A 54476-nucleotide genomic window follows, 5' to 3' on the forward strand; every position below is an offset into this window, starting at 1 on the left:
CTTAGCGCGGAAAAAAGGGGAGGGGGGGAAAGAGGGGGGGGGGGCGGGGGGGGGAAACAAGAACAGGGGGGGGCGGGGGAGGGGGGGGGGGGCCCCCCCCCCCCCCCCGCCCCCCCCCCCCCCCCGCGCCTTCCCTGACCTGCGCCTTCCCGGATCTACGCCGCAGGTCGGACGCGTGGACGCCGCGGCTTCGGGCGCCGGTCAGTGATGGTGGCCGTAGACGATCGCCCTGGTGCCCGCGCGGGCGCAGGCCTCGTCGGCCAGGGCCCGCGCCTCGGCCGCTTCCCGTAAGCGGCCCGCGTCCTCCAGCGCCCGGGCGAGATTGGATCCGGTCAGCCCGGTCGCGTACCAGTTGTCGTACTCCTGACGGATGCGCAGCGAATCCTGGAGCGCGACGATCGCCTCCTCCGTCCGGCCCGCCGTGTACAGGGCCCAGCCGAGGCTGCTCAGGGAGTCGCCGTGATAGATGCGGTCGTGCCCCCGGTGCAGTGCGCAGGCCCGTCTGAAGGCGGCGGCCGCCTCGGCATGCCGTCCTCCCGCGTCCAGGGCGAGCCCGATGTTGTGCTGGGCCCGGCCCTCGTTCCACCGGTCGCCGAGGTCGCGGAACCGCCCGCGGGCCCTCACATGGGTGGTGAGCGCCAGGCCGTACGCGCCGGATCTGCGCTGGGCGAGGCCGAGGTTGTTCCAGGCCATGCCCTCGCCCGTCGCGTCCCCGGTCCGGTGGTAGAGGTGCGCGGCGTGCGTGAGCGGTTCGATGGCCGCGTCGGGGTCTCCCCCGCGCGACAGGGCGTTGCCGAGGTGATTGCAGACGGCCGCCTCGGCGCGCTCGTCCCCCAGCCGGTGGGCGAGGGGGCGCGCCGCGCGGCCGACGGCGATCCACTCCTCGAAGAAACGACGCCAGCGCAGATACCCGGCCAGGTGCAGGGCGAGGCCCACCCGGACCTCCGGCTCCTCGTCGTCCGGCCACAGCACGGCGGCGACGAGGTTCGCGTGCTCGACGTCGAACCAGGCCAGGGCGGCCTCCCGGCGCCGGACGGCGTCCGGGGAGGGGTCGTGCACCGGCGCGGGCAGATGGCGGTCACGGTCCGCGGCCTGCCGGTGGTAGTGCCGGCGGACCCGGGCCCGGGCCGTACGGGCCTCCCCGCCCGACTGCGGGTCCGCGGAGGCGAGGGCGCAGGCGTAGCTGCGGACGAGATCGTGGATGTGCCAGCGTTCCCGGACGTCGTCGCCGGGCTGGCCCCGTGTCACCAGGTGCGCGCACGCGAGGTCGTCGAGCACGTCCAACGCCTGCGGACCCGGCAGTCCGGTGATCACCGCGGCCGTGTCCGTGTCGTAGTCCGCGCAGGGGACCTGCGCCAGCAGACACAGGGCCCGGGCACGGCCGACGGGCAGGCGGCGCACGGAGGCCTCGAACACGGGCGCCAGCGCCAGCGGCCTGCCGTACTGGTCGACGCCCCGGCTGCGCAGGGTGTCGGTGAGATGGGTCCCGGAGCGGAGTTCCGTGACCAGGGAGGCGACGCGGCCCCGTGAGCGGTGGTGGCGCAGGAGCGCGGCCGCGATCTGCAGGGCGAGGGGCACGTGCCCGCACAGTCCCGTCAGTTCGCCGAGCGACTCGGCCTCCCGCTCCAGCCGGTCGTCTCCTTCCTCGCGCAGCCTCAGCGCCTCGGCGATGAGCGCGGTGGAGTCGCGCGGGCACAGCGGGCCGAGCGACAGTTCCCGGGCCGGCAGCGAGGGATGGGACTCCCGTGAGGTGAAGACGACGCGGTGCGCGTCGCTGCCCGGCAGGAGCGGCGGGAGCTGACCGGCCTCGCAGACGTTGTCGAACAGCAGCAGCACCCGCCTGCCCTCGTCGGCGAGCGTGGCCAGGCGGCTGAGGTACAGGGCGTGCTGGTCGACCTCCTCCGAGGGCAGATGGGCGCCGCCGACGCCGAGGGCGTACAGCAGGGACGCGACGGCCCTGGCGGGGGACACCGGGGTGTCGTCGTACCCCGCCAGGTCGAGGAACAGGATCCCGCCGGAGAACCAGCCCTCGTGCCGGGCGACATGGGCCGCACGCAGTGCGAGCGCCGTCTTGCCGATGCCGCCGAGACCGGTCACGGCCCACAGTTGGGACGAGTCGGTGGCCGCGGTGTCGTCCGGCGGCCGAAGGCCCCGCAGGAGCGCCGCCAGTTCGCGTTCCCTGCCGGTGAATCCGACCGGGGCGGCGGGCAGCGCGGACAGCACGTTCGGCCCGCTCGCGGGGTCTGCGTGCGTGGCGCCGAGCGAGACCGGACCGTAGAACCGGCCGCCGCGCAGGTCGACATGATCGCCGTACTGGGGGCTGCCCGTGGCCCCGCCCTCTGCTGTGTGCACCCGATCCTCCCCCACCGGTGGCACTTCGAGGCGCCATACGCTAGGGCATCCCGTGTCACTGCGGTATGTGATCGGGTGATTCCGCCCTAGCGCTCGGTCACCTTCCCGCTCGCCACCTCCAGGCGGCGGGTCACCCGGACCGCGTCCAGCATGCGCCGGTCGTGGGTGACCAGCAGGAGGGTGCCCTCGTAGGCGTCGAGGGCCGACTCCAGTTGCTCGATGGCGGGCAGGTCCAGGTGGTTCGTCGGCTCGTCGAGGACGAGGAGGTTCACGCCCCGGCCCTGGAGCAGGGCGAGCGCGGCGCGGGTGCGCTCGCCCGGGGAGAGGGTCGCGGCCGGGCGCAGGACGTGGTCGGCCTTCAGCCCGAACTTGGCGAGCAGGGTGCGGACCTCGGCCGGCTCGGTGTCGGGGACGGCCGCGCAGAACGCGTCGAGCAGGGACTCGGTTCCGTGGAACAGCTTGCGGGCCTGGTCCACCTCGCCGACCAGGACACCCTGGCCGAGCGCGGCATGTCCGGAGTCGAGCGGGATGCGGCCCAGCAGTGCGCCGAGCAGGGTCGACTTGCCGGCTCCGTTGGCTCCGGTGACCGCGACCCGGTCCGCCCAGTCGATCTGCAGCGACACGGGGCCGAAGGTGAAGTCGCCGCGCCGGACCTCGGCGTCGCGCAGGGTCGCCACGACCGCGCCGGAGCGCGGGGCGGCCGCGATCTCCATGCGCAGTTCCCACTCCTTGCGCGGCTCCTCGACCACCTCGAGACGCTCGATCATGCGCTGGGTCTGGCGGGCCTTGGCGGCCTGCTTCTCGCTGGCCTCGCTGCGGAACTTGCGGCCGATCTTGTCGTTGTCGTTGCCCGCCTTGCGCCGGGCGTTCTTCACGCCCTTGTCCATCCAGGACCGCTGCATCTGCGCGCGGTCCTGGAGGGCGGCCTTCTTGTCGGCGTACTCCTCGTAGTCCTCGCGGGCGTGCCGGCGGGCGACGTCCCGTTCCTCCAGGTAGGCCTCGTAGCCACCGCCGTAGAGGTTGATCTGCCGCTGGGCGAGGTCGAGTTCGAGGACCTTGGTGACCGTGCGGGTGAGGAACTCGCGGTCGTGGCTGACGACCACCGTCCCCGCGCGCAGGCCGGTGACGAATCGCTCCAGGCGCTCCAAGCCGTCCAGATCCAGGTCGTTGGTGGGCTCGTCCAGGAGGAAGACGTCGTAGCGGGAGAGCAGGAGGGAGGCGAGGCCGGCGCGGGCCGCCTGGCCGCCGGAGAGGGCGGTCATCGGCTGGTCCAGGTCGACGGCCAGGCCGAGGGAGTCGGCGATCTCCTCGGCGCGCTCCTCCAGGTCGGCGCCGCCGAGGTTCAGCCAGCGCTCCAGGCTGGTCGCGTACGCGTCGTCGGCGCCGGGTGCGCCGTCGACCAGTGCCTGCGTGGCCTCGTCCATCACGCGCTGTGCCTCGGCCACGCCGGTGCGGCGGGCCAGGAACTCCCGGACCGTCTCCCCCGGCCGGCGCTCCGGCTCCTGCGGCAGGTGGCCGACCGTCGCGGTGGGCGGGGACAGGCGCAGCTCGCCCTGCTCGGGCGGGGTCAGTCCGGCGAGCAGGCGCAGCAGGGTGGACTTGCCCGCACCGTTCGCGCCGACCAGCCCGATCACATCACCGGGCGCGACCACGAGGTCGAGCCCGGAGAAGAGGGAGCGGTCGCCGTGTCCGGCGGCGAGATTCTTGGCGACGAGGGTGGCAGTCATCAGGAGGCCGATCCTAATGTCCCCGGAGGGTGCCGCTCAGCAGGGTTTCCTGCCGTCCGCCGGGGGCCGGCCGGCCCTCGTCTCCCTATCGGCTGCACCAACACGCCTCCGGAGGTCCTGGCCACCACGAACGACTCCCCCTTCACCGCCTTCGGGTCCAGCGGAATGCGGTGCCGGCCGGGCTCCAGGATGCCGTCGAAGATCTCTCGGGTGTGGGTGCGGTAGAGCCGGTCGAGGCGGTACGCGGTGATGCGGACCCGGCACGGCGAGGTCACCTCGACGTCGGCCGCGCCGTCGGCGGCGACCAGATCGGTCAGGCGGCGCTGCGGGAGGGGGCTGCGGTCGAGGGCGTTCTCGATCTGCGCGACGAGCAGCGGGATGATCGGGGCCAGGCCGTCCACCTGGGCGACCTCCACCCCGGCCCGCTCGAACGCCTCTCGTACGGCGGCCCGTTCGGCCTCGGCGACGGCGCGTCCGAAGGCGACGGCGCCGTAGCCGCGCAGTTCCTCGGCGGGGACGGCGCGGGCGTCCTGGGTGATGTCGGCGCCGATGCCGATGGTGCGCAGCGCGGCGGCGAGTTTGGCGAGGACGGCGACCCGGGCGCCGATCAGCAGCACCCGGCGGCGGGGCGCGGGCGGGTCGTCGGCGTCCTCGAGCAGGGCGGCGAGGGCGGCGCGGTACTCGGCTCCGGCGAAGCGGAACGGCCCGATGCCGTGGTAGCCGCTGCGTTCCAGATCGGCGTGCTCGTCGGTCTGCCAGGCGAAGTCCCGCCAGATGTAGTCGTCGCCGTCCCGCTCGATGACGGCGGTGACCGCGCCGCAGCCCAGGTCCGCGCACTCGGGACAGCCGTAGATCACGAACCGGCCGTCCGGGAGCGGTGGTTCGGCCTCCAGTAACAGGCTGCGCACCTGCGCGGTGAAGATGGCCGGCGGGACATCGGAGGCGAGCGGGGAGACGGCGTCCAGGTCGGAGAGCTGGAACAGCAGCGGACGTCCGTCCACGACGAAGTCCACGAAGTCGCGGTGGACCTGGTAGCCGCCGTCGGCGAGGACACCGCCGGCGCGCATCGCCGGTGCCAGGCCGAAGGTCGCGTATGCGGCAGACATGCTGTGAGTATCCCCACAAGGGGACGGATATGAGCGCAGCATGACATTTTCCGTTAGCGTCCTGGCGTGGAGCGCGAGTCGGGTGACGAAGTGATCGTGGTCGGCAGCGGGGTCGCCGGGCTGACGACGGCCGTCCTGCTGGCCGAGTCGGGCCGCCGGGTCCGGGTGTGGGCCCGCGAGCCCGCCGAGCGCACGACCTCGGCGGTCGCCGGCGGGCTGTGGTGGCCGTACCGGATCGAGCCCGAGCCGCTGGTCGGCGCGTGGGCACTGGAGTCCCTGGGCGTGTACGAGGAGTTGGCCGGCCGCCCCGAGGTGACGGGCGTACGCCTGGTCGAGGGCGTACACCGGGGGATGCGTCTGGACGAGCTGGGTGCGTGGGCGGGCCGGGTGCCGGGGCTGCGGGCGGTGCCCGAAGGGCTGGCGGCGCGGCTGCCGTTGATCGACATGCCGGTCCATCTGGCGTGGCTGCGGGAGCGGTTCGCGAAGGCGGGGGGCGCGGTGGAGGAGCGGGAGGTGACGGACCTGGCCGCGGTGCCCGCCGCTGCGGTGGTCAACTGCACGGGGCTGGGGGCGCGTTCGCTGGTGCCCGATCCCGCAGTGCGTCCGGTGCGCGGGCAGCTGGTCGTGGTGGAGAACCCGGGGATCACGACGTGGTTCACGTCCGTCGAGCACTCCTCCGACGCCTCCACCTACTTCTTCCCACAGCCGGGCGGGCTGATCCTGGGTGGCACGGCGGAGGAGGACGCCTGGTCGCCGGAACCGGATCCCGCGACCGCCGCGGCGATCGTCGCGCGCTGCGCGGCCGTCCGGCCCGAGATCGCCGGGGCGCGGGTGCTGGCACACCGCGTGGGCCTCAGGCCCGCCCGGCACGCCGTACGGCTCGAACGGCAGCCCCTGCCGGACGGGCGTGTACTGGTGCACAACTACGGCCACGGCGGGGCCGGGATCACGGTGGCCTGGGGCTGCGCCCGGGAGGCGGCGGGGCTGACCGGGCCGTGAGTCGTGGACGCTGGTGTTGAGCTGAGCCGGAGGGGCACGCCGGTGCTGACGTGAGCCGGACGGGCGCGCCGGTGTCGACGTGAGTTGGACGGCGCGCCGGTGTCGACGTGAGCTGGACGGCGCGCCGGTGCTGACCTGAGCCGGATCGACGCGCGCCGGTGCTGCTGAGCCCGGACGAGCGCACCGACGCTGACCTGCACCGGAGAAGCACGCCGATGTTCACCCGAACCGGACGACCACACCGATGCTGACCTGCGCCGGACGGGCGCGCCGGTGTCGACGTGAGCTGGACGGCGCGCCGGTGCTGACCTGGCCGGATCGACGCGCGCCGGTGCTGCTGAGCCCGGACGAGCGCACCGACGCTGACCTGCGCCGAAGAGGCACGCCGGTGTCGACGTGAGCTGGAGGGCACGCCGGCGGGGACCTGCGCCGGAGGGGCGCGCCGGTGTTGAGCGGGCGACCGCGCGGAGGGTCGGCCGCTCAACACCGGGTGATGTGCCCCGAAGGGAACGCGTACTGCCTGAGTGATCAGTTCGCGGGGATGTGCTGGGCGGCCCGCGGGGCGCGTACGCCGTCCAGTGTCCGCGGTGCGGGTGCGGCGGACGCGCTGCCGGAGGTGGCCAGGGCGAACGCCGTCGTGCCGCCGACCAGAGGGAGCCGGGCCGTCGTGCGGGACAGGTCCAGGGTGAGGGTCGGCTTGGTGGACGCCGGTTCGATCAGGTCCCTGTCGGTGCCGGCGACGATGAGTGCCAGGCGGTGGCCCTTGGGGACGACGTGGTCGGTGGCCGCGAGGTCGAGGGTCATGGTGTACGCCTTGCCCGGGGTGAGCGGGACGCCCTTCCCGAGGGAGGCGTAGTGGCCGAGGTCGGCCCAGCCGCGGCTGAGGACCGTGTAGTCGACCTTGGCCGTCTTCGCCTTGGTCGCCTTGAAGCAGGCGCTGTCCCCGGCCGTGCTCTCGCCCCAGCACGTGCGGGAGACGAGCGTGGTGATGCCTTCGGCGCCGTCGGCGTAGTCGCGGATGGTGTCCGGGCCGAGGTCCACCAGCACGGCGGACAGGTGGGCCGAGGAGGTGGTCGGGGTGGCGGTCACGGTCACCTCGGAGGAGCCGGACAGGCGCAGGTCGTGGGTGAGCGGCGCCGTGATGAAGCCGGCCTTCTCGGGTGTGGGCGTGGTGAGGTGGGCGGCCCAGTCGGTCTCGCTCAGCCTCGGGTCGTCGGTGAACGCCTCGGTGCCGGTGGCCGGACGCAGGCCGAGGGTGCCGACGCCGGGCCGGGCGCCGGAGGCCGGGCGGAGCGTGGTGGTCACGGTGCCGTGCGGCGGCCACACCTTCGAGGTCACCCACTGGTCGGGGTGGCGCTCGATGTCGGCCATCGGCTCGCGCTCGATGCCGTTGTCGTAGCCGAGGAGTTCGTGGTCGAACCAGCGGTGCAGGGTGTCGGCCCAGGCGCCGCGCCGGTAGTCGAAGGGGTCGACATGGCCGGTCTGGGAGAGCCAGATCTTGCGCTGGACACCGTGCTTCGCCAGGGCGTCCCACCACTGACCGAAGTGCTTGGTGCGCACGTTGAGGTCCTGCATGCCGTGCACGAGGAACACGCTGGCCCGCACCTTGGCCGCGGCCTTGACGTAGTTCCGCTCGGTCCACAGCGGCGTCCAGTCCCCGCTGCGCGGGCTGCCGTCGGCGAGTTTCTTCTGTACGGCCGCGCAGTGGGCCTGCGCGCCGTCGCTCTCGACGAGCCCGGCCAGCTCGTCGGGGCCGCCGTCGTACAGCGCCGCGCCCTGGGCGAAGTAGTAGTCGTACCAGGAGGAGATGCCGCTGATCGGGACGATGGTCCTCAGACCCTTGACGCCGGTGGCCGCGACCCCGTTGGCGATCGTCGCGTCCCAGCTCTTGCCGATCATTCCGGTCCGGCCGTTCGTCCAGCTCGCCTTGACGGTGCGCGCGCCGGTCCGGGTCGTGTACGCCGTGGCGCGGCCGTTCAGCCAGTCGACCACCGCTTTTGCCGACCGGATGTCGGAGCGGCCGCCGACGTCGACGCAGCCGTCGGAGCGGTTGGTGCCCGTCAGGTCGACGCCGACGAAGGCGTAGCCGCGGGGCACGAAGAAGTTGTCGTAGAACAGCGGCATCTGGACGACGTGGCCGTGCGCGTCGTACGTCTTGCGCTGGCTCTCGTTGCCGCGTCCGCAGCAGGAGTAGTAGGGGCTGGCGTCCATGATGACCGGCACCTTGCGGCCCTGGCGGGCGGGTTCGGCGGGCCGGACGATGTCGGCCGCGACGCGGTCGTGTTTCCCGTCACCGTCCTCGTCGAGGCCGGTGTCCACCCAGGCCGACTCGCGGACGGCGTGGGCGTAGGAGTAGACGGGCCGGCTCTCGCGGGGTGCGGCGTGAGCAGGCTGCGCGGCGGTGGGGGTGAGGAAGGCGGCCAGCAGGGCTGTGACGGCCGCGGTCGCGAGCGTTCTCCAGATCGTGAAGCGCGTGCGCGTCGGGGTGCGTGTCGGCATGGGCGGACGGTACTCCGGTCAACTCCCGTGCAGAAGAGGGCAGCTGAGGGCGCGCCGGTTCATGTCGGCCGAATGGCGATCGTGTGACAGCGGTGGCCATGGACAGGTCAGGGGCCACAGCGACTGAATAGGCTCCGACCAGACTTCCTGTCCCGACGACTTGGAGCTGACGTGCACCGCAGAATCATCGCGCCCGGCGCACTCGCGGCGGCCTCCCTCCTGCTGGCGATCCCGGCATCGGCCGCGAGCTACACCCCTGGCGCGCCGGGCATCGGCGACCCCTACTACCCGAACTACGGCAACGGTGGCTACGACGTCTCGCACTACGACCTGAGGCTTCGGTACCAGCCGAAGACGGACGAGTTGCAGGGCACCGCGACCATCCTGGCGCGGACCACGCAGGATCTGTCCAGCTTCGACCTGGACTTCCTGCTGGACGTGAGCGAGGTGCGGGTCAACGGCGCCAAGGCGTCCTTCGCGACCTCCGGCCAGCACGAACTGGTCGTCACCCCGAAGACGCCGCTGGCCAAGGGCACGCCGGTCACCGTCGTCGTCCGCTACAGCGGGGTGCCGTCGGCGAAGAGCGCCTACGGTGTCACCACCTGGCACCGCACGCCGGACGGCGCGGTGGCCGCGGACGAGCCCGAGGCCGCCTGGTGGTGGTTCCCGAGCAACGACCACCCGAGCGACAAGGCCACCTACGACGTGTCGGTGGCCGTCCCGGACGGCACCCAGGCCATCTCCAACGGCACGCTGCAGTCGACCGGTTCGAAGCTGGGCTGGACCCGCTACAACTGGCGGCAGAACAAGCCGCAGGCGACCTATCTGGCCACGCTCGCGGTCGGGAAGTTCGACATCACGACGAGCACCTCCGAGGGCGGGGTGCCGGTCGTCAACGCCTACAGCAAGGACCTCGGCGACAACGACGGTGCCGCGCGGGCGAGCGTGGAGCGCACCGGGGAAGTCGTGGACTGGCTGAGCGGCTATTTCGGGCCGTATCCGTTCGGCTCGGCCGGCGGGTACGTGCCGAACACCACGACCGGCTTCGCACTGGAGACGCAGACCCGCGTCTACTACAGCCAGAAGCAGTTCGCGAACGGCTCCAACACCTCCGTCGTCGTGCACGAGCTCGCCCACCAGTGGTACGGCGACGACGTGTCGCTGAAGGGCTGGAAGGACATCTGGATCAACGAGGGCTTCGCGCGCTACGCGCAGTGGCTGTGGTCCGAGCACGAGGGCGAGGGCACCACTCAGGAACTCGCCGACTACGTGTACGCCTCGCACCCGGCCGACGACGCGTTCTGGACGGTCAAGCCCGGTGACCCGGGTCCGGACGACCAGTTCCACATCGCCGTGTACGACCGGGGCGCCCTCGCCCTCCAGGCGCTGCGCAACGGGATCGGCGACGACGCGTTCTTCGCGATCCTGAAGGGCTGGCCGAAGGAGCACGCGTACGGCAACGCGTCCGTGGCCGACTTCCAGAGGTACGCCGAGCAGGTGTCCGGCAAGCCGCTGGCCGCGCTGTTCGACACCTGGCTGTTCCAGCCGTCGAAGCCGGCCGCGCCCGCCGCCCGCACGGCGTCCCTCGTGAAGACGGGTACGGCGGTCGTGCAGCCGAAGTCGTGGAAGAAGATCGAGGCGACGAACGAGGTGCACGGGCACTGACGCCCCGGGCACCTCACGGTCTCGGCTCGGCCGCCCGCCCGAGCAGTTCGTCCCGGCCGATCGCGTCCCCGCGGGCGGCCGGGACCGTGCAGGCGTACGCCCCGGCGACCGCGCCGTAGAGGGCGCACCGCAGGGGCGCCTCGCCGGTGAGGCGGCCGTAGAGGAACGCGGCGGCGAAGGCGTCGCCCGCGCCGTTGGAGTCGACCACCGGCGCGGGCGGAGCCACGGCCGGTATCCGGTTCAGCTCGCCGTCGGCCAGCAGATACGCGCCCTCGGCGCCCGCGGTGGCGATGACGGCCTCCGCCCGGCCGCGCTCGGCGATGCGCCGCAGGGTCCGCTCGGGGTCGGTCAGCGCGGCCACCGAGAGGAAGACGACGTCCGCCGCGAGCGCGAACGGCTCGTGGTACGGGTTCTCGCCGTCCCAGTCGTGCAGATCGGTGGAGAGGGGTATGCCCGTCTCGGCCAGCACCGGCAGGGCGTGGGCGCAGGGCTGGGTGATGGTCACGTGGACGTGCCGACTCGCCGCCGCCAGCGTGCGCAGGGTCTCCTCGGGGAAGTGGTCGTCGGTGTGGGCGCGGCTGGTGTCGTACAGGGACAGACGGCGCCCGTCCGGGCCCACGAGGTTCACCGCGCGCTTGGTCCCGGCGGGCTGTGGGAGCGCGGTGAGCCCGATGTCCCACTCCTGGTGCAGTGCGCGGACGAGGTCGCCCTCGGGGTCGTCGCCGAGCAGATCAAGGTGGTGGGTGCGCAGTCCCAGCGCGGCCAGTCCCAGCGCGACGAAGTCACCGGTCTGCCCGGCCCGGGTGCGGATCCCGGAGTCGATCATGTAGCTGTCGGCGTACGGGAGCGGCAGTTCGGGGACAGGGACGATCGTGTCCACACCGGCTCCGCCCAGCACCAGAACGTCGTGGCCGCCTACCTGCGCGGTCATCCCCCGCCCTCCCCGTGGTCGTACACCGTCACTGCGATCCCGCGCTGCACCAGCCGCTCGGTGATGAGCGGCTCTATGCGGGCCCACTTGCCGCCCGCCAGGCCGCAGCCTATGCGGGGCATGTGCACGGACGCGCCGAGTTCGATCACTTCGTCGGCGAGGCGGCCGAGGGCGGTGTCGATGGCCTCGTAGCGGACCGGGACGCCCTTGCTGCCGCTGCGGATGCCGCGCTGGCCGACCATGTTGGCCACCCAGACGTACGGCTCGACCTTGACCATCTGCACGGCGCCCAGGCCGAAGTCGTTCCCGGCCCGGTCGCGGTGCCATGCCCGGTACGCCGCCTCCGGCTCCGGCCAGCGGCGCGAGAGCGCCAGGACGAAGCCCTTCCCCCAGCCCCCGATGTCGTTGCAGACATGGGCGATCACCTTGACGCCCTTGACCGACGGAACGGTGGCGTCACCCCGGACATACATGATCTCCGACATGACGCCACCGTAGGCGGTGCCACTGACAGTGGCGGTGAGCTGCTACTTCGCCAGCTGCGACAGTTCCTTGTCGGTGTCCTTGGACACCCGGCGGCGGACGGCGAACCAGCCGGCGACCAGCAGCAGGGCGATCACCGGGATGAGGAGCAGGGTCTTGCGGCCGACCTCGGGGTCGTTCCACATCATGCCGAGGCAGACCAGCAGGAAGGTGATCGTGGCGATCTCCGTGACCGGGCTGCCCTTGAGGCGGAAGTGCGGCCGGGTGGCCAGGCCCGCGCGGGCCCGCCGGACGAAGATCATGTGGCAGAGCATGATGATCACCCAGGTGCTGATGATGCCGAGGGAGGCGATGTTCAGCACGATCTCGAAGGCCTGGCTGGGCATCAGGTAGTTCAGGCCGACGCCGAGCACGCACACCGCGCAGGTCAGCAGGATGCCGCCGTAGGGGACCTGGCTGCGGTTCATGCGCGCGGTGAACTTCGGGGCGGAGCCCGCCATGGCCATGGAGCGCAGGATGCGGCCGGTGGAGTACAGGCCGGAGTTCAGCGAGGACATGGCGGCGGTCAGCACGACCAGGTTCATCACGTCACCGGCCGCGGGAACACCGATCTTCGACAGGACCGTGACGAACGGGCTCTGGTCGGCGGAGTACACGGAGCCCGGCAGCAGCAGGGCGAGCAGCACGACCGAGCCGACGTAGAACAGGCCCACACGCCACATGATCGAGTTCACCGCGCGCGGGACGACCTTCTCCGGCTCGGCGGTCTCGCCGGCGGCGACGCCGACCAGCTCCAGCGCGGCGTACGCGAAGATCACGCCCTGCATGACCAGGACGACCGGCATCACACCGTGCGGGAAGACACCGCCGTGGTCGGTGATCACGTTCAGGCCGGGGGTGTGGCCGCCGACCTTGTGCTGGGTGGCGAGCAGGAAGATGCCGATCAGCATGAAGCCGACGATGGTGGCGACCTTGACGATCGCGAACCAGAACTCCATCTCGCCGAAGATCTTCACCGAGATCAGGTTCACGGCCAGCACGACGGCGAGCGCGATCAGCGCCAGCACCCACTGCGGGATGGACGTGAACATGCTCCAGTAGTGCGTGTAGAGCGCGATCGCGGTGATGTCGGCGATGCCGGTGGTCGACCAGTTCAGGAAGTACATCCAGCCGGCGACGTAGGCGCCCTTCTCGCCGAGGAACTCGCGCGCGTACGACACGAAGGAGCCGGAGGACGGCCGGTACAGGACCAGCTCGCCGAGGGCGCGGACGACGAAGAAGGCGAAGACGCCGCAGACCAGGTAGGCCAGGGCGAGCGCCGGGCCCGCGTTGTGCAGGCGGCCGCCGGCGCCCAGGAGGAGTCCGGTGCCGATGGCGCCGCCGATGGCGATCATGTTGACGTGGCGGGCCTTGAGGTCCTTGCTGTAGCCGGCGTCGCCCGCGTCCGCGGGCGTCTGGGCCGCCTGGGGACGCGCGGCGGCCTGGGCCGTTTCCACGGCTTCGTTGCTCACGGGTGGTTCCACTTCCTGGTGGGCCCGGACCTCGTGGGCCCGGGTGTCCGTACAGTTCGGCCCGCACCACCCTGGTGTGTCGCGGCACAGACCAAGGCAGCAGCTTCCCAGAGAGGTCGCCGGATACGCGGTGGCCCATGTCACAGAGCGTTACTTCTCACATGATCCATACAGGGTCCATGCGGGGTCCACATCCCGTTCACCACAGGTTTCACACTCCTGGTGAGACAGCGATACTGCTGCACATGACGACCGAAGCCGAGGAGCCGACCCTCACCATCGACGAGCTGGCCGCCCGGGCCGGCGTCACGGTCCGCACCGTCCGCTTCTACGGCAGCAAGGGGCTTCTCCCGCCGCCGGTGATCGGTCCGCGCCGGGTGGGCCGCTACGGATCTGGGCACGTGGCGCGGCTGGCCCTCATCGAGGAGCTGCAGCAGCAGGGCATGACGCTCGCGGCGATCGAGCGGTATCTGGGGCGGCTGCCGCCGGACCTGACCGCGCACGACCTCGCCGTGCACCGGGCGGTGGTGTCGTCCTGGGCCCCGGACCACACGGAGACACTGCCGCGCGAGGAACTCCAGCGGCGGGCCGGGCGGCCCCTGGACGACGGGGACCTGGACCGGCTCACGGCGATGAACGTCGTCGAGCGGGCCGGTGACGCCTACCGCGTCGACCTGGGTCTGCTCCGGCTCGGCGTCGAGTTGCTCGACGTACCGCTGTCCCAGGAGGCGATCCTGGCGGCCCGCAAGGTGCTCCTGGAGCACTCGCGCGCGGCAGCCCACGAGCTGTCGCAGCTCCTGCGGAGCCAGGTGGCGGAACGGGACACGAAAGACGTGCGGTCGCTCTCCGCCGACATGCAACCTCTGGTGGTACAGGCCCTGCTGACGACCTTTCAGCGCTCCCTGAAGCAGGAACTGCGCACCTGGCTCAAGGAGTCGCAGTCCTCTGCGCAGTGATCGCGTACCGTCCCCGTCGTGAGTACAGAACTCGTCGTCGCCTCGATCTCGGGGGCCGTGGCTTTGACAAGTGTGGTTCTCAGCGTGCGCGCCAGCAGCCGACAGGCACTTCTGGCCGCGGAGTTGGAACGCCAGACCACGGCGCTCGCGCGAGACGCGGACCGTCAGGATGTGATGAGCCATGTCCGCGATCCGCTCCTGTGGGCCGCCTACGATCTTCAGTCGCGGATCTACAACATGTCGCGCAGCCGGTTCGGGTTCCTGACCCTCTACTACAAGGAGGGCAGCCCGCAGGAACGGGAGTACGCACGCCGCAACACGCTGTACGTGATAGCGGAATACTTCGGCTGGGTCGAGATCCTTCGGCGGCGGATCCAGTTCCTGGACACGGGCAGTCGAGAAGAGAACCGGAAGGTGGTGGAACTCCTTCACCAGGTCTCCATCGGATTCAACTCGGACCGCAACCGAGGCGCGCGGTTCCGGCTGTTCCGGGGTGAACAGCGGGCCATCGGCGAGTTGGTGATCAGTCCGGACGGGGACCAGCAAGGCTGTATCGGCTATGCGGAGTTCTGCCGACGCCTCGAGACCGACGAGGCGTTCGCAGCCTGGTTCGCCTCCCTGGACGAGTCGATTCGAGCGCTGGGCGACGACTTCCGTTTCGAGCCGCGGCTGGTCGAGATCCAGCACGCGCTCATCGAGCTGATCACGTTCCTGGATCCGAACGGCGAGCGGTTCACTCGAAGCACGACGCGCAAGCTGCCCCGGGAGAGGCCGCCAACGCCCCCATGGCTCAGCGGCCTTGTAGCGGACGTCTCCGATATCGCCGGTGGGTGAGGACCCGGACGTCCTGAGCCGCCGGAACAGCCTTGTCGGCGCGCCCCCGGCGGGGACGGGACCGGAAGCGGATCGGCGACCGGTCCACGCCCCGGCGAAGCGGTGGCGTACCGCTGAGCGTCCCGCTCAGCGGGCGTCGGTGAAGGTCACCCCCTGCTCCGCCTTCTCCACGAGCAGCGCGGGCGGGTTGAAGCGCTCGCCGTAGCGCTCGGCGAGTTCACGCGCGCGTGCCACGAATCCAGCCAGGCCGCCCTCGTAGCCGTTGATGTACTGGAGCACGCCACCGGTCCAGCCGGGGAAGCCGATGCCGAAGACGGAGCCGATGTTGGCGTCGGCGACCGAGGTCAGCACGCCCTCTTCGACGAGGCGGACCGTGTCGAGCGCCTCGGAGAAGAGCATCCGCTCCTGCATGTCGCGGAACGGGATCTCGTACCCGGCCTTCGTGAAGTGCTCGCGCAGGCCCGGCCACAGCCCGGCCCGCTTGCCGTCCTCCGTGTAGTCGTAGAAGCCGGCGCCGCCGCTGCGGCCGGGGCGGCCAAACTCGTCGACCATGCGGTCGATGACCGTCTCGGCCGGGTGCGCGGTCCAGGTGCCGCCCGCCTCCTCGACGGCCTTCTTCGACTCGTTGCGGATCTTGCGCGGGAGGGTGAGGGTCAGCTCGTCCATCAGGGAGAGCACCTTGGCCGGGTAGCCGGCCTGGGCGGCGGCCTGCTCCACGGAGGCGGGCTCGATGCCCTCCCCCACCATGGCGACACCCTCGTTGATGAAGTGACCGATCACCCGGGAGGTGAAGAAGCCGCGCGAGTCGTTGACGACGATCGGCGTCTTGTTGATCTGCCGGACCAGGTCGAAGGCGCGCGCGAGAGCCTCATCGCCGGTCCGCTCGCCCTTGATGATCTCCACCAGCGGCATCTTGTCGACAGGCGAGAAGAAGTGGAGACCGATGAAGTCGGTCTGGCGCTCCACGCCCTCGGCGAGGGCGGTGATCGGCAGGGTGGAGGTGTTGGAGCACAGCAGTGCGTCCGGCGCGACGACGGACTCGATCTCCTGGAAGACCTTGTGCTTGAGGGCCGTGTCCTCGAAGACGGCCTCGATCACCGCGTCGCAGCCCGCGAGGTCGGCGACCTCGGCGGTGGGGGTGATGCGGGCGAGCAGCGCGTCGGCCTTCTCCTGGCTGGTACGGCCCTTGGCGACGGCCTTGGCACACAGCTTCTCGGAGTAGCCCTTGCCCTTGGCGGCCGCCTCCGGGGAGACGTCCTTCAGGACGACGTCGATGCCCGCTCGGGCGCACGAGTAGGCGATGCCGGCGCCCATCATGCCGGCGCCCAGGACGGCGACCTTGCGGACCTGGCGGGGCTCGATGCCCTGGGGGCGGTTGGCGCCGGAGTTGACGGCCTGGAGGTCGAAGAAGAACGCCTGGATCATGTTCTTGGAGGTCTGTCCGGCGGCCAGCTCCACGAAGTAGCGGGCCTCGATGACCTGGGCCGTCTCGAAATCGACCTGGGAGCCCTCGACGGCCGCGGCGAGGATGTTGCGCGGCGCCGGGTAGGGCGCGCCGTTCGTCTGCTTGCGCAGGGTGGCCGGGAAGGCGGGCAGGTTGGCGGCGAACTTGGGGTTGGCCGGCGTACCGCCCGGGATCTTGTAGCCGGGCTTGTCCCAGGGCTGCTGCGACTCGGGGTTGGCGTCGATGAAGGCGCGGGCCTTGGCGAGCAGTTCCTCGGGCGTGGCGGCGACCTCGTGGACCAGGCCGTTCTCCTGGGCGCGCCGGGCGTTGTACTGCTGGCCCTGGAGGAGCACCTTCAGCAGGGCGTCCGCGATGCCCAGCAGCCGTACGGTGCGGACGACGCCGCCTCCGCCGGGGAGCAGGCCGAGGGTGACCTCGGGGCAGCCGATCTTGGTGCCGGAGGTGTCCAGGGCGACCCGGTGGTGGCAGGCTAGGGCGAGTTCGAAACCGCCGCCCAGGGCCGCGCCGTTGATCGCGGCGACGACCGGCTTGCCGAGGGTCTCGATGCGGCGCAGGTTGCGCTTGATGGCGAGGCCGCCGTCGAAGAGGTCCTGCGCGGTCTCCGGGGTGACCCGGATCAGGTCGCGCAGGTCGCCGCCCGCGAAGAAGGTCTTCTTGGCGGAGGTGAAGATGATGCCGCGGATGGAGTCCTGCTCGGCCTCCAGGCGGTCGGTGATCGCGGCGAGGGAGTCGCGGAACGCCTGGTTCATGGTGTTCGCGGACTGGCTCGGGTCGTCGAGGACGAGGGTGACGACACCGGTGTCGTCCTGCTCCCAGCGGATGGTGGTGCTCTCGGTCATGACAGTCGTCTCCGTTGAAGTCTTGTGATGCCGCGGGGAGTTCAGATGCGCTCGACGATGGTGGCGATGCCCATGCCGCCGCCCACGCAGAGGGTGGCGAGGCCGTACCGCTTGTCCTGGCGCTCCAGTTCGTCCACGAGCGAGCCGAGGATCATCGCGCCGGTCGCACCGAGCGGGTGGCCGAGGGCGATGGCGCCGCCGTTGACGTTGACCTTGTCCAGGGACAGGCCCATGTCCTTGACGAACCGCAGCACGACCGCGGCGAACGCCTCGTTGATCTCGACCAGGTCGATGTCGTCGATGGTCAGGCCGGCCTTGGCGAGCGCCTTGCGGGTGGCGGGCGCGGGACCCGTGAGCATGATGGTGGGCTCGGAGCCGGAGACCGCGGCGGAGACGATCCGCGCGCGCGGGGTGAGGCCGTAGCGCTCGCCGACCTCCTTGGAGCCGATCGCGACCAGCGAGGCGCCGTCCACGATGCCGGAGGAGTTGCCCGCGTGGTGGACGTGGTCGATCTTCTCCACCCAGTGGTACTTCTGCAGCGCGACGGCGTCGAAGCCGCCCATTTCGCCGATGTCCGCGAACGACGGCTTGAGCCCCGCGAGGGAGTCGGCGGTGGTGCCGGGGCGCATGTGCTCGTCGTGGTCCAGGACGACCAGGCCGCTGCGGTCCTTGACCGGGACCACGGAGCGGTCGAAGCGGCCCTCCTTCCAGGCGGTGGCGGCGCGCTCCTGGGACAGGGCCGCGTACTCGTCGACGTCACGCCGGGAGAATCCCTCGATGGTGGCGATGAGGTCGGCGCCGATGCCCTGCGGCACGAAGTTGACGGCCAGGTTGGTCATCGGGTCGTTGAACCAGGCGCCACCGTCCGAGGCCATCGGCACGCGCGACATGGACTCCACGCCACCGGCCAGCACGAGGTCCTCCCAGCCGGAGCGGACCTTGGCGGCGGCCAGGTTGACGGCCTCCAGGCCCGAGGCACAGAAGCGGTTCTCCTGGACGCCCGCGACCGTGTCCGGCAGTCCGGCGGCAATGGCAGCGATCCGGGCGATGTCGGAGCCCTGGTCGCCGACCGGGCCGACGACGCCGAGGACGATGTCGTCGATGGCGGCCGGGTCGAGGCCCGGGAAACGGTCGCGGATCTCGTGGATCAGGCCGACGACCAGGTCGATGGGCTTCGTGCCGTGCAGGGCGCCGTTCGCCTTGCCGCGGCCGCGCGGGGTGCGGATCGCGTCGTACACGTACGCTTCGGTGCTCACTGGGGTGCCTTTCGGGAGGGTGGGCCGGGCGGGTCGTCGGGCGGGCGGGCTCAGTCGCCGTCCGTGACCAGGTCGTCGTTCACGAGGTCAGGTATGCCCCAATCCCGCGCCACCGTCTCCGTGTCGGCGCCAGGCAGGGCGGGGCCGGTGCGGATGGTCGTCGGCGTCGCGGAGAAGCGCGGTGCGGGGGCCGGCTGGGTGATGCCGCCGTGGTCGGTGAAGGTGCCGCGGGCGGCCAGGTGCGGGTTCTGCGGGGCCTCCCGCAGCGACAGGACGGGCGCCACGCAGGCGTCGGAGCCCTCGAAGACGGCCGTCCACTCGTCCCGCGTGCGAGACCTGAAGCGGGCGGCGACGCGCTCGCGCAGCTCGCCCCAGCGGGTCCAGTCCTTGCGGGCCGGGGCCAGGTCGTCCAGGCCGAGCAGGTGCAGGAACTCCTCGTAGAACCGGGCCTCCAGGGCGCCGACCGCCATGTACCCGCCGTCGGCGGTCTCGTAGGTGCCGTAGTACGGGCAGCCGCCGTCCAGGAGGTTCGCGCCGCGCCGGTCCTGCCAGCCGCCCGCGGCCAGCATGCCGTGGATCATCGCGGACAGGTGCGCGGCGCCGTCCACGATGGCCGCGTCCACGACCTGTCCGGTGCCGGTCGCGCGCGCGTGGTGCAGGGCGGCGAGGACGCCGACGACCAGGTAGAGGGAGCCGCCCGCGTAGTCGCCGAGCAGGTTGGCGGGGACGGCCGGGGGCTCGTCCGGGCGGCCGATCATGCCGAGGGTGCCGGTGAGAGCGATGTACGCCACGTCGTGCCCCGCGCGGTCGGCGAGGGGGCCTTCCTGGCCCCAGCCGGTCATCCGGCCGTAGACCAGCCGGGGGTTGCGGGCGTGGCAGTCCTCGGGGCCGACGCCGAGCCGCTCGGCCACTCCGGGGCGGTAGCCCTCGATGAGCACGTCGGCCCGTCCGGCGAGGTCCAGCACGCGCGCGGGGCCGTCCGGTGCCTTGAGGTCGACGACCACCGAGCGTTTGTTGCGGTTCGTGACGTCGTACGCGGGGTCGATCGCGAGGCCCGGGCCGCCCGGGCGGTCCACCCGGACCACGTCGGCGCCCAGGTCGGCGAGGAGCATGGCGGCGAACGGGCCCGGCCCGATACCGGCCAGCTCCACCACGCGCACGCCGCTGAGCGGGCCGTGCCCCGGCGCAGTCGGCGTCCCTGCCGTCCTCATCCCGTCCTGCCCCCAAGCCCATGTGACACAACTGATGTAACACCGGTGATGCTAAGAACACGTTCCACCGGGCACAAGACCTAACGAGCAAGCGCTTAGACAAGTGCCCGCACGGCCCTGCCGAGGCCGTATCCGGGTCCGTACGCTTCACGCTAGCCTCGGCCACCGACAGCGGCGCGCGCTGCACGAGCAAGGGGTGTCATGAGCAGGATGAAGACGACGGACCGTCCCTACGACGTCGTGCTCTTCGGGGCCACCGGCTTCGTCGGCACGCTCACCGCGGAGTACCTCGCCGCCCACGCCCCCGAGGACCTGCGCTGGGCGATCGCGGGCCGCGACGAGAAGAAGCTGGAGCAGCTGCGCGAACGGCTCCCCGGTGGCTCCGGCATCGGGGTGCTCCGCGCCGACGTACGAGAACCGGCCACCCTGCGCGTGCTCGCCGAGCACGCGCGCGTGGTGGCCACGACCGTGGGGCCGTACATCACCCACGGCGAGGAACTCGTCGCCGCCTGCGCGGACACCGGCACCGACTACCTCGACCTCACCGGCGAGCCCGAGTTCGTGGACCTCATGTACGTCCGGCACGACGCACGCGCGCGGGAGACCGGCGCCCGCCTGGTGCACGCCTGCGGCTTCGACTCCGTACCGCACGACCTGGGCGTGTACTTCACCGTCCGGCAGCTGCCGGAGGGAGTGCCGCTGACCGTGGACGGGTTCGTGACCGCCGACGCGACGTTCTCCGGCGGCACGCTGGCCTCGGCGCTGAACCAGTTCGCGCGCGGCCGGCAGCTGGTGGCCGCGGCCCGCGAACGCGGCCGGTACGAGCCGCGCCTGATGGAGCGCCGGGTGGCGGCACCGACGGGCGTGCCGCGGTTCGCGAAGGAGGTCGGCGCCTGGGCGCTGCCGCTGCCGACCATCGACCCGCAGATCGTGCGCCGCTCGGCGAAGGCCCTGGACCGGTACGGCCCCGACTTCCGCTACCGGCACTATGCGGCCGTCCGGCACCTGCCGGTCGCCGCGGGTGGCGTCGCCGCCGTCGGCGCACTCCTCGCCGCCGCCCAACTGCCGCCCGCGCGGCGCTGGTTGTCGGACCGGCTGCGGCCCGGGGACGGGCCGGGTCCGGAGAAGCGGGCGAAGAGCTGGTTCCGGGTGCGCTTCGTCGGCGAGGGCGGCGGGCGGCGCGTGTTCACCGAAGTCGCGGGCGGCGACCCGGGCTACGACGAGACGGCGAAGATGTTCGCCGAGGCGGCCCTCAGCCTGGCCTTCGACGAGCTGCCGCCGACCGCCGGACAGGTCACCCCGGCCGTCGCGATGGGAGACGCGCTGACGCAGCGGCTGCGCGCGGCGGGGATCACCTTCCGGGTGGCGGCGGATCGCTAGGCCTCGGGCCTTCCCTGCGCTTTGAGACTTTCTGAGGCGGGCACTGGCGGCAGCCTGCCGCTCTGCGCCCAGGACCTTCACCGGGACCTTCAATGAGACGCTTGAAGCCCAGGCCGAAGGAGGAGGAACGGCAGTGAAGTTCGTACTCGAAGTGACCGTGGACGAGGGCGCGTCGGCGGCGGACCGAGCCGGCGAGCTGGGGCGGATCCTGCGCTACTGGGGCGGCAACCTCCGCCACTACGCCCTCGAACCCGGCGACGGCTCCGCCGTCCTCGACTCGCGGTATCAGGAGGTCGGTGCCTGGCGCATCGACGCCTCCTGAAGCGCCCGCCGGCACAGCGCGTCCGCCCGGCGGGTGGTCTCCGGCAGGCGGTACGCGGGCGTCAGGGCCAGGGTGTGCGCCAGGGCGTTGTCGAGGCTCACCCGGTGGCCGACGGAGACGAAGACCGGCTTGACGCCGTCCCGGGTGCGCAGGGCGCGGCCGACCTCCTCACTGCCGGCGAGGAGCGGTGCGGAACTGCCCCGCGCGTGCCCGGGGTCGTCGTACGTGAAGGTGAACGGGTTCTTGGCGACGCCGATGGTGGGCAGGTCCGTGAGCACGCCGAGATGGCTGGCGAGGCCGAAGCGGCGCGGGTGGGCGAGGCCGTAGCCGTCGCACACGACCAGGCCCGGCGGGCAGGGCAGGGCGTCCAGGGCGGCTCGCACGGTCGGGATCTCGCGGAAGGCGAGCAGTCCGGGCACGTAAGGGAAGGAGATCCGGCCGACGGCCGTCGCCTGTGCGACGACGTCCAGAGTGACCGCGTCCAGGACGACGGCCGCCGCGGCGACGAGGTCGCGGTCGTCGTCGTAGGCGACGTCGACGCCCGTGACATGTCCCGTCCCGGGCGGTGGCCCCGGCTCGTCGAGCACCACCCGCCCGCGCAGCTCGTCCTGGACGGCGCGGGCCTCTTCCTCGGTCGCGGGCCAGCCCGCGGGTACGCCTACGGTCGTCATATGGCCAAGACTGTACGGTCCGCCCGCGCCCGGACGGGTCCCGGGGGTAGGCTCGCGATCATGTTCGTGCTGGAGCTCACCTACACCGCCCCGCTCGACGCCGTGGACGCCGTGATACCGGCGCACCGGGCCTGGCTCGACGAGCAGTACGAGAAGGGTTTCTTCCTCGCCTCCGGGCGCAAGGAACCCCGCGACGGCGGGGTGATCCTGGCCGTCGCGGAGAACCGCGCACGCATCGAGGAGATCGCCGCGGGCGACCCGTTCGTCGCCGCCGGGGTGTGCACGTACCGCATCACCGAGTTCCTCGCCACGATGACGGCCCTCGAGCTGGAACGCCACCGGCAGACGCCGGGCTGAGCCCGAAGGCTCAGCCCTTCTTGGCGTTCAGCGCGCGCTGCAGCTGCGCCTTGTTCATGTCCGAACGGCCTTCGATGTTGCGCCGCTTGGCCTCCTCGTACAACTGGTCGTAGGTGGGCCCTTGCGCGCCCTTGCCGGACCGCTGGCCGCCCCGCTTGCCGGACGACATGTCCTGGGTGGAGGTACGGCTGGCCCTCTGCGACTCGCCGGACCGGGCGCGTTCCTTGTTCACCGTCCGCGCGGCGATCTCCTCTGCGCGCTGCTCGCTCTCGCCCCGTTCCAGCGCGCTCTGCTTGATGTGTTCGTACTGGCGTTCCCGCTTGGGACTGGCACCGCGTGGCATGACCGCTCACTTCCTCTCGTGTGCGGTGACCGGGTACCCGTGATCAGGCGTCCTGCATCAGCTCTCCAGCCGCGCCACGCGCCCCTTCTCCCCCGCCGCCCAGCAGCTGAGGTCGGGGGTGCAGTCCACGGTGTCGTACGAGCCGGTGTCGACGGTCCGCCAGGTGCGGCCGCCGTCGGTGGTCAGATCCGTGCCGGTGGGGCCGACGGCGAGCGCGGCGCTGCGGCTGTACGGGAGCCAGGCGGCGCCGGACCGGTAGGCGGGCGGCGGGCCGGCGGCGGGGTGCCAGGTGCGGCCGCCGTCGGAGGTGACCGCGGCGGCCTGCGGCGAGGACTGGTCGGGGCGGTAGTCGCCGCCGACCGCGAGGCCGTGGGTGCGGTCGCGGAAGGCGAGCGCGAAGACGCCCTTGGCCGCATCGCCCGCGGGGACGGGCGTGTCGGCGGCCGTCCAGGTCAGTCCGCGGTCGGCGGAGTGCAGCACGCGCGCGTGCGCGCCGCCGCCGGTCGCCAGCCAGACGTCCTTCGGCCCGGAGGTGACCAGGCACTGGCCGCTCGCGGCGAATCCGGCCTCGCCGTCCAGGGCGGCCGGCATGCCGTCGGCGGGCAGCACCCGCCAGGAGCGGCCGCCGTCGCTGGTGGACAGGATGCGGAACCTGCCGTCGACGGGGTCGCTCATGGCGAGGCCGTGCCGGCGGTCGAAGAAGGCGAGGCAGTCGTAGAAGGCCTTCGGGTCGGTGTTGCGGAAGGACTCGGTCCACGTCGCTCCGCCGTCGTCGGTGCGGTAGACGCGGGAGGCCTCGCCCTCACCGATGGCCAGCACCACCGCGCGCCGCGCGTCGAACGCCTCGACGTCACGGAACTGCAGGTCGGCCGCGCCGGGCGGAGAGACGTTCCGCCAGCTCGCCCCGCCGTCGGTGGTGCGCAGCACGGTGCCCGCGGTACCGGCCAGCCAGGCGGTGTCGCGGTCGACGGCCGCAAGGCCCCGGAAGCGCACCTGCGGGGTGCCGCTGTCCTTCGCCTCCCAGTGCACGGTTCCCCGGTCTCCCTGACCGAGCTGTCGTGCCTCGGCGGCCGGGACCGTCAGCGCGGCCAGCGCCGCCCCGCACGCCACCCCCGCCGCCACCAGCCGGCCCGTCCGTCCCCTGCGTCGCGTGCTCCCCGAACGCCTCATGGCGGGCGAAGCTAGCCCACGGGCCTGCCGGCGTCCAGAGGGCCCGTACGGCCACCCGTCCGTGTCCGAAAGAGGACCCCACGTCCCTCCGCACGTACCCGACCGCGGTGACCGAGGTCACTCGTCCCGGGTGTGCACGCATTGGCCGATTCCTACGTCTCTTCCCATGCCAGGCCTCACCCGCCCGGAAGTTCGTCCAGCCGTCACGAGGGAGCAAGGCGTTGTCCACCGTCATCGAGCAGCCCGTAGAGGCCCGCCTCGTCGCCGCCGCACCGCGCATGCCGAGCATTCCCGCCACGCTGCGCTACGACCGGAGCGACCCGTTCGCCGTCCGCATGACCTTCCCGGCCCCGGCCACCCTGGAGGGCGTCGAGGTCTGCTGGACCTTCTCCCGCGAGCTGCTGGCCGCCGGGCTGCAGGGCCCGGAGGGCCACGGCGACGTCCGGGTGCGTCCGTACGGCTACGACCGCACCGTCCTGGAGTTCCACGCGCCCGAGGGCACCGCGATCGTGCACGTGCGCTCCGGCGAGATCCGGCGGTTCCTGGAGGCGACCGGCGCCCTGGTGCCCGTCGGCCTGGAGCACCTCCAGCTGAACCTCGACCACGACCTGGCCGAGCTGATGCGGGACGCCTGCTGAGCGCCTGCGGGATGTGCGCCACGCGCGCCCCCGAGCGCGCGCGTTAATTGCGTTGACATGCTTCCCTGCCCCTTCGTACGGTGTACAAGGTTCTGTTGCCGTCGATTGGAGAAGGACGTTGCTCGTCTGAGGTCCTGAGACACCGCGTTCACACCGGTGAGGTGTGCGTGGCGTGCGACCTCGGCGTCCGAGCCGTCCTCCGGCACAGACCTTTTTTCGTGCCCCAGGTCTTTCGGTTTCCGCCTCGCGGTGTCTCGACATGCGCCCGCCCAGACCGCACCCAGCAACCGCGAGGCCCTTATGTCTACTTCCCTCACCTGCACGTCCCTGTCCTTCGCCTGGCCCGACGGCACCGCCGTCTTCGACGGCCTCGACATCGCCTTCGGCCCCGGCAGGACCGGGCTCGTCGGCGTCAACGGATCAGGGAAATCAACCCTGCTGAAGCTGCTCGCCGGTGAACTCGTCCCGGCCGACGGCACCGTCAAGGTGACCGGCGAGGTCGGGTACCTGCCGCAGAACGTCACGCTCGACACCACGCTCCGCGTCGACGAGGCCCTCGCCATCGCCTCCCAACGGGCCGCTCTGCACGCCATCGAGGCGGGCGACGTGTCCGAGGAGCATTTCGAGACCGTCGGCGACGACTGGGACGTGGAGGAGCGCGCACTGGTCACCCTCGGCGAACTCGGCCTCGGACACATCGGCCTGGACCGCACCGTGGGCGAGGTGTCCGGGGGCGAGTCGGTGCTGCTGCGCCTGGCAGCGCTCCTGCTGCGCCGCCCGGACGTCCTGCTCCTGGACGAACCCACCAACAACCTGGACCTGTACGCGCGTCGGCGGCTGTACGCGGCCGTCGCCTCCTGGCCGGGCGTGCTGGTGGTCGTCAGCCACGACCGTGAACTCCTGGACCTGGTCGACCAGATCGCCGAGCTGCGCTCCGGCGAGGTCGCCTGGTACGGCGGGAACTTCTCGGCCTACGAGGAGACCCTCGCCGTGGAACAGGAGGCGGCCGAGCGGATGCTGCGCGTGGCCGAGGCCGACCTGCGCAAGCAGAAGCGCGAACTCGCCGACGCCCAGGTCACACTGGCCCGGCGCCAGCGGTACGGGCAGAAGATGTACGACAACAAGCGCGAGCCCCGGGCGGTGATGAAACTACGCAAACGCACGGCGCAGGTGTCCGCCGGCAAGTACCGCATCATGCACGAGGAGAAGCTCGCCGAGGCCAGGGAGCGGCTGGACGAGGCGGCCGAGGCCGTCCGGGACGACGACGAGATCCGCGTCGACCTGCCGTACACGGCCGTGCCGCCGGGTCGGCAGGTGCTCACCCTGGAGAGCCTGGAGCTGGCCTACGGGGCGCGTGTCGAGGGGATCCTCGATCTGCGCGGCCCGGAGCGGATCGCGCTCGTCGGACGCAACGGCGCCGGCAAGACGACCCTGCTGCGGACCGTCGCCGGGGAGCTGGCGGCGGTGGCCGGCGAGGCGAGGGCGCATGTCCCGCTGCGGTTCCTGCCGCAGCGTCTGGACGTGCTGGACGACGAGCGGACGGTCGCCGAGAACGTGGCCCGGTTCGCTCCGGGCGCCACGAACAACCGGATCCGGGCGCGTCTGGCCCGCTTCCTGTTCCGGGGCGCACGGGCCGACCAGAAGGCCGGCACGCTCTCCGGCGGCGAGCGGTTCCGGGCGGCTCTGGCCGCGCTGATGCTCGCCGATCCCGCGCCCCAGTTGCTCCTGTTGGACGAACCGACCAACAATCTCGACATGGCGAGCGTCCGACAGCTGACCACGGCCCTGGAGTCGTACGAAGGCGCCCTGCTCGTCGCCAGCCACGACCTGCCGTTCCTGGAGTCGATCGGCATCACGCGCTGGCTGCTGATGGAGGATGGAGAACTGAAGGAGACGACACCCGAGGCGCTCGGGGATCCGGCCTGACCCGGTTCGGCGCGGGATCCGGGGCCGGCCCTTCCTGGGGTCTCAGGAGGGGCACAGCCTGACAACGAGGGGCGACGAGGGTTTTGTCCTGGCCGGAGCGCCCTGCATGATGGCGGACCGGCGCCCCATCACGCGCGCCGGAAAACCGCACCACCGATACGAAAGGCCCGTCGTGCCCAGCAAGAAGGCCCTCGTCCGCCGCCCCAGCCCGCGCCTCGCCGAAGGCCTGGTGACGCACATCGAGCGGGAGAAGGTCGACGTGGACCTCGCCGTGGAGCAGTGGGAGGCGTACGTCGAGGCGCTCCGCACGCACGACTGGGAGACGATCGAGGTCGACCCGGAGGACGACTGCCCGGACTCGGTGTTCGTCGAGGACACCGTCGTCATGTACAAGAACGTGGCGTTGATCACCCGGCCGGGGGCCGAGTCACGGCGCGCGGAGACCGCGGGCGTCGAGGAGGCGGTGGCCAGCCTCGGCTGCTCGGTGAACTGGATATGGGAGCCGGGCACCCTGGACGGCGGTGACGTTCTCAAGGTCGGCGAGACGATCTACGTCGGCCGGGGCGGGCGCACCAACGCGGCCGGCGTGCAGCAGCTGCGGGCCGCCTTCGAGCCGCTCGGCGCGCGGGTGGTGGCCGTACCGGTGAGCAAGGTGCTGCACCTGAAGTCGGCGGTCACCGCGCTGCCGGACGGGACGGTCATCGGGCACATCCCGAAGGTGGACCGGCCGTCGCTGTTCCCGGGCTTCCTGTCGGTACCGGAGGAGTCCGGCGCGCACGTGGTGCTGCTCGGCGGCCACAAGCTCCTCATGGCGGCGAGCGCCCCGAAGACGGCGGAGCTGCTGGCCGATCTCGGCCACGAGGTGGTCACGGTGGACATCAGCGAGTTCGAGAAGCTCGAGGGCTGTGTGACCTGCCTCTCGGTACGGGTGCGGGAGCTGTACGCCTGACCGGGTGATCCCACCACGCCGACAGCCCCGGGACCTGCGGGTCCCGGGGCTGTTCTGCATGCTCTCGAAAACCCGTGCCAGGGGTGCTGATCAGCGATCTTTACAGCGAACTTAACCTACGGCTTCGTAACCTACGGATTCGTAGCCTACGATCTCGTAGGTTTCCGGCGCCGCTCGCCGGGCCGCCCCCGTCTCTCCCCCTTTGTTCGGCGTCCCCCTGGAGTTCCCGTGACGATCACCTCCCCTCACCTCGGCAGCCCGTCCGTGTGGACCGACGCGCGGCTGCTGTACGCGCTGGAGGAAGTGGTCGAGAAGGAACTGAACCGGCATCTGCAGGTCGCCAAGGACTGGATGCCGCACGAGTACGTGCCCTGGAGCGACGGCCGCAACTTCCCCGGCCTCTTCGAGGACGGCGAGGCCTGGGACAAGGAACAGTCCAAGGTGACGGAGATCGGCCGCATCGCCCTCGTCGTCAACCTGCTGACCGAGGACAACCTCCCCAGCTACCACCACGAGATCGCCTCGCTCTTCGGCCGCGACGGCGCGTGGGGCACCTGGGTGCACCGCTGGACGGCCGAGGAGGGCCGGCACGGCATCGTGATGCGGGACTACCTGCTCACCTCGCGTGCGGTGGACCCGGACAAGCTGGAGCAGTTCCGCATGGCGCACATGAGCGAGGGCTTCGAGTCCGACAACCGGCACTCGATGCTGCACTCGGTCGCCTACGTCGCCTTCCAGGAGCTCGCGACCCGCATCTCGCACCGCAACACCGGCCACCAGTCCGGCGACCCGGTCTGCGACCGCATGCTGGCGCGCATCGCGACCGACGAGAACCTGCACATGGTCTTCTACCGCAACCTTCTGAGGGCCGCCTTCGAACTCGCCCCCGACCTGACGATGCAGGCTGTCCGGGACGTCGTGGTCAACTTCCGCATGCCGGGCCACGGCATCCCCGGCTTCGAGCGGGCCGCGGCGCAGATGGCGATCGGCGAGGTCTACAACCTGCGCATCCACCACGACGACGTGCTGCAGCCCGTGCTGCGCTTCCTGAAGATCATGGAGATCGACGGCCTCGGCCCGGAGGGCCGCCAGGCCCAGGAGGAACTCGGCCTGTTCATGGGCGGCCTGGACGCGGAGGCCGCCAAGTTCGACGAGCGGCTGGCGGCCCGCAAGGCGCGGATGGCGGCGCGGGCGGGGAGCTGAGCCGGAGCTCTCATCAGGGAGCTCTCATCAGGGAGCTCTCATCAGGGAGCTCTGATCGGGGAGCTCTGAGCGCGGACGAGGGGCGGGCGCTGCTGCCGATGCCGCAGGGCGCCCGAGGCGGGCCTCAGGGGGACGTACGGCGCAGGGCCAGGCGCTCCTTTTCGGACAGGCCGCCCCAGACGCCGAAGCGTTCGTCGTTGGCGAGCGCGTAGTCGAGGCACGCGGAGCGCATCTCGCACATGGCGCAGATGCGCTTCGCCTCGCGCACCGAGCTGCCGGGCTCGGGGAAGAAGAAGTCCGCCCCGGTCTGCGCGCACAGGGCCTGAGCCTGCCAGGCGGTGTCGGCCGGGATGATCGTGTCGATGTGCATGACCAGGATCGTGCCGCGCGCCGAAAAACGTTCGATCAACGCGGGATCAACGGCGCGGCGGCACCCCGGGCCGGTCGTTGATGCTCCGCCGGAGCCCTGGTCCGCCCCCGATCATGCGCCGTGCGACGAGGTGGGCGCACTGCGGCGCGCGGGAGCAGTGTGAAATCCCGGAGAACCCGGCGCGGCGCCCCGGGTGCCGGGGGGGCGTCGGTCGGGCGCGCGGCGGCGCTCCGGCAGCGGTTGTCAGTGGGCGGTGCCAGACTCGGCAGTGCAGAGGACGGGACCCTTCCGGACCCCTTCAAGGAGGGCGAAGATGCTCACCACCCGTTTCGTGAACGGCGCTCCGAACTGGATCGACGTCGGCACCCCCGACCTCGACGGCGCCCTCTCCTTCTACGGCGGCCTCTTCGGCTGGCAGTTCCAGTCGGCGGGGCCGGACGCCGGCGGCTACGGCTTCTTCCAGCTCGACGGCAAGACCGTCGCCGGCGGCATGCAGACCGGCCCGGACCAGGGACCGCCGGCGTGGACGGTGTACTTCCAGAGCGAGGACGCCCAGGCCACCAGCAAGGCGGCCGAACAGGCGCACGGCAGCGTGCTGTTCCAGCCCATGGACGTGATGGGCCAGGGACACATGGCGATTCTCGCCGACCAGGCGGGCGCGGCGTTCGGGATCTGGCAGCCCGGGCAGACCAAGGGCGTGGACGTGGCGAACGAACCGGGCGCACTGTGCTGGGTCGAGCTGTACACGCCGGACGTCGCGGCGGCGGCCGCCTTCTACCACAAGGTGCTGGACCTGGAGACCTCGGCGATGCCGTTCCCGGGTGGCACGTACACGTGCGTCAACCCGGGCGGTGCCGGGGAGGACGCGATGTTCGGCGGGATGGTCCCGCTGGCCGACGACCCGACGGAGGCGGCGGCGGGCCCGTACTGGCTGCCCTACTTCGAGGTCGAGGACACCGACGCCGTGGTCGAGAAGGCACAGCAGTTGGGCGGCACGGTGCGCATGCCGGCGACAAGCATGGAGGGCGTCGGCCGCATGGCCAAGCTCGCCGACCCGTACGGCGTCCGCTTCGCGGTGATCAAGAGCGAGCCGCCGGTTGGCTGAAGCCAGGCTGATCCGCCGGACAGATCCTAGGCGGACGCGCGTCGGATCAGGGTCGTCGGCAGGACGATGCTGGAAACGGCCGCGTCCGCCGGGTCCGCGCCGCGACCCCGGCCGGTCAGGCCGCGCAGCAGGAGGCGGGCCATCAGCCGGCCCATCTCCTCGATGTCCTGACGGACCGTGGTCAGCGGCGGATCGGCCTCCTCGGCAACGGGCAGCACGTCGTCGAAGCCGATCACGGCCACGTCCTCGGGCACCCGCCGGCCCCGCTCGCGCAGCACGCGCAGGGCGCCGAGCGCGGTGAGGTCGTTGGCGGCGAACACCGCGTCCACGTCCGGGCAGCGGTCGAGCAGTTCACGCATCGCGCGTTCGCCGCCGCCCGGGGTGAAGTCGCTCTCCGCGACGAGCAGGGGGTCGGGATCGCCCATGACGTCCCGGTAGCCGTCGAGCCGGTCCACCGCCGACGTCTGGTCCAGCGCGCCGGTGATGTGGGCGATCCGGGTCCGGCCGAGCTCCACGAGATGGCGTACGGCCGCGCGGGCGCCGCCCCGGTTGTCGCTGTCGACGTACACCGGGCCGGGGTCGCCGTCGCTCCAGTCGGGGCGGCCGCCGAACACGGTGGGCACACCCGCGTTCCGGATCAGGCCGGGCAGCGGGTCGTCGAGGTGGAGGGAGAAGACGAGCGCGCCGTCGACATGGCCTCCGGCGAGATAGCGGGCCACGCGCGCGTGGTCGGCACGGCCCTCGGTCAGCAGCAGCACGAGCTGGTTGTCGTGGGCCGTCAACTCCTTGCTGATGCCGCGCAGTTGCAGCGCGAAGAAGGGGTCGGCGAAGACCCTGGCCTCGGGCTCGGCGATGACGACGGCGACGGCGTCGTGCCGCTTGGTGACCAGGCTGCGTGCGGCCTGGTTGGGCACGTACCCGAGTTCCTCGACCGCCTGCCGGACCCGTGCGACCAGGGGCTCTCTGACCCCGTCGCCGCCGTTGACGACCCGCGACACGGTGGCCCGGGACACCCCGGCCCGCGCGGCCACGGCCTCCAGCGTGGGACGCGACACTCCCTCGGACACTTCGGGACTCCTCATCGGCGGCTGGCGATCAGGATAACCGCGGTGTGCGGCGGCCGGCGGGGCCCGACGGGGGACGGGCTCGACGACCGATGTGCCGGAAATGCTACGGGGGTTGGCGTCCCACGGCCCCGAGCGCCGGGCGATCGCGCCGGAAGGCGGGTACGGCGCGGGATGTCACGAGTCCTGCTCGCGCCGCGCCCGGCTCGGCTGGACCCGTTTCGGCTCGCCGGGCATCTTCGGGTACTCCGGCGGGTACGGCAGGTCGCCCAGGCCGTGGTCGTGTTCGTCACGTCGGGCCAGTTCGAGGAGGGCGTCGAGGGAGTAGGCATGGTCGTCCATGTCGGCGTGGACGTCGCCGAGTTCGGCGAACCGGGCCGGCATGGTGGCGAGGTCGAAGTCACGGGGGTTGGCCTCGCCGACCTCCTCCCAGCGCAGGGGCGCGGAGACGGGGGCGTGCGGGCGGGGTCGTACGGAGTAGGCGGATGCGATGGTGCGGTCGCGGGCCGTCTGGTTGTAGTCCAGGAAGATGCGCTCGCCGCGCTCCTCCTTCCACCACTTGATGGTGACCTGGTCGGGCATCCGGCGTTCCATCTCCCGGCCGACCGCGATCGCGGCGCGCCGCACCTGGGTGAAGGTCCAGCGCGGTTCGATGGGCACGAAGACGTGCAGGCCGCGGCCGCCGGAGGTCTTGGGCCAGCCGCGCAGGCCGCCGAACTCGTCAAGGACGGCGCGCAGTTCGTGGGCGGCGCGGACGGCGTCGGCGAAGTCCGTGCCGGGCTGCGGGTCGAGGTCGATGCGGAGTTCGTCGGGGTGGTCGACGCGGGTGCGGCGCACCGGCCAGGGATGGAAGGTGAGCGTGCCGTACTGGGCGGCCCACACCACGGCGGCCTCCTCCGTCGGACACATCTCGTCGGCGCTGCGGCCGCTGGGGAAGGTGATGTGGGCGGTCGGGATCCAGTCGGGCATGCCCTTCGGTGCGCGCTTCTGGTAGAACCACTCGCCGTCGATGCCGTCCGGGTAGCGCTGGAGGGTGGTGGGCCGGTCGCGCAGGGCGCGCAGGATGCCGGGGCCGACGGCGGCGTAGTACCGGGCGACGTCCAGCTTGGTGAATCCCCGTTCCGGGAAGAAGACCTTGCCCGGGCTGGACAGCCGTACGGTCCGGCCGGCCACGTCGAGTTCCACCGCATCACCCATGCGGCCACGGTAGGCGCACCCGTCACACCGCGCATACCGGGCGACGGCGCAGGGATGCGAGCAGAATCGGACGCATGGATCTGCCGGTGATGCCGCCCGTGAAGCCGATGCTCGCCAAGTCGGTGGCGAGGATCCCGCCGGGCATGCACTACGAGGCGAAGTGGGACGGGTTCCGGGCGATCGTGTTCCGTGACGGGGCCGAGGTCGAGCTGGGCAGCCGTACCGGGAAGCCGTTGACCAGGTACTTCCCGGAGCTGGTGGCCGCGTTGAAGGAGCGGGTGCCCGACCGGTGCGTGCTGGACGGGGAGATCGTGATCGCGCGGGAGGGGCGGCTGGACTTCGACGCGCTGACCGAGCGGATCCATCCGGCGGACTCGCGGGTGCGGATGCTCGCCGAGAAGACGCCGGCCTCCTTCGTCGCCTTCGACCTGCTGGCGCTGGACGACCACGCCCTGCTCGACGTGCCGCTGACCGACCGGCGGGCGCTGCTGGAGCGGGCGCTGTCCGGGGTGAGCGCACCGGTCCACCTGGCGCCCGCGACGACCGACGTGGAGGTGGCGCACCGCTGGTTCGAGCAGTACGAGGGCGCCGGCCTCGACGGGGTCATCGCCAAGCCGCTGGACCTGCGGTATCGGCAGGACGAGCGGGCCATGTTCAAGATCAAGCACGAGCGGACGGCGGACGTGGTCGTGGCGGGCTACCGGTTCCACAAGAGCGGACCGGTGGTCGGCTCCCTGCTGCTCGGCCTGTACGACGACCGGGGCGCCCTGCAGCACGTGGGCGTATCGGCGGCCTTCGCCATGAAGAAGCGCGCGGAACTGGTCGAGGAGCTGGAACCGCTGCGGATGGACGACGTCACCGGGCACCCGTGGGCGGCCTGGAGCGACGAGGCGGCGCATGAGGCGGCCCGGCTGCCGGGGGCGCCGAGCCGCTGGTCGGGCAGGAAGGACCTGTCCTGGGTGCCCCTTCGGCCGGAGCGGGTCGCCGAGGTCGCCTACGACCACATGGAGAACGGCGCCCGCTTCCGGCACACGGCCCGCTTCCGCCGCTGGCGCCCGGACCGGACACCGGAGAGCTGCACGTACGCACAGCTGGAGGAGCCTGTGCGCTACGACCTCGCAGAGATCCTGGGGGCCGGGCAGGAAGACTCCTAGGGCACCTCCACCTCGATCCGTGCCGTGTTGCATCGGGTCGGGCGGTATCGGCGGCGGCCGGTGCGGTGACCAGCAGGGCGCAGGCGGTCAGTACGGTGCCGAGGGGTCGTCCCGGGCCGCGGATCATCGGGACTTCCCGGAGGTGCGGGCGGCCGTGGACCGGCGCCGGTGATGTCGACCTTGATGGCGGCCGAGTTGTTCGACAGGTCGCCGTCTCCGCGCACGAACTCGGAGCGGTCCGGCATCCCGATCCGGCCTGCCCGGTTGTCGGCCCGGTCGAGGCGGAACCGGAAGGGGAAGTGCTCGAACTGCCCGGGGGACATGGTCCGGCTCTTGTCGAGGCGGTTCTGCGAGCAGGTGTAACGGGCAGCGGCCGGGGCGCCCTTACCCGTCTTCCCGCGCCCTGAGCCCCTGCAGAAGTCGGGGACCTCGACGGCCGGGACACCGGCGGGACCGTTGTTGACGAAGAAGAAGTCGGCTTTGACGACATCCCCGGGCTTGCCGCGCAATGTCACCTCATTGACCGCGAAGTCGTGCGGGTTGTCGACCTCGACCTCGGTGAACACCCTGCCGAGCGGGTCGGGCGGAACCGGCTGGACATGCCGGTCGGGACGGCCACGCTCGGTGAAGGTCAGCGTCCGGCCCGAGCCCCGGCGTGCGTCCTGCGGCGGCCTCGCGTGGTACCGGCCGACGCTCACGCCGTAGTCGATGCGCCCGCCCGCGGCCGCGCTGTCGACCTTCGCCGCGCCGAAGTCCAGGTCGTAGGACCGGCCGGGCCGCGGGCAGGTCGAACGTCGCCCCCGGAGTCGCGGTGACCTTCTGCACCGCCCGGCCGAAGCGGGGCTGGTCCTCCTCGGCGGCAGGGTGTACGAATCCGACCCAGAGCCGCCCCCTCCCCATATCGGTCCGATGAGCACACAATCGACGCAGGCGAAGGGGGGAGGCATCAGTGGGGACAGGACACAAGGCACGCCCGCGGCACAACGCGCTCACGGCGGCACTGATCGCCGCCACGATGGCGGCCTCCCTGACGGCGGCCTGCACCCGGCACGGCTCGGCCGACGACGGCACCCCGCACGAGACCCGCTCGGCTCTGTCCGGCTCGCTGCTCGCCGTGAAGATCGACAACGTGCCCGCGGCCCGCCCGCAGACGGGACTCGACGCGGCGGACATCGTGTACGCGGAGCAGGTCGAGGGCGGTCTGAGCCGGCTGATGGCGGTGTACGCGAGCACGCTCCCCAAGGAAGTCGGCCCGGTGCGCAGCGCCCGTGAGTCGGACCTGGAGCTGCTGCGCCAGTTCAAGGAGCCGACGCTGGCGTTCTCCGGAGCACAGCGGAAGCTGCTCCCGCTGATCGGCCGGGCCCCGCTGCGGGCGGAGTCACCCGACGAGGCTGGCGACGCCTACCACCGGAGCACCGGGAAGGCCGCACCGCACAACCTCTATCTGCGCCCCACCCGGCTGCTGCCCGCCGCGCCGGGCAAGGCCGCGCTCACCACCGGCTTCCGCTACGGTCCCGCACCCTCCGGCGGCACTGCCGAGACCTCGCGGACCGTGCGGTACCCGTCGGCGCGCTTCACGTTCAGCTGGTCGGCGCAGCGGGACGGCTGGCTGGTCTCGATGGACGGCACGCCCACGATGACGCCCGCCGGACAGCGGGTGGCGCCGGCGACGGTCGTCGTGCAGTACGTGACGGTACGCCCGTCCCGGTACCACGACGTGCTCGGCACCAACACGCCGTACACCGAGACCGTCGGCACGGGGAAGGCCGAGGTGCTGCGGGACGGGCGGTCCTTCGACGCCACCTGGTCCCGGCCTGCCGCCACGGACGGTACGGCGTTCACGGCGGCGGACGGCAGCCGGATGAACTTCGCCGACGGCCAGGTGTGGGTCGTGTTCGCCGAGGCCCCCTCCTGACCGGGCCGGCGTTCAGCCCTGCTGGGAGACCAGCGGCTCGGCGGGGTTGCGCAGGTCCTCGGCGGCGTCCGCGACGCGGCGGATCAGGTCGAAGAAGACGGTCTGTTCCTCGGCGGAGAGCGGGGCGAGGAAGACCTGGTTCATGCGGGCCGTGCGCACGGTCAGCTTGCGGTGGGTGCGCAGGCCCTCGTCGGTGAGGCGGAGCAGGAAGCGCCGGCCGTCCTGCGGGTCGCGCACCTTGTGCAGTAGCCCGCGGCGGTCGAGCCGGCTGATGACCTCGGCGATGGTCGACCGGTCCAGGCCCACCCGCTCCCCCACGGTCCGCTGGTCGAGGCCCGGTTCGGCGACGAGCGCGTTCAGGACCGCGAACTGCGGCGAGGTGATCTCCTCGGAGACGATGGTGTTCCACAGCAGGTAGTGCGCCTGCTGGAGCCGCCGGGCCAGGTGCCCGGGATGGGTGGCGAGATCCACCGCGGCCATGTGCGCTCCCCTGTGTCGATTCGTTGGTGCACTGAACGATACCCCGGGAGAAAGTCTGCTGTCTGTATGCGGAGCGCCTACTAGGGCGGGGTATTGACGGGTGTGATGTCCGGTGGCAGCGTGAGAGGCATCTCGCCGAAATACTCAGTGCGCTGATTAATATGCAGAGATGGGGCTTCACGGATGGACAAGGTGGTCGCCACGGCCCGTCAGGCGGTGGCCGACGTGCCGGACGGCGCGTCCCTCGCGGTCGGCGGATTCGGGCTGAGCGGTGTGCCGAACGTACTGATCCAGGCGCTGTACGAGCGCGGGACGACCGGTCTGGGCGTGGTGTCGAACAACTGCGGCGCGATGGAGTCCGGCCTCGCCGTGCTGCTGGCCGCCGGCCGCATCGCCCGGGTGACCGGCTCCTACATCGGCGGCAACAAGGAGTTCGCCCGCCAGTACCTGGCCGGTGAGCTGGAGGTGGAGCTGATCCCGCAGGGCACGCTGGCCGAACGGCTGCGCGCGGGCGGCGCCGGGATCCCCGCCTTCTACACCCCTGCGGGCGTCGGCACCCAGGTCGCCGAGGGCGGACTGCCGTGGCGGTACGACGGCACGGGCGCGGTCGCGCTCGCCTCGCCGCCGAAGGAGGTGCGGGAGTTCGACGGCGTGGAGTACGTCCTGGAGCGGGGCATCCGCACCGACTTCGCGCTGGTCCGCGCCGCCAGGGGTGACCGGCACGGCAACCTCGTCTTCACCAGGTCCGCCCGGAACTTCAACCCTCTGGCCGCCATGGCGGGCCGGGTGACCATCGCCGAGGTGGAGCAGCTGGTGGAACCGGGCGAGATCGACCCGGACGCGGTGCATGTGCCCGGCGTCTTCGTGCAGCGCGTGGTGGCGCTGACCCCCGAGCAGGCGGCGGACAAGCGGATCGAGCAGCGGACGGTGAGGTCCTGATGGCCTGGACACGCGAGGAGATGGCCGCCCGCGCGGCCCGGGAGCTGAAGGACGGCCAGTACGTCAACCTCGGCATCGGGCTGCCGACGCTGATCCCGAACCATCTGCCGCCGGGCGTCGAGGTGGTCCTGGAGTCGGAGAACGGCATCCTCGGGACCGGCCCGTACCCCGCCGAGGACGAGGTCGACCCGGACCTGATCAACGCCGGCAAGGAGACCGTCACGGTCCTGCCGGGCGCCTCCTTCTTCGACTCCGCGCTGAGCTTCGCGATGATCCGGGGCGGGCACATCGACGTGGCCGTGCTGGGTGCGATGCAGGTGTCCGCGGGCGGCGACCTGGCCAACTGGGCGGTCCCCGGCAAACTGGTCACCGGGATCGGCGGGGCGATGGACCTGGTGCACGGCGCCCGGACGGTGGTCGTCGTCATGACGCACACGGCCAAGGACGGATCCCCGAAGATCCTGGAGCAGTGCACGCTGCCGCTCACGGGCAAGGCGTGTGTGAACCGGGTGATCACGGATCTGGGCGTGCTGGACGTCACGGATGCGGGGCTCGTCCTGGTGGAGACCGCGCCGGGCGTGTCCGTCGAAGACGTCGTCGTCAGGACCGACGCCGAACTGACCATCGGGGAGAACGTGCTGTGATTCCCGTTGACGTCGTCGACGTCGTCCGCTCCCCGATCGGCCGCTACAACGGCGCACTGTCCTCGGTACGGCCCGACGACCTCGCCGCCCGCGCCATCGCGGTGGGCGACGCCTCCATCGCCGTAGCGGGCGGTGTGGGGTCGACGACTCGGGCGCGGTACGTCCTGCCCACGTCCGACAGGCCCTTCCCCACCGCACACACCGAGCTGTACTCCGGCGCCCGGCTCGCCGGCACCGTCGTCCACCAGCTCGCCCGCCGCGGCTCCGGCACCGGCGTGGCCTCCCTCTGCATCGGCGTGGGCCAGGGCCTCGCCCTCGGCCTCGAACGGTAAGGAAGCGTCAGGTATCCCATGGCTCTCACCCAGCAGGACATCGACCAGGAGATCGCCGCCCAACACGCCGCGTACGAGAAGCGGGTCGCCGACGGCGCGCCCGTCGAACACCACCCCCGCCGCGACTACGCGCCCTACCGGTCCTCCGCCCTCCGCCACCCCAAGCAGCCCCTGGTCGCCATCGACACCGGTCAGGACCCCGAACTGGTGGAACTGCACTCCCCCGCCTTCGGGGAGCGCGACCTCACCGAGATCGACAACGACCTCACCCGGCAGCACACCAACCAGCCGATAGGCGAGCGGATCACCGTGTCCGGGCGGCTCCTGGACCGCGCCGGACGCCCGGTCCGCGGCCAGCTGATCGAGATCTGGCAGGCCAACTCGGCCGGACGCTACGCCCACCTGCGCGAGCAGCACGACGCGCCGCTGGACCCGAACTTCACCGGCGTCGGCCGCACCCTCACCGACACCGAGGGCCGCTACCACTTCACCACCATCCAGCCCGGCCCCTACCCGTGGCGCAACCATGTCAACGCCTGGCGCCCGGCCCACATCCACTTCTCGGTCTTCGGCACGGCGTTCACCCAGCGGCTGGTGACGCAGATGTACTTCCCGAACGACCCGCTCTTCCCCTACGACCCGATCCTGCAGTCCGTGACGGACGACGCGGCCCGGCAGCGGCTGGTCGCCACCTACGACCACGGCCTGTCGGTGCCGGAGTTCTCCCTCGGCTACCACTGGGACATCGTGCTGGACGGCCCGGCCGCCACCTGGATCGAGGAAGGACGCTGACCGAAACGATGACGAAGATCGACACGAGCAGCCCGGAGAACGTGCTGCCCACCCCGTCCCACACGGTCGGCCCCTTCTACGGGTACGCGCTGCCGTTCCGCGACGGCGAGGAGATCGCGCCCCTGGGACACCCCGACACGGTCACCGTGCACGGGTACGTCCTCGACGGCGACGGCAGGCCGCTCCCGGACGCCCTCGTCGAGTTGTGGGGGCCGCACCCCGACGGCACCGTCCCGCAGAGTGACGGCTCCATCCGGCGGGATCCCGCCACCGGCACCTACCTGGGCCGCAACGGCGTGGAGTTCACCGGCTGGGGGCGCATCCAGACGGACACGAAAGGCCACTGGTACGCGCGCACGCTGCGGCCCGGCGCCCGCGGACGCAGCGCGCCCTACCTGAGCGTGTGCGTCTTCGCCCGCGGCCTGCTCACGCACCTGTTCACCCGGATCTATCTGCCGGGCGATGAGGCGGCGCTCGCCGCGGACCCGCTGCTCACCCGGGTGGGCGACCGGCGCAACACGCTGATCGCGGGCGACGAGGGCGGCACCACCTACCGTTTCGACATCCGCCTTCAGGGCGAAGGCGAGACGGTTTTCCTGGAGTTCCAGTGACCTTTGCATCTCCTCCGTACGCCGACACCGGTCTGCTCGCCCCCGAGTGGGGCCTGTCCGGCGCGGCCTCCGAGACGAGCGACCACGCGTATCTGCGGGCCCTGCTCGACGCCGAGGCCGCGCTGACCCGGGCGCAGGCCGCGCTGGGACTCGCCCCTGCCGAGGCCGCGGCGGCGGTGACCGAGGCGGCCGTTCCGGCGAACTTCGGCATCCGTTCGCTGGCGGCCCGCACCCCGGCGGGCGGCAACCCGGTCATCCCGCTGGTCGCCGACCTGACGGCGGCGGTCGGTGCGGAGTACGGCCCCTACGTCCACCGGGGCGCGACCAGCCAGGACATCATGGACACGGCGACGATGCTGGTCGCCGTACGCACCCTGGAGTTGATCCTCGCCGACCTGGACCGGACCGAGCGGGCGCTGGCCGGGCTCGCGGCCAGGCACCGTGACACGGCGATGCCCGGGCGGACGCTCACCCAGCACGCCGTACCGACGACGTTCGGGCTGAAGGCGGCAGGCTGGCGCTCGCTGGTCCTGGACGCACGCGACCGCATCACCCGGGTACGGGACTCGCTCCCCGCCCAACTCGGCGGCGCGGCCGGAACCTTGGCGGCTCTCCAGGCGTACGGCGCCGAGGACGCGGGCACGCTGACCGAGGCGTATGCCCGTGAACTCGGCCTTGTCGCACCGGAGTTGCCCTGGCACACGCTGCGGACGCCGGTCGCCGACCTGGCCGGCTGCCTGGCCTTCACGGCGGGGGCGCTGGGCAAGCTCGCGGCGGACGTGCTGACGCTGTCGCGCACCGAGATCGGCGAGGTGAGCGAGGGCAGCGGCGGCGGCTCCTCCGCCATGCCGCACAAGGCGAACCCGGTGCGGTCCACGCTCCTCGCGGCCGCCGCCCGGCGCGCCCCGCAGCTCGCCGCCACCCTGTACGGTTCCCTCGCCGCGGAGGACGAGCGGCCGGCCGGCGCCTGGCACGCCGAGTGGGCGCCGCTGCGCGACGTGCTGCGGCTGGTGGGCGGCGCGGCCGCACACGCGGCCGAGCTGGCCGAGGGGCTGCGCGTGCACCCCGCCGCGATGCGCCGGAACCTCGACGCCACTCGGGGTCTGCTCGTCTCCGAACGACTGTCCGCCGCGCTGGCACCCGTCCTCGGCCGTGCGCGTGCCAAGGAGCTGCTGACCGAACTGGCCCGCCGCGCCCACGAGGAGGACCGACCGCTGCGCGAACTCCTCACGGAGGAAGCCGAGTTGAAGGCCTTCGACCTGGACGGCCTCACCGAACCGGCCCGCTACACCGGCTTCGCCGGTGCCCTCACCGACCGTGCTCTGGAGCGACGTTGACCGCACACCTCCTCAACCATCGGGAAGAAGGCCCTGCCGCCGCTCCCCCGCTGCTGCTCGGCCCGTCGCTCGGCACCTCGTACGCTCTGTGGGACGCCCTCGCCCCCGAGCTGTCGATCACCCACCGGGTGGTGCGCTGGGACCTGCCGGGGCACGGCGGCTCGGCACCGGACCTGATCGGGCCGGGCGCCACCGTCGGCGACCTCGCCGCGCTCGTGCTGGCGCTCGCCAACGCCCTCGGCAAGGAGCGGTTCGCCTACGCGGGCGTGTCGCTCGGCGGCGCGGTCGGCCTGCACCTGGCCGTGCACCACCCCGAGCGGCTGACCTTCCTGGCCGTCATCTGCTCCTCCGCGCACTTCGGGGGCAGCGCGCCGTGGCGGGAGCGGGCCGAACGGGTGCGCCGGGAGGGCATGGAGTGGCTGGTGGAGAGTGCCGACGCGCGCTGGTTCACTCCCGGCTTCACCGTGCCGCGGCTGGTCCGGGACCACGGGGAGGCCGACCCTGGCGCGTACGCCGCCTGCTGCGATGCGCTGGCCGCCTTCGACCTGCGCGACCGGCTCGCCGACATCGCCGTACCGACCCTGCTCGTCGCGGGACGCGAGGATCACGCGACGCCGCCCGCCCATCTGCGGGACATCGCCGACGCCGTGCCCGGGTCCGCGCTCGTGGAACTGCCCGGGGCCTCTCACCTCGCGCCCGCGCAGTGCCCGCAGGCCGTCCTGACCGCCCTGCGCACCCAACTGAACGGGCCGCCGGCGAACGGGATGGCGGTACGCCGGGAAGTGCTGGGCGATGCGCACGTCGACCGGGCGCAGGCCCGGCAGACCCCGTTCACCGCGCGGTTCCAGGACTTCATCTCCCGCTACGCCTGGGGGGAGATCTGGACCGACCCGACCCTCTCGCGCCGCGAGCGCAGCATGATCACGCTGACCGCGCTGGTCGCGCACGGCCACTACGACGAGCTGGCCCTGCACGTACGGGCGGCCCGGCGGGGCGGGCTGACGCCGGAGGAGATCGGCGCGGTGCTGCTGCAGACCGCCGTGTACTGCGGGGTGCCCGCGGCCAACAAGGCGTTCGCGACGGCGCAGCAGGTGCTGGCCGAGGAGGAGCAGGAGGGGTCCGGCTGAGGGTGACCCTACTGGTCGTAGCCTCGGCAGCATCTCCTTCCGGCGGGCGCACCGTGCCTAGGGTGGGTGCATGTCGACTGTTCTGATCACCGGCGCCACGTCCGGACTCGGCCGGTACGTCGCCTTCGAACTGGTCCGGGGCGGCCATCTGGTCCTCGCGCACGGCCGCGACCGTGCGCGGACCGAACAGCTGGTCGAGGAGCTGCGCACCGAGGGCCGGGCGGAGGGGTTCGTCGCCGATCTGGCCTCCCTCGCCGCGGTGCGCGCCCTGGGCGCGGCCGTGGGCGCGGCGCATCCCGAGCTGGATGTGCTGATCAACAACGCGGGCGTCGGCGCCGGTCCGCGCGGCTCGGGGCGCGAGCTGAGCACCGACGGGCACGAGCTGCGGCTCGCGGTGAACTACCTGGCGCCGGTGGCGCTGACCCGCGCCCTGCTGCCGGTCCTGCGCGCCAACCCGCCCGCCCGGATCGTGAACGTCGGCTCGGTCGGCCAGGAGCCCTTGGACTTCGCCGACCCCGAACTCACCCACGGCTACGACGGCATGTCGGCGTACTGCCGCAGCAAGTTCGCCCTCGCCGCCCACACGTTCACGCTCGCCGAGGAGCTGGCGGGCACCGGGGTCGCGGTGAACGTGCTGCACCCCGCCACCTACATGGACACGGCGATGGTCCGCGAGGGCGGGATCACGCCGTGGAACTCGGTCGCGGACGGCGCGCCCGGCGTGCTGGCGCTGGCCACGCGTGAGATGGGCTCGGGCGGCTACTACGACGGGACGCGGGCGGCGCGGGCACACGAGGGGACGTACGACCCCGAGGTGCGCAAGCGGCTGGAAGCGGTCACCGGTCAGCTGCTCACCGTGTGAAGCCCAGGGGGCGGGGGCCTACCTCAGCCAATGCAGTTGCTTTTGAGCCGGCTGGTCCGTTGACCTGCTCGTGGAGGGGTGGGGGCCGGGGTGCCGGTCACGCATAGGAATCTTGACCAAGGTGTTCACGCCGGAGCTCGTGGAGGCCGCCATCGCAAGCACAGGCGAGGTGAGCAGCGGCGCCGACTGCTCCCGGCCCGGCTGGTCGTGTACTTCGTGCTCGCGCTGTGCCTGTTCGCCCGGGAGTCGTACGAGGAGGTGATACGCATGCTGACCAGCGGCATACCCGGCAGCCGGGTTCTGGCGCCCGGGTCAACCGCTCGTCGCTGTGCCGGGCGCGAGTCCGGCTCGGTGAAGAGGTGCTGGAGACGGTGTTCCGACAGGTGGCCGGCCCGCTGGCGGTCCAGGAGACGCCAGGCGCGTGGTGGCGCGGTCTGCGCCTCCTGGCATTGGACGGCACACAGTTCGACGTGCCGGACTCGGTGAGCAACGGTGACGCCTTTGACGGCCCTTCCACAGGCGGGACGCCGTTCGGCTTCCCGCAGGTGCGAGCCGCCGTGCTCGCGGAGATCGGCACCCACGCCATCCTCGACGCAGGCCTGGGCGGCTACCGGGATGGCGAACGGCGCCTGGCCTACCCGCTGGCCAGCTCGACAGGCCCCGGTGACCTCGTCATCGCCGACCGCGGGTTCTGGTCGGTCGAATTCGTCCACGCCTTCACCACGTCCGGCGCCCATCTGCTGGCCAGGCTCCAGTCCAACGACCTCGGCACCACCCAGGAGGAGCTGCCGGACGGCTCCCGGCTGTCCCTGATGCGCCCCGGCAAAGATGTCCGCCTCCGGGCAGCCCGCGAAGGCCGGGTCCTGCCGAAGGAGACGGCCTACCGCGTCATTACCTTCACCAAGGACGACAAGGCCGTGCACCTGGGCACGTCCCTGCTGGACACCGCGCAGTACCCGGCGGACGAGCTGATCGCCCTCTACCGGCAGCGCTGGGAGATCGAGCTGGCCTTCGACGAGATCAAGAACCACCTCGGCCCCGGCGGTCCACTCCGATCGCGCACCCCTGAAGCCGTGCGGCAGGAGCTGTGGGCCCTGCTCGCGGTCCACCAGGCCGTCCGCCGGTTTGCTCACGCCGCAGCGGCGAGTGGCCCGGTCCTGGATGCCGACCGGCTCTCCTACCTCCGCTGCGTCCGGATCGCCCGGCGCAGCGTGCCGTCCCAGCACGACACCTCCAGGCGCACGCTGACCAACGCCTGGAAGGAGGCCATCCAGGAAGCGCGGTCCCGCCTGCTGCCGCCCCGGTCTGGCCGGGACTGGCCCCGAGCGATCAAAAAGCCGATGCGGTGGCCGATCCTGAGGACTCGGAGCGGCCGCAGCAAGGTCGCGCCGGGGCGATGGGCGCACAACCAGACCACCAAACAGCGTAAACACCGGGGCGCAGGCAGACCCGTGCCTCGCGCTCAACCACCTTGACCTCCTTACAGCCGGTCCCCCCTGCCGGCCGGTTTCGGAGGATGCGTCCCGCCACCGTCCTTGATGTCCACCTCGCAGGTGCGTCGGTCCTCGGACTGGTCATTGGGGATCAACAGCACCCCGGCAACCTGCTCAGGGTGCTCGACGGCGAGCCACTCGTCGCCCGTGAGGGCACCGTCCGGCCCGGGCCATGCCCCGGACGAATACACCGTCTGACACCCCAACGCCACGCGCTCCTTATCGACGGCGCAGGCATCCACTCCAGGGCCGGATGTCTTGTCGGCGCCGTCGAAGCGGTAGTGGAAGTGGACCTTGTCACCTTCGGAGGGCACCTGCGGGTGGGGCTCAAGGCGCCAGTCAACGACCTCGGCGGTTACACGGAGAGGCCGCCCAGACGTGTCCTCGACCTGCACCCTGACACCGGCCTCACCGCGCTCCGCAGTCGTGTCGGTACAGCCCCAGTGGGAAGAGCAGCCGGACAGGGCGAGAATCACCAGAGCCAACGGAGCACCGGCAAGCACCCGTGCAGGGAACACTGAGATGACCTCCGGTCGGGGTGGGGCGGAGCAGTGTATCCCGGGGCCCAGCAGCTGCGGGTGATGGCGGCGAGCGCCTGCGGCGGTGAAGCCGAAACGCAGAGGAGCCCCGTGAACTAAGCGGGCATGGACAGCATCACGATGCAGCCGACTCGCCAAGTGAAGCAATGTCTAAAGCAACTGCATTGGCCTACCTCAGCCCCCGGCCCGTCTCCAACACCTCCCGCGCCTGCGCCACCAGCCCGTCCGCGCCGCATGACCGGGCGAGCGCCAGGCCCCGGTTGAGTTCCGCGACCGAGCGGATCGCGATGCCGTACTCGACCCGGGCCGCCGCGTGCTCGTACTGGCAGGGCGAGGCCTCCAGATAGGCGACGGCCTGGGCGGCGAGGCGTACCGCGCGCTGGCCGGTCTCCAGGGCGGCGGCACACCGCAGGGCCTCGCCGATGGCGGTGTCCGTGCCGAACCGCTCGGCCTGCCGGCGGGCGTCCGCGGCGAGTTGGGCGGCCCGGGCGGGGTCCTGGGTGGCGAGGGCCTTGGCGAGGTCGATGGACCAGGGTGCGAGGACGGGGTTGTGGCCGCCGCGGGAGGCGGCGGTCTTCTCGGCGTCCACCAGTTCGTTGATGCCCTCCTCCGTGCGGCCGACGGCGAGCAGCAGTCTGCCGCGTACCGAGCGGATGTCGGGCAGCACGATCGTGGACGGGTACGGCGGTGCGAAGCCGTACTGTTCGGCGATCGACCAGGCCTCGCCGATCTGTCCGCGGGCCAGCAGGGTGTCGACGAGTCCGCAGGTCGCCGACCAGTACAGCGGCAGCCCGCGGCCGACGCGCTCGGCCAGGGCCAGTGCCTCGCGCAGCGTGGACTCGGCGTCCTTCAGGCGGCCCTGCCTGCGGTAGGCGAGGCCGAGGAAGGCGTTGGCCAGGGAGAGGTGTCCGCCGCGCCAGCCGGCGGCGGTGTAGGTGCGCAGCGCCTCGGCGAAGAGGCTTTCGGCGCGGTCGAGCCGGTCGGCGTAGGTGTACGCGCTGCCGAGCATCATCAGCAGTTCGATGCCCCACTCGCCGTCGATCCAGCCGAGGCCGGGCGCGAGGCGGCCGTTGACGAGGGCGCGGTCGCACAGCTGGAGGACCTCTTCGGCGTTCTCCCCGTGGGTCATCGCGTCGAAGCCGCGCAGGATCAGCAGGGCGCGCTCGGAGTTGTCCCGGCCGGTGCAGGTGCCGGCCAGCTCGGCCAGGCGCTGGGAGCGCTCCAGGGAGACGGTCTCTCCGTGGATGCCCTCCCACATGAACTGCACGGCTTGCAGCCGCAGCCGGACCGGGCCCGCCTCGTGCCGGGCGGCCTCGGCCTCGACCGTGCGGACGGCCTCCTCCAGCTGGTCGTTGTGGAGCAGTGCCTGGGAGAGCCGGACCACGGCGTCGACCCGCTGGTCGCCTTCGAGTCCGCGCATGGCGAGCGCGTTCTGCAGGTGCTCGATGGTGACGGCGGGTGCGGTGAGCAGGGTGGCATGGCCCAGCTCGTAGAGCACCTGCGCGTGGACCTCGGGCCGGGGCGGCTCCTCCAGGGCGCGCTCCAGGCAGCGGCGGGCCGCGTCGGGCGCGCCGACGGCCAGGTGTTCGCGGGCGGCCTCGCGCAGCTGCCCGACGAGTTCCTCGTCGTCGTCCGGGTGGACCTTGAGCAGGTGCCGGGAGGCCTCGGCGGCGCCGTGTCCCGTCTCGGTGAGGATCTGCGCGGCGACGCCGTGCATGGCGGTGCACACGCCGGGCGGGATGGAGTTGTAGACGGCGGAGGCGATCAGCGGGTGGACGAACTCCAGCTCGCCGTCCTTGGTCTCGGCGGCGACCGCAGCGTCGGGCTCGGTGAGGATGCGGGCGTTGCGCAGCAGTTCGGCGCAGCGCTCGGCGATGTCGGGGTCCATGCTGGAGAGCTGTGCGACGAGGTCGACGGAGATGCCGGTTTCCAGGATGGCTGCCGCCCAGGCGAACCGGGTGGCCTCGATGCCGAGTCCCTTGAGGCGGTCGACGAGGCCGCCGCCGCGTGCGGAGCGGTTCAGGGCGCGCAGTTCCGAGGCCCCGGACTCGACCGGCTGGAGCTCGCTGTCCTGCACCTTGGCGAGGAGTTCGACGGTGTCGTACGGGTTGCCGCCGGTGACGGCCCAGACCTCGCGGCAGAACGGGTCGTCGGCGTGCCGGCCGAGGGTGGCACGGGTGAGTCCGGCGGTGGCCTCCGGGGTGAGGGCGCTGAGATTGGTGATGCGGCGGCCGGCCGCTGCGGCCACCGCGTCGAGGTGGCGGGCGCTGTCGCCGCTCACCTCGCCGGGGCGGCGGGCGACCATGACCAGCACGGACAGGTCGTCCAGGCGTTCGGCGAACGCGGCGAGCCAGCGCAGGGTCTCCTGGTCGGCCCAGTGGGCGTCGTCGACGAGCAGCACCAGCGGCCACTCGCGCCGGGCGAGCCGGCGCACGGCCGCGACGAGTCCGTCGCAGACGTACTGCGGGTCGACGCTGCCCTCTCCCGGGTCGACTATGCCGAGAGCGGGGCCCGCGATGTCGTACCAGTCGCCGAGGTACTCGCGGGCCTCCTCCGGCAGCAGGGAGACCAGCGCGGGCTGCAGCAGCTGCCGTACCACGTTGAACGGTACGGACTTCAGGGTCTCGCCGCCGCGGGCGGACCACACGGTGCAGCCGCGGCGCTCGGCGATGCGGCGTGTCTCGTTCAGCAGTGCGGTCTTGCCAAGTCCGGCCTCGCCCCGGAACATCAGCAGGCTGCCCGCGGATGACTGATCGGCGCACAGGACGTCGAGCGCCCGTGCGACGGTGGCGATCTCCGCGTCCCGCTCCCACAGGGAAGCCGAGGCGGCCGCCGACGGCCGTCCCTCCGTCATCCCGTTACCTCCCCAGGTCGCCCGAATGACGTACAGACCACGAGCGTAGCCGTCCGATGGGATGTGTGGTGGCCGGTCCGGCCAGGTGTTGCCCCGCAGGGTGAAAGTGAATGCGGCCGGGCGACGCGTACCCGGCCCGACCAGCCGGATCAGAACCGACGGAGCGTCAACAGGGCCTGGAATGAAGCTGATTTTCGAAGACGGCGGTGATCGTGGATCCCGCGGTGGTACGGCGGATCGTGCCGCGAGGGTGCCGACGGTGCGGGCGGTGGCGGCGGGGTCGGTGGGCAACCTCGTCGAGTGGTACGAGTTCGCCGTCTACGGCTATCTGGCCACGGTCCTCGCCGAACGGTTCTTCACCCCGGCCGGCGGGAGCGCGGTCGAGGGACTGGTGCGGACGTACGCCTCCTTCGCACTGGCCTTCTTCTTCCGGCCGCTCGGTGCGGCCCTGTTCGGCAGGCTGGGTGACCGGATCGGGCGGCGGCCGGTGCTGATCGGGGTGATCGCGCTGATGACGGCCACGACGACGCTGATCGGCATGCTGCCGACGTACGCGACAGCGGGAGCCCTGGCGCCCTGGCTGCTCACCTTCCTGAGGGCGCTTCAGGGGTTGTCGGCGGGCGGGGAGTTCGGCGGGGCGGTGGCCTTGCTGACGGAGTTCGCGCCGCCGGGCCGGCGTGGGCTGTACGGCGCGTGGCAGTCGTTCACGGTGGCCCTGGGCCTGCTGGGCGGTGCGGGGTTCGCGGCGACGACGGCCACGGTGCTCACCGCGAGCCAACTGGCCGAATGGGGTTGGCGGTTGCCGTTCCTGCTGGCGTTGCCGCTGGGGCTGGTGGCGCTGTGGCTGCGGGTCGGGCTGGAGGAGTCACCGGAGTTCCGGGAGCTGGGGGAATCGCCGGAGTTCCGGAAGCGGGAGAAGCCGGAGAAGGGGGAGAAGGGGACTGTGGTCGCGTCGACCGTGCTGCTGGCCGGGGGGCGGGTCATGGGCTGGTCGGCGGCCGGATACACCTTCCTCGTCGTCCTGCCCTCGTATCTCCAGGCCTCGCTGCACTCGGACGTCCGGCAGGCGCTGCTCGCCACCGTGCCGGCCACCATCGGGTTCGCCGCGGCGATCCTCCCCGCGGGCCTGCTCAGTGACCGGGTCGGGCGGCGGCCGGTGATGCTGACGGGGGCGGTGCTGGTGGTCGGGCTGGCGGTGCCGTTGTTCGACCTGCTCCAGAACGACGGGACCTCGCCCGCGGTCAGGGGTGCGGCCACGTGCGCCGCGGGCGCGGTGGTGGGACTGATGGCCGGACCCGGGCCCGCGCTGCTCGCCGAGATGTTCCCGGCGCGGGTGCGCTGGACCGGCCTCGGCATCGCCTACTCGCTGTCGAACGCGGTGTTCTCCGGCTGCGCCGGACTGATCATCACCGAGGCCGTACGACGGACCGGGAACGTGGACGTGCCCGCGTACTACGCGGCGGCGGCGTGCGGGGTGAGCGCGCTGGCCCTCGCGAAACGGCATCCGAGGAAGGTGAGTTGAGCGATGCAGGTCATCGGGCTGATGTCGGGGACCTCGTACGACGCGGTCGACGCGGCGGCCGCGGATCTGCGCCTCGACGGCGACACGCTGCTGCTGAAGCCGCTGGGCATGGTGAGCACGCCGTACGACGGCGGGCTGCGCGAGGCGCTCGCCGCGGCGCTGCCGCCGGGCGCCGTTCCGCTCGCCGAGGTGTGCCGGCTCGACACCCGGATCGGGCAGGCGTTCGCCGCGGCGGCGGTCCGGGCGGACCGTGAACTGTGCGCGGGACAGGGTGAGTTGGTGGCCTCGCACGGGCAGACCGTCTACCACTGGGTCGACGGCGGCCGGGTGCACGGCACGCTCCAGCTGGGGCAGCCCGCGTGGATCGCCGAGGCGACCGGGCTGCCGGTGGTCGCCGACTTCCGGGCCCGGGACGTCGCCGCGGGCGGCCAGGGCGCGCCCCTGGTGAGCCTGGTCGACCTGCTGTGGCTGCGGGGCAGGCCGGGCACGCCCGTCGCGCTCAACATCGGCGGCATCGCCAACCTGACCGCGCCGGACGGGACGGCCTTCGACACCGGGCCGGGCTGCGCGCTGCTGGATGCGGCGGCCCGGGAGTTCACCGGCGGGCGGCTCGCCTACGACGCCGACGGGGCGCTGGCCGCGCGGGGCCGGCCGGACCTGCCGTTGCTGGACCGGCTGCTCGCGGAGCCGTACTACGCGCTGGTGCCGCCCAAGACGACCGGGAAGGAGCTGTTCCACTCCGGATATCTGCGGGCGGCCGTGCCGAACGGCCTCTCCGCGGAGGACGTGCTGGCCACGCTCACCCAGCTGACGGCCCGGACGGTCGCCGACGCGGTACGGGCCCTCGGCGCCACAGAGGTGATCGCCTCCGGCGGGGGCACCCGCAACCCGGTGCTCATGTCCCGGCTCCGACACCTGCTCCCCGAGACCGCCGTGCGCACCTCGGACACGCTCGGCCTGCCCGCCGCCGCAAAGGAGGCATACGCCTTCGCGGTCCTCGGCTTCCTCACCGCCCACAACCTCCCCGGCACCGACCCCCGCAGCACAGGCGCCGCCCACCCGAGCGTGCTGGGGTCGGTGACACCGGGGCGTGGCGGCCTGCGCTTGCCGCCGGCTCCGGGGGGCGGGCCGGTGCGGTTGGTGGTGGAGGCCTGAGGGCCGAGCGGCCGAGCGGCCGAAGTACGGCGGGCGGAGCGGGCGGCCGGTGGCCGGGCACGGGACGCCTCGGCCGCGAGCCGAGCCAAGTCCTGCGGCGGAGGAAGCCGGGCCCGCCGCCAGAGGCCGATGCACAGAAATTCGAGGCGAAATGTAGTGGTTCGTCGATTTGGCAGGGCATCCTCTCATCCCGCTTTCACCGATGCCTCATACGGTGGGGGCATGACGCAGGTGACTCCTCCCGGGTGGTACCCCGACCCCGGGCAGACGAATGACGGTCCGCCCACCGAGCGCTGGTGGGACGGCAAGGCCTGGACGGACCAGACCCGCCCCGCCGGGACGGCCGCCACGTGGGGTCCCCCGGCGCAGCAGCCGGCCGGTGCCGCGCAGCCGACTCCCCCGGGATACGCGGCGTACCCGGGTTATCCGGCGCACCCGGGTTATCCGGCGTATCCGGCCCAGCCGTCGGCCGCACCCCGGCGCCGTCTGCGCACGGGCATAGCCGTCGGGGCGGCAGCCGCGGTTCTGGCGAGCATCGCGGTCGGCGTGGTTGCCCTCTCCAAGAACCACGGCGACGACGGCCGGGTCGACCGCGCCGGTTCGCAGCAGGGACAGGGCGGGCAGAACGGCGGCCAGGGCGGCCCCGGCGGCGGTTCCGGCGGGTCCGGTGGCTCGGGCGGGTCCGGCGGGTCCGGTGAGTCGCCGGCGCCTGGGCAGTCCGCGGCGCCCAAGGTCAAGGGGGGCGGCACGGTGCCGGATCCGGTGAACGGGATCAGCCTGCCCGTGCCGAAGGGCTGGACCGGGGAGACGATCAGAGTCGGCGCCCAGGTGACCTCCGAAGACTCCTACACGTGCCCCGGCAGCTCCAAGACCTGCACCGCGGGCGGCGCCTACACCGCGCCCGCTCTCGTGCTCGGCACGAAGGGCGACACGGCCGAGGCGGTCGCCAAGGCGGACATCGCGGCCAACGCCAGGGAGTCCTACGGCGGTGACAGCTACGGCGGCATCACCTCGCACGAGGTGCTGGCCTCCAAGGCCGTGACGGTGGCCGGGCAGAAGGCCTACCTGGTGCGCTGGAAGGCGGTCACCAAGAAGGGCGCCGACGGCTATGTCGAGTCGGTGGCCTTCCCCTCGCCCAACGACGCCAAGCAGATCGTCGTGGTGCGCTTCGGCGTGGACGTCGGGCAGAAGGTGTCCGTCATCGACGAGATCCTCAAGGGCATCAAGGTCTCGTCGGGCGGCGGGAACGGCCAGAACGTCTGAGGAGCTGCGAGGAACTGCAGAGACCTCTGGAGACCTCTGGAGACCTCCAGAAGACCTCCGGAGACCTCTGAAGACAGAAGTCGGCCGGGTGGGGCGCCCCTCCGCTCAAGGGGAACCCCACCCGGCCGGCGGGTGCGCGCCGCCCCCGTCCCCACGGTGCGGCGCGAGCAGGTCACCGTTCAGTCATCCCGTGAACGGCGGCCTGAGTCTTATGTCAGTCCGAGCGCGGGCAGCACGGTGGCCTCCACGAAGCGGACGAGATAGTCGGCGTCGGCGTACTGGCCGCTGAGCACCGGGCGGACGCGCAGGACGCCGAACATCATGGCGGGGATGTACTCGAGTGCCGGGTGGCCCGCCGGCACCTCGCCCCGGGCCACACCCCGGGCCAGCATCTCCTGGAGCGCGGCGATCTCGGGCAGGACGAGCGCCTCGCGCAGCGCCTGCGCCAGCTCGTGGTCGGCGGTGACCGCGTGGCCGAGCGCCTGCATGAGCCGGGCGTCCTTGTCGGACCAGTCGCCCGCGACCCGCGCGGCCTGACGCAGGTCCTCGGCGAGCGATCCGGTGTCGATGCCGGCGAAGCGCACCTTGCGGCTGGCGCGCAGCGCGGCCGCGACGAACTGCGGCTTGGTCTTCCACTGCCGGTAGAGCGTGGACTTGCTGCACCGGGTGCTGGCGGCGACGCCCTCCATGGTCACGGAGTCGTAGCCGCACTCGCGGATCTGTTCCAGCACGGCGTCGAAGAACTCCCGCTCACGCTCGGGCGTGATCTTGGAGCGGCGCGAGGCGGCGACCGTCTCCGGTCCGTCCGCGGCCTGCGACGTCATGCGTGGCTTCTCCTCACTCATGGGCGGCTCTGCTACCCGGCCCGCTCAAGCCTCGCTCGAGCGCGGCCGCAGAGCCTGTCTCCAGTGTGTCGCACATCAATCGATACGCAAGTGTACCGGTACTGAAGCGTATCGGTACACTGACGTATCGGTACACTCCCGTATCGGTACGGGGACGTATCGATGAGTTCCGGGCCGCGGTCCGGTCTCGGCACGCACCACCACACGCACGACCGTCAGCGAAGGGGCCGGGGGATGAATGCCCGAACCGAGCCTGCAGAAGCGGAGCCGGACGCGATAACGCGCCCGCCGCTCCTCCGTGAGTTCCTGCTCGTCGCAGGGCTCTTCCTCGTCTACAAGCTCGGGCGGCAGCTGGCCACCGGCCACACCGCGGACGCCTACCGCAACGCCCACCATGTGTGGAACCTCGAACGAGCCGTGCACCTTCCCGACGAGACCGGCGTGCAGTCCGCACTGCTGCACGGCGACAGCCTCGTCCACCTGGCCAACACCTACTACGCGACTGTCCACTTCCCGGCCACGCTGGGCTTCCTGGTCTGGCTGTATCTCAGGCGGCCCGCGCACTATGTGTGGGCCCGCCGGGTGCTGGCCGCGGTGACCACCGCCGCGCTGGTGCTGCCGTTCACCTATCCGCTGGCCCCGCCGCGGATGCTGACCGGCACCGGCCTGGTGGACACCGCCCGGATCTACGGCCCCTCCGTCTACGGCCCGCCGTCCAGCGACCACCTCTCCAATCAGTTCGCGGCGATGCCGTCGCTGCACTTCGGCTGGGCGCTGATGGTGGCGATCGGCCTGATCGCGGCCACCCGGTCGCACGGGCGCTGGCTCTGGCTGCTGCACCCGCTGATCACCCTGCTGGTGATCGTGGGCACGGCGAACCACTACTGGCTCGACGCGATCGTGGCGACCGTCATGCTCGGCATCACCCTTGCGGTCGTCCATCCCCCGCGGCATACGGCCGACCCGGCGGGACGCGGTGCGCGGCGGCTCGCACCGAAGGAGCCCGTCCTGGTGGGGGCGGGCCGATGAACGCCGCCGCCCTGATCGCCGTCGGCCTGTCCCTGGTCTCCGCCGTCGCCTACGCCGCGGCCGCCGTCGCCCAGGAACGCCTCGCCTCCCGCAGCTCCGGTGCGGGCCTGGTGCGGCTGCTCGGCACCGGCGCCTGGTGGGCGGCCGTCGGCCTGAACGCGGCCGCCGCGCTGCTGCACGTGGTGGCCCTCAAGTACGGTCCGCTGACCCTCGTCCAGCCGCTGGGCGCGCTCACTCTCGTCGCGGCGGTGCCGCTCGGGGCTCGAGCGGCCGGGCGGCGGGTCAGCGCGGTGGAGTGGCGCGGTACGGCGTTCACGCTGCTGGGTCTCGCCGCGCTGCTGGTCACCGCGTCGGGCCCGGCGCCCGAGCGGGTGCTGACCCTGACCGAGGCGCTGGCGGTCGCCGGTACGACCGCCACCCTGATCGGCGTGCTCTCGTGGCCCGGCTCCCGGCCGGGCCTCAGGCACGCGACCGCCTCCGGGTTCGCCTCGGGTGTCGCCTCCGCGCTCACCCAGACGGTGACGGTGGCGGCCACGGACCGCACCGGTCCGGTGCTGAACACCGAGGTGGTCGTGGTCGCCGTCCTGGTCGCCGCGTTCGCCACGGGCGGGCTGCTGCTGTCGCAGACGGCCTACCGCGGCGGTCTCGGCGCCCCGCTGGCCGTGGTCACCCTGGCCAACCCGGTGGCCGCCGCGGTCATCGGCCTGACGCTGCTCGGGCAGGGCCTGCAGGGCGGCGCGGGCGGAGTGCTGGTGGCGCTGATCGGGGCGGGCCTGGCCGCCTGGGGTGTGGTCCTGCTGACCCGGGCCACTCCGCAGCCGGTGCACGACGACGACCATCCCGTGGCCGCGGTGCTGGCGCTGGAGCCGGGCACAGCGACGGCGGAACCGGCGCTGGTGCCCCGGCAGCCGGAGCAGCCGGGGCATCTCACCGCGCTCTGAGCACACAAAGGCGGGGGGGGGGGGGGGGGGGGGGGGGGGGGGGGGGGGGGGGGGGGGAGGGCGGGGGGGGGGGGGGGGGGGGGGGGTGGTGGGGCCTGGTCTCCGCTCCTTCT

General features: G+C 72.1%; 48 protein-coding genes and 3 pseudogenes. 30 read left to right on the top strand and 21 right to left on the bottom strand.

Annotated features, from left to right (window positions below):
• Window positions 1-201: 201 nt before the first annotated feature.
• From ACZ5DS_RS09545 to ACZ5DS_RS09555, 3 genes are all read right to left on the bottom strand, one after another.
• Window positions 202-2352, bottom strand: coding sequence for a tetratricopeptide repeat protein (locus ACZ5DS_RS09545; protein ID WP_468235514.1), 2151 nt, complete (start codon window positions 2350-2352; stop codon window positions 202-204).
• Between the two features lie 86 nt (window positions 2353-2438).
• Window positions 2439-4079 carry an ABC-F family ATP-binding cassette domain-containing protein gene (locus ACZ5DS_RS09550; RefSeq protein WP_468235516.1) on the bottom strand — a complete coding sequence of 547 codons (1641 nt, stop codon included), beginning with the start codon at window positions 4077-4079 and terminating at the stop codon, window positions 2439-2441.
• On the bottom strand, window positions 4079-5185 hold the full coding sequence (locus tag ACZ5DS_RS09555) for an oxidoreductase (RefSeq protein WP_468235518.1): 1107 nt from the start codon (window positions 5183-5185) through the stop codon (window positions 4079-4081). The genes ACZ5DS_RS09550 and ACZ5DS_RS09555 overlap by 1 nt, the downstream gene beginning before the upstream one ends.
• 90 nt (window positions 5186-5275) lie before the next feature.
• Here ACZ5DS_RS09555 and ACZ5DS_RS09560 point away from each other — a divergent pair, with 90 nt between their 5' ends.
• Window positions 5276-6184, top strand: coding sequence for an FAD-dependent oxidoreductase (locus ACZ5DS_RS09560; RefSeq protein WP_468236394.1), 909 nt, complete (start codon window positions 5276-5278; stop codon window positions 6182-6184).
• A 528-nt stretch (window positions 6185-6712) separates the two neighbouring features.
• On the opposite strand, the gene ACZ5DS_RS09565 is transcribed toward ACZ5DS_RS09560, so the two are convergent.
• The gene (locus ACZ5DS_RS09565; RefSeq protein WP_468235520.1) at window positions 6713-8683 is read right to left on the bottom strand and encodes a Xaa-Pro dipeptidyl-peptidase; all 1971 of its coding nucleotides are present in this window, start codon (window positions 8681-8683) and stop codon (window positions 6713-6715) included.
• A 171-nt stretch (window positions 8684-8854) separates the two neighbouring features.
• On the opposite strand from ACZ5DS_RS09565, the gene ACZ5DS_RS09570 reads away from it, so the two are divergent.
• Window positions 8855-10348, top strand: a complete 1494-nt coding sequence (locus tag ACZ5DS_RS09570) for a M1 family metallopeptidase (RefSeq protein WP_468235522.1) — start codon at window positions 8855-8857, stop codon at window positions 10346-10348.
• A gap of 13 nt (window positions 10349-10361) precedes the next feature.
• Here ACZ5DS_RS09570 and ACZ5DS_RS09575 read toward each other — a convergent pair whose 3' ends face one another.
• The 3 genes from ACZ5DS_RS09575 to ACZ5DS_RS09585 are packed head-to-tail and all read right to left on the bottom strand — an operon-like array spanning window position 10362 to window position 13273.
• The gene (locus ACZ5DS_RS09575) at window positions 10362-11279 is read right to left on the bottom strand and encodes a PfkB family carbohydrate kinase (RefSeq protein ID WP_468235524.1); all 918 of its coding nucleotides are present in this window, start codon (window positions 11277-11279) and stop codon (window positions 10362-10364) included.
• Window positions 11276-11764, bottom strand: coding sequence for a macro domain-containing protein (locus ACZ5DS_RS09580; protein ID WP_468235526.1), 489 nt, complete (start codon window positions 11762-11764; stop codon window positions 11276-11278). The genes ACZ5DS_RS09575 and ACZ5DS_RS09580 overlap by 4 nt, the downstream gene beginning before the upstream one ends.
• Window positions 11765-11806: 42 nt before the next feature.
• A complete protein-coding gene (locus tag ACZ5DS_RS09585) occupies window positions 11807-13273 on the bottom strand; it encodes an amino acid permease (protein ID WP_468235527.1) in 1467 nt (488 codons plus the stop codon).
• A 245-nt stretch (window positions 13274-13518) separates the two neighbouring features.
• Between ACZ5DS_RS09585 and ACZ5DS_RS09590 the strand changes: the two genes are divergently transcribed.
• Complete coding sequence (locus ACZ5DS_RS09590) at window positions 13519-14229, top strand: MerR family transcriptional regulator (protein WP_468235529.1); 711 nt, start codon at window positions 13519-13521, stop codon at window positions 14227-14229.
• 18 nt (window positions 14230-14247) lie between these two features.
• Complete coding sequence (locus ACZ5DS_RS09595) at window positions 14248-15063, top strand: hypothetical protein (protein WP_468235530.1); 816 nt, start codon at window positions 14248-14250, stop codon at window positions 15061-15063.
• A 126-nt stretch (window positions 15064-15189) separates the two neighbouring features.
• Here the strand turns inward: ACZ5DS_RS09595 and ACZ5DS_RS09600 are convergent, their stop codons facing one another.
• Genes ACZ5DS_RS09600 through ACZ5DS_RS09610 form a run of 3 tightly spaced genes read right to left on the bottom strand, consistent with a single transcriptional unit; the run spans window position 15190 to window position 19834 of the window.
• Entirely contained in the window at window positions 15190-17367 is a 2178-nt protein-coding gene (locus tag ACZ5DS_RS09600; protein WP_468235532.1) for a 3-hydroxyacyl-CoA dehydrogenase NAD-binding domain-containing protein, read from the bottom strand.
• Between the two features lie 41 nt (window positions 17368-17408).
• Window positions 17409-18623: an acetyl-CoA C-acetyltransferase gene (locus ACZ5DS_RS09605; protein ID WP_468235534.1), complete on the bottom strand. Its 1215-nt coding sequence runs from the start codon at window positions 18621-18623 to the stop codon at window positions 17409-17411.
• A 50-nt stretch (window positions 18624-18673) separates the two neighbouring features.
• Window positions 18674-19834 (bottom strand): CaiB/BaiF CoA transferase family protein, encoded by a 1161-nt coding sequence (locus ACZ5DS_RS09610; RefSeq protein WP_468235536.1) that lies wholly within the window; start codon window positions 19832-19834, stop codon window positions 18674-18676.
• Window positions 19835-20035: 201 nt separating this feature from the next.
• Here ACZ5DS_RS09610 and ACZ5DS_RS09615 point away from each other — a divergent pair, with 201 nt between their 5' ends.
• Both ACZ5DS_RS09615 and ACZ5DS_RS09620 read left to right on the top strand, forming a co-directional pair.
• The gene (locus tag ACZ5DS_RS09615) at window positions 20036-21214 is read left to right on the top strand and encodes a saccharopine dehydrogenase family protein (protein WP_468235537.1); all 1179 of its coding nucleotides are present in this window, start codon (window positions 20036-20038) and stop codon (window positions 21212-21214) included.
• Between the two features lie 133 nt (window positions 21215-21347).
• Window positions 21348-21536, top strand: a complete 189-nt coding sequence (locus ACZ5DS_RS09620; RefSeq protein WP_468235539.1) for a hypothetical protein — start codon at window positions 21348-21350, stop codon at window positions 21534-21536.
• Here ACZ5DS_RS09620 and ACZ5DS_RS09625 read toward each other — a convergent pair.
• Entirely contained in the window at window positions 21500-22207 is a 708-nt protein-coding gene (locus ACZ5DS_RS09625; protein WP_468235540.1) for an endonuclease V, read from the bottom strand. The genes ACZ5DS_RS09620 and ACZ5DS_RS09625 overlap by 37 nt on opposite strands.
• A gap of 60 nt (window positions 22208-22267) precedes the next feature.
• On the opposite strand from ACZ5DS_RS09625, the gene ACZ5DS_RS09630 reads away from it, so the two are divergent.
• Window positions 22268-22564 (top strand): YciI family protein, encoded by a 297-nt coding sequence (locus tag ACZ5DS_RS09630; protein WP_468235542.1) that lies wholly within the window; start codon window positions 22268-22270, stop codon window positions 22562-22564.
• A 10-nt stretch (window positions 22565-22574) separates the two neighbouring features.
• Here ACZ5DS_RS09630 and ACZ5DS_RS09635 read toward each other — a convergent pair whose 3' ends face one another.
• Together ACZ5DS_RS09635 and ACZ5DS_RS09640 are read right to left on the bottom strand one after the other, a co-directional pair.
• Window positions 22575-22907, bottom strand: coding sequence for a plasmid stabilization protein (locus tag ACZ5DS_RS09635; RefSeq protein ID WP_468235543.1), 333 nt, complete (start codon window positions 22905-22907; stop codon window positions 22575-22577).
• A gap of 57 nt (window positions 22908-22964) precedes the next feature.
• Complete coding sequence (locus ACZ5DS_RS09640) at window positions 22965-24077, bottom strand: WD40/YVTN/BNR-like repeat-containing protein (RefSeq protein WP_468235545.1); 1113 nt, start codon at window positions 24075-24077, stop codon at window positions 22965-22967.
• Between the two features lie 221 nt (window positions 24078-24298).
• Between ACZ5DS_RS09640 and ssgD the strand changes: the two genes are divergently transcribed.
• The 4 genes from ssgD (at window position 24299) to ACZ5DS_RS09660 (ending at window position 28793) form a co-directional block, all read left to right on the top strand.
• On the top strand, window positions 24299-24715 hold the full coding sequence (gene ssgD / locus ACZ5DS_RS09645) for a spore wall synthesis regulator SsgD (protein WP_468235547.1): 417 nt from the start codon (window positions 24299-24301) through the stop codon (window positions 24713-24715).
• Between the two features lie 300 nt (window positions 24716-25015).
• Window positions 25016-26641, top strand: a complete 1626-nt coding sequence (locus ACZ5DS_RS09650; RefSeq protein WP_468235549.1) for an ABC-F family ATP-binding cassette domain-containing protein — start codon at window positions 25016-25018, stop codon at window positions 26639-26641.
• A 172-nt stretch (window positions 26642-26813) separates the two neighbouring features.
• The gene (gene ddaH, locus ACZ5DS_RS09655) at window positions 26814-27590 is read left to right on the top strand and encodes a dimethylargininase (RefSeq protein ID WP_468235551.1); all 777 of its coding nucleotides are present in this window, start codon (window positions 26814-26816) and stop codon (window positions 27588-27590) included.
• Window positions 27591-27818: 228 nt separating this feature from the next.
• Entirely contained in the window at window positions 27819-28793 is a 975-nt protein-coding gene (locus ACZ5DS_RS09660; RefSeq protein WP_468235552.1) for an acyl-ACP desaturase, read from the top strand.
• A gap of 124 nt (window positions 28794-28917) precedes the next feature.
• Here ACZ5DS_RS09660 and ACZ5DS_RS09665 read toward each other — a convergent pair whose 3' ends face one another.
• Complete coding sequence (locus ACZ5DS_RS09665) at window positions 28918-29163, bottom strand: WhiB family transcriptional regulator (protein WP_468235554.1); 246 nt, start codon at window positions 29161-29163, stop codon at window positions 28918-28920.
• Between the two features lie 313 nt (window positions 29164-29476).
• Between ACZ5DS_RS09665 and ACZ5DS_RS09670 the strand changes: the two genes are divergently transcribed.
• Complete coding sequence (locus ACZ5DS_RS09670) at window positions 29477-30268, top strand: VOC family protein (RefSeq protein ID WP_468235556.1); 792 nt, start codon at window positions 29477-29479, stop codon at window positions 30266-30268.
• Window positions 30269-30294: 26 nt separating this feature from the next.
• Here ACZ5DS_RS09670 and ACZ5DS_RS09675 read toward each other — a convergent pair whose 3' ends face one another.
• Window positions 30295-31335 (bottom strand): LacI family DNA-binding transcriptional regulator, encoded by a 1041-nt coding sequence (locus ACZ5DS_RS09675; RefSeq protein WP_468235558.1) that lies wholly within the window; start codon window positions 31333-31335, stop codon window positions 30295-30297.
• 174 nt (window positions 31336-31509) lie between these two features.
• Window positions 31510-32529, bottom strand: a complete 1020-nt coding sequence (ligD, locus tag ACZ5DS_RS09680) for a non-homologous end-joining DNA ligase (RefSeq protein WP_468235560.1) — start codon at window positions 32527-32529, stop codon at window positions 31510-31512.
• Between the two features lie 74 nt (window positions 32530-32603).
• Between ligD and ACZ5DS_RS09685 the strand changes: the two genes are divergently transcribed.
• Entirely contained in the window at window positions 32604-33683 is a 1080-nt protein-coding gene (locus tag ACZ5DS_RS09685; protein WP_468235562.1) for an ATP-dependent DNA ligase, read from the top strand.
• Here ACZ5DS_RS09685 and ACZ5DS_RS09690 read toward each other — a convergent pair.
• Window positions 33680-34381 carry a hypothetical protein gene (locus tag ACZ5DS_RS09690; RefSeq protein ID WP_468235564.1) on the bottom strand — a complete coding sequence of 234 codons (702 nt, stop codon included), beginning with the start codon at window positions 34379-34381 and terminating at the stop codon, window positions 33680-33682. The two genes, ACZ5DS_RS09685 and ACZ5DS_RS09690, sit on opposite strands and share 4 nt — an antisense overlap.
• Window positions 34382-34698: 317 nt before the next feature.
• Here ACZ5DS_RS09690 and ACZ5DS_RS09695 point away from each other — a divergent pair, with 317 nt between their 5' ends.
• The gene (locus ACZ5DS_RS09695; RefSeq protein ID WP_468236396.1) at window positions 34699-35598 is read left to right on the top strand and encodes a DUF3048 domain-containing protein; all 900 of its coding nucleotides are present in this window, start codon (window positions 34699-34701) and stop codon (window positions 35596-35598) included.
• Window positions 35599-35610: 12 nt separating this feature from the next.
• On the opposite strand, the gene ACZ5DS_RS09700 is transcribed toward ACZ5DS_RS09695, so the two are convergent.
• Window positions 35611-36078, bottom strand: coding sequence for a MarR family winged helix-turn-helix transcriptional regulator (locus tag ACZ5DS_RS09700; protein WP_468235566.1), 468 nt, complete (start codon window positions 36076-36078; stop codon window positions 35611-35613).
• A gap of 183 nt (window positions 36079-36261) precedes the next feature.
• Here ACZ5DS_RS09700 and ACZ5DS_RS09705 point away from each other — a divergent pair, with 183 nt between their 5' ends.
• From ACZ5DS_RS09705 to ACZ5DS_RS09750, 10 genes and pseudogenes are all read left to right on the top strand, one after another.
• Complete coding sequence (locus ACZ5DS_RS09705) at window positions 36262-37017, top strand: CoA transferase subunit A (RefSeq protein ID WP_468235567.1); 756 nt, start codon at window positions 36262-36264, stop codon at window positions 37015-37017.
• The gene (locus ACZ5DS_RS09710; RefSeq protein ID WP_468235569.1) at window positions 37017-37661 is read left to right on the top strand and encodes a CoA transferase subunit B; all 645 of its coding nucleotides are present in this window, start codon (window positions 37017-37019) and stop codon (window positions 37659-37661) included. The genes ACZ5DS_RS09705 and ACZ5DS_RS09710 overlap by 1 nt, the downstream gene beginning before the upstream one ends.
• A 212-nt stretch (window positions 37662-37873) precedes the next feature.
• A pseudogene (locus ACZ5DS_RS09715) lies at window positions 37874-37993 on the top strand (hypothetical protein); the annotation flags it as partial.
• A gap of 18 nt (window positions 37994-38011) precedes the next feature.
• Window positions 38012-38785: a protocatechuate 3,4-dioxygenase subunit beta gene (pcaH, locus tag ACZ5DS_RS09720; RefSeq protein ID WP_468235571.1), complete on the top strand. Its 774-nt coding sequence runs from the start codon at window positions 38012-38014 to the stop codon at window positions 38783-38785.
• 8 nt (window positions 38786-38793) lie between these two features.
• Window positions 38794-39396, top strand: a complete 603-nt coding sequence (gene pcaG / locus ACZ5DS_RS09725; RefSeq protein WP_468235573.1) for a protocatechuate 3,4-dioxygenase subunit alpha — start codon at window positions 38794-38796, stop codon at window positions 39394-39396.
• Complete coding sequence (gene pcaB, locus ACZ5DS_RS09730; RefSeq protein WP_468235575.1) at window positions 39393-40733, top strand: 3-carboxy-cis,cis-muconate cycloisomerase; 1341 nt, start codon at window positions 39393-39395, stop codon at window positions 40731-40733. The genes pcaG and pcaB overlap by 4 nt, the downstream gene beginning before the upstream one ends.
• The gene (pcaDC, locus tag ACZ5DS_RS09735; protein ID WP_468235577.1) at window positions 40730-41860 is read left to right on the top strand and encodes a bifunctional 3-oxoadipate enol-lactonase/4-carboxymuconolactone decarboxylase PcaDC; all 1131 of its coding nucleotides are present in this window, start codon (window positions 40730-40732) and stop codon (window positions 41858-41860) included. The genes pcaB and pcaDC overlap by 4 nt, the downstream gene beginning before the upstream one ends.
• Before the next feature lie 70 nt (window positions 41861-41930).
• Window positions 41931-42722: an SDR family NAD(P)-dependent oxidoreductase gene (locus ACZ5DS_RS09740; protein ID WP_468235579.1), complete on the top strand. Its 792-nt coding sequence runs from the start codon at window positions 41931-41933 to the stop codon at window positions 42720-42722.
• A gap of 90 nt (window positions 42723-42812) precedes the next feature.
• Window positions 42813-42971 (top strand): annotated as a pseudogene (locus ACZ5DS_RS09745) (transposase domain-containing protein); the annotation flags it as partial.
• Window positions 42950-44197 (top strand): IS4 family transposase, encoded by a 1248-nt coding sequence (locus ACZ5DS_RS09750; RefSeq protein ID WP_468235580.1) that lies wholly within the window; start codon window positions 42950-42952, stop codon window positions 44195-44197. The pseudogene ACZ5DS_RS09745 and the gene ACZ5DS_RS09750, both read left to right, overlap by 22 nt.
• Before the next feature lie 5 nt (window positions 44198-44202).
• Here ACZ5DS_RS09750 and ACZ5DS_RS09755 read toward each other — a convergent pair whose 3' ends face one another.
• Both ACZ5DS_RS09755 and ACZ5DS_RS09760 read right to left on the bottom strand, forming a co-directional pair.
• Window positions 44203-44733, bottom strand: a complete 531-nt coding sequence (locus ACZ5DS_RS09755) for a hypothetical protein (RefSeq protein ID WP_468235582.1) — start codon at window positions 44731-44733, stop codon at window positions 44203-44205.
• Window positions 44734-44923: 190 nt separating this feature from the next.
• Window positions 44924-47608: an ATP-binding protein gene (locus ACZ5DS_RS09760; protein ID WP_468235584.1), complete on the bottom strand. Its 2685-nt coding sequence runs from the start codon at window positions 47606-47608 to the stop codon at window positions 44924-44926.
• A gap of 181 nt (window positions 47609-47789) precedes the next feature.
• Between ACZ5DS_RS09760 and ACZ5DS_RS09765 the strand changes: the two are divergent.
• From ACZ5DS_RS09765 to ACZ5DS_RS09780, 4 genes and pseudogenes are all read left to right on the top strand, one after another.
• Window positions 47790-48485 (top strand): annotated as a pseudogene (locus ACZ5DS_RS09765) (MFS transporter); the annotation flags it as partial.
• Window positions 48486-48590: 105 nt separating this feature from the next.
• Window positions 48591-49130: an MFS transporter gene (locus ACZ5DS_RS09770; protein ID WP_468236398.1), complete on the top strand. Its 540-nt coding sequence runs from the start codon at window positions 48591-48593 to the stop codon at window positions 49128-49130.
• A 3-nt stretch (window positions 49131-49133) separates the two neighbouring features.
• A complete protein-coding gene (locus ACZ5DS_RS09775; protein ID WP_468235585.1) occupies window positions 49134-50285 on the top strand; it encodes an anhydro-N-acetylmuramic acid kinase in 1152 nt (383 codons plus the stop codon).
• Window positions 50286-50507: 222 nt separating this feature from the next.
• Window positions 50508-51548: a DUF2510 domain-containing protein gene (locus tag ACZ5DS_RS09780; protein WP_468235587.1), complete on the top strand. Its 1041-nt coding sequence runs from the start codon at window positions 50508-50510 to the stop codon at window positions 51546-51548.
• 209 nt (window positions 51549-51757) lie between these two features.
• Here ACZ5DS_RS09780 and ACZ5DS_RS09785 read toward each other — a convergent pair whose 3' ends face one another.
• Entirely contained in the window at window positions 51758-52372 is a 615-nt protein-coding gene (locus ACZ5DS_RS09785; RefSeq protein WP_468235589.1) for a TetR/AcrR family transcriptional regulator, read from the bottom strand.
• Window positions 52373-52627: 255 nt separating this feature from the next.
• Between ACZ5DS_RS09785 and ACZ5DS_RS09790 the strand changes: the two genes are divergently transcribed.
• Entirely contained in the window at window positions 52628-53422 is a 795-nt protein-coding gene (locus ACZ5DS_RS09790) for a phosphatase PAP2 family protein (RefSeq protein ID WP_468235591.1), read from the top strand.
• Window positions 53419-54363 carry a DMT family protein gene (locus ACZ5DS_RS09795; RefSeq protein WP_468235592.1) on the top strand — a complete coding sequence of 315 codons (945 nt, stop codon included), beginning with the start codon at window positions 53419-53421 and terminating at the stop codon, window positions 54361-54363. The genes ACZ5DS_RS09790 and ACZ5DS_RS09795 overlap by 4 nt, the downstream gene beginning before the upstream one ends.
• Window positions 54364-54476 lie beyond the last annotated feature (113 nt).

Source organism: Streptomyces sp. NPDC031100 (assembly GCF_055570785.1).

What these genes read in the sequence shown, in the direction of transcription:
- ACZ5DS_RS09710 (WP_468235569.1), top strand. Translation starts at nt 37,017, where the DNA reads ATGGCCTGGACACGCGAGGAGATGGCCGCCCGCGCGGCCCGGGAGCTG.
- ACZ5DS_RS09650 (WP_468235549.1), top strand. Translation starts at nt 25,016, where the DNA reads ATGTCTACTTCCCTCACCTGCACGTCCCTGTCCTTCGCCTGGCCCGAC.
- ACZ5DS_RS09795 (WP_468235592.1), top strand. Translation starts at nt 53,419, where the DNA reads ATGAACGCCGCCGCCCTGATCGCCGTCGGCCTGTCCCTGGTCTCCGCC.
- ACZ5DS_RS09790 (WP_468235591.1), top strand. Translation starts at nt 52,628, where the DNA reads ATGAATGCCCGAACCGAGCCTGCAGAAGCGGAGCCGGACGCGATAACG.
- ACZ5DS_RS09785 (WP_468235589.1), bottom strand. Translation starts at nt 52,372, where the DNA reads ATGACGTCGCAGGCCGCGGACGGACCGGAGACGGTCGCCGCCTCGCGC.
- ACZ5DS_RS09695 (WP_468236396.1), top strand. Translation starts at nt 34,699, where the DNA reads ATGGCGGCCTCCCTGACGGCGGCCTGCACCCGGCACGGCTCGGCCGAC.
- ACZ5DS_RS09610 (WP_468235536.1), bottom strand. Translation starts at nt 19,834, where the DNA reads ATGAGGACGGCAGGGACGCCGACTGCGCCGGGGCACGGCCCGCTCAGC.
- ACZ5DS_RS09600 (WP_468235532.1), bottom strand. Translation starts at nt 17,367, where the DNA reads ATGACCGAGAGCACCACCATCCGCTGGGAGCAGGACGACACCGGTGTC.
- ACZ5DS_RS09740 (WP_468235579.1), top strand. Translation starts at nt 41,931, where the DNA reads ATGTCGACTGTTCTGATCACCGGCGCCACGTCCGGACTCGGCCGGTAC.
- ACZ5DS_RS09780 (WP_468235587.1), top strand. Translation starts at nt 50,508, where the DNA reads ATGACGCAGGTGACTCCTCCCGGGTGGTACCCCGACCCCGGGCAGACG.
- pcaH (WP_468235571.1), top strand. Translation starts at nt 38,012, where the DNA reads ATGGCTCTCACCCAGCAGGACATCGACCAGGAGATCGCCGCCCAACAC.
- ACZ5DS_RS09565 (WP_468235520.1), bottom strand. Translation starts at nt 8,683, where the DNA reads ATGCCGACACGCACCCCGACGCGCACGCGCTTCACGATCTGGAGAACG.
- ACZ5DS_RS09665 (WP_468235554.1), bottom strand. Translation starts at nt 29,163, where the DNA reads ATGCACATCGACACGATCATCCCGGCCGACACCGCCTGGCAGGCTCAG.
- ACZ5DS_RS09580 (WP_468235526.1), bottom strand. Translation starts at nt 11,764, where the DNA reads ATGTCGGAGATCATGTATGTCCGGGGTGACGCCACCGTTCCGTCGGTC.
- ACZ5DS_RS09775 (WP_468235585.1), top strand. Translation starts at nt 49,134, where the DNA reads ATGCAGGTCATCGGGCTGATGTCGGGGACCTCGTACGACGCGGTCGAC.
- ACZ5DS_RS09685 (WP_468235562.1), top strand. Translation starts at nt 32,604, where the DNA reads ATGGATCTGCCGGTGATGCCGCCCGTGAAGCCGATGCTCGCCAAGTCG.
- ACZ5DS_RS09700 (WP_468235566.1), bottom strand. Translation starts at nt 36,078, where the DNA reads ATGGCCGCGGTGGATCTCGCCACCCATCCCGGGCACCTGGCCCGGCGG.
- ACZ5DS_RS09640 (WP_468235545.1), bottom strand. Translation starts at nt 24,077, where the DNA reads ATGAGGCGTTCGGGGAGCACGCGACGCAGGGGACGGACGGGCCGGCTG.
- ACZ5DS_RS09550 (WP_468235516.1), bottom strand. Translation starts at nt 4,079, where the DNA reads ATGACTGCCACCCTCGTCGCCAAGAATCTCGCCGCCGGACACGGCGAC.
- ACZ5DS_RS09770 (WP_468236398.1), top strand. Translation starts at nt 48,591, where the DNA reads ATGGGCTGGTCGGCGGCCGGATACACCTTCCTCGTCGTCCTGCCCTCG.
- ACZ5DS_RS09575 (WP_468235524.1), bottom strand. Translation starts at nt 11,279, where the DNA reads ATGACCGCGCAGGTAGGCGGCCACGACGTTCTGGTGCTGGGCGGAGCC.
- ACZ5DS_RS09670 (WP_468235556.1), top strand. Translation starts at nt 29,477, where the DNA reads ATGCTCACCACCCGTTTCGTGAACGGCGCTCCGAACTGGATCGACGTC.
- ligD (WP_468235560.1), bottom strand. Translation starts at nt 32,529, where the DNA reads ATGGGTGATGCGGTGGAACTCGACGTGGCCGGCCGGACCGTACGGCTG.
- ACZ5DS_RS09705 (WP_468235567.1), top strand. Translation starts at nt 36,262, where the DNA reads ATGGACAAGGTGGTCGCCACGGCCCGTCAGGCGGTGGCCGACGTGCCG.
- ACZ5DS_RS09635 (WP_468235543.1), bottom strand. Translation starts at nt 22,907, where the DNA reads ATGCCACGCGGTGCCAGTCCCAAGCGGGAACGCCAGTACGAACACATC.
- ACZ5DS_RS09760 (WP_468235584.1), bottom strand. Translation starts at nt 47,608, where the DNA reads ATGACGGAGGGACGGCCGTCGGCGGCCGCCTCGGCTTCCCTGTGGGAG.
- pcaG (WP_468235573.1), top strand. Translation starts at nt 38,794, where the DNA reads ATGACGAAGATCGACACGAGCAGCCCGGAGAACGTGCTGCCCACCCCG.
- ACZ5DS_RS09615 (WP_468235537.1), top strand. Translation starts at nt 20,036, where the DNA reads ATGAGCAGGATGAAGACGACGGACCGTCCCTACGACGTCGTGCTCTTC.
- ACZ5DS_RS09625 (WP_468235540.1), bottom strand. Translation starts at nt 22,207, where the DNA reads ATGACGACCGTAGGCGTACCCGCGGGCTGGCCCGCGACCGAGGAAGAG.
- ACZ5DS_RS09630 (WP_468235542.1), top strand. Translation starts at nt 22,268, where the DNA reads ATGTTCGTGCTGGAGCTCACCTACACCGCCCCGCTCGACGCCGTGGAC.
- ACZ5DS_RS09590 (WP_468235529.1), top strand. Translation starts at nt 13,519, where the DNA reads ATGACGACCGAAGCCGAGGAGCCGACCCTCACCATCGACGAGCTGGCC.
- ACZ5DS_RS09555 (WP_468235518.1), bottom strand. Translation starts at nt 5,185, where the DNA reads ATGTCTGCCGCATACGCGACCTTCGGCCTGGCACCGGCGATGCGCGCC.